The sequence below is a fragment of the Shewanella algae genome (genome assembly GCF_009183365.2).
Taxonomy (GTDB): Bacteria; Pseudomonadota; Gammaproteobacteria; order Enterobacterales; family Shewanellaceae; genus Shewanella; species Shewanella algae.
The window spans coordinates 4,545,143-4,600,928 of the sequence record NZ_CP068230.1 but is presented as its reverse complement, the minus strand read 5'-3'; the positions used below and the strand labels follow the sequence as shown (position 1 = coordinate 4,600,928).

Genomic DNA, 55,786 nt, shown 5'->3' with positions numbered 1-55,786 from the left:
CCATGCTGTTGAAGGCCTGAGCCAGTTCGCCGATTTCGTCGTGACGTCCGGCCGTGGCATCGTCGACCCGACTGTTCAATTGCCCCAGCGCCAGGGCGTTAGCGCTCTGTTTCAACGAACGTAGCGGCTTGCCCAGGTGCCAGGCCAACAAACCACAGAGCAACCCTGAAAGCAGAATCGCCAGCGACAATGTCAGTAACTTGTGTTCAATAAAGAAAAAGAACCAGGGCATGGGGTGGTGATCCGGCAACCGGCCATAAAGGGCATAGGGGGTGCCGTTAACCTTAAAATCGAACGGGCCGAATATCAGTTCATCGCGAAACTGGTGTGAAATGGGTGCGTTGGCTTCCTCTGCCATCAACATAAAGCGGCGCATGCCTTTGGACACTCTGTGAGTGTTGATTATCTGTCCCTGCTCATTGACCAGATAGATGCGAATTGGCTTGCCTTCCATGCTGCGTCTGCGCTCCCAATGGTGCAGAAAGCGGCCATTCAACTTGGCCGGTTCCTGTTGCAGCTCATCGGCGACCTGAGACAAGACCTCCCGCAGTTTTGGCGGCATTGGGGCTCTGTCATGGTTTTGCTGCAGCAGCGGCAGCATGCCAACAGCAAGAATGATCAGGCTGCTGCAGAGCCAAAAGCCCAGCAGCAGTTTGATAAAGAGGCGATTGGGCAGGGAAAATGACTTCATCAAGGGATCCAGATATAGCCTTTGCCACGTATGGTCTTGACCCTGGGACGACCGTCGCTGCGTTCCGGCAGTTTCTTGCGCAGGTTGGAAAGGTGCATGTCCAGACTGCGATCAAAGGGCATCAACTTTTTGCCCAGCACGGTTTCACTCAGCTCGTCTTTACCTATCAGTTCTCCGGCCTGATTGGCCAGGGTATAGAGCAGGCTGAACTCAGTGCCGGTCAGCAGCAATAACTGTTCATTGCAATAGGCTTCCTGACGGGCAGAGTCCAGGCTGAGATCGCCTATGGTTTGAATACCGCTCTGGGGAATGTCCTGCGGGGTGATATTGGCGCGGCGTATGATGGCGCGGATCCTGGCTACCAGTTCCCTGTCATTGAAAGGCTTGGGCAGATAGTCGTCTGCGCCTATCTCCAGGCCAACCACTCTGTCTATCTCATCACCGCGGGCGGTAAGCATAAGCACAGGGGTTTGTTTCTTGCCACGCAGTTCCCTGAGCACTTCGAAGCCATTGAGCTTGGGCAGCATCACATCCAGCAGGATCAGGTCGTAATCATTGGCAATCGCCAGTTCCAGGCCGCTCTGACCATCATGGGCCAGTGTCAGCTCAAAGCCTTCCAGCTCCAGTAATTGCCCCAAGAGTTCGGCCAGGCCCAGGTCATCGTCTATCAATAAAATTCGGCTCATTTATACGCCTCACACAATTTCTCTCTGCCGAGTATACCCGCTTTTGAGTCAACTGCGGTTTAGCTGTGTAAGTCTGGGTAAAGATACGGATCTTCAACCAGGATAACCAAGCTTTACAGTGCTTTACTCAGTTTGAACCCACACTTACACATAGAGGACTAGACTGGAAGACGTCAAATACTTCCCGACCGAGAACGAGGATACTCTTATGAAGACTTCAATCAAAGCAAGCTTGCTGGCCCTGATTGCCGGCACCACTCTGATGGCTGGCGCGGCACAAGCCGGTGACGGCTACGGCGATTGCCCACACCGTGACGGCGACCGTGGTTATCATCACATGAAGGGCGAGCGCGGCTATCACCATATGAAAGGCGGCAAGGGCCATTTCGGCATGTTTGGCCTACGAGGTCTGGATCTGACCGACGCCCAGAAAACAGAGATTAAGGCGTTGATGGACCAGCACAGAAGCAGCATGTCACGTCCTGACAAGGAAACCCGTGCAGCGCACAGAGCCGAAATGCAGGCACTGATGACCTCAGGCAACTTCGATGAAGCCAAGGCCAAAGAGATTATCGAGCAGCGTCAGCAGGTGCGTGAACAACACATGCTGGAGCGGATGAAGCTGCACAACCAGATCTATAACCTGCTGACTCCGGAACAACAAGCCAAGTTCAAGGAGCGTATGGATAGACGTGGTGAGCGCCCTGAGCCTATCCAGGATTAAATCTGCTACTATGGGCTCAGTGACTCCCGACCGCTGAGCCCTTGAATGACAACGACTTCCCGCTACGAGTTTTGGGTTAAATTGGCGAGCCGCGCCGCAGTGGCGACCGCGATTACCCTGATCCTGATAAAACTGGCCGCCTGGCTCTGGTCCGGGTCGGCCAGTATGCTGGCCTCTCTGACCGACTCCTTTGCCGATGCCCTGGCTTCCATAGTCAACTTTATTGCCATTCGCTATGCCTTGGTGCCTGCCGATCAGGAGCACAGGTATGGTCACGGTAAGGCTGAGCCGCTGGCGTCTTTAGCCCAATCGGCCTTTATTATGGGGACGGCATTCCTGCTGCTGTTTCACGGCGGCGAGCGCCTGGTTAATCCCATGCCTTTGACCCATGCCACTTTGGGCGTTGTGGTGTCCATTATTGCCATAGTGCTGACCTTGGCCTTGGTCATGCTGCAGAAACGGGCGCTGGCGGCCACCAAGAGTACAGTGGTCGAGGCCGATGCCCTGCACTATAAGTCAGATCTGTTTCTCAACGGTGCCGTGCTGTTGGCGCTGGTTTTGGCGCAATACGGCTGGTGGTGGGCCGATGGTCTGTTTGCGGTATTGATCGCCCTTTACATAGGTCAACAAGCCTGGTCGCTGGGGTATCGCTCGATTCAGGCCTTGCTCGACCGGGAGCTTGATGATGAAACCCGGCTGCGTATTCGGCAATTGGCCGAGCAGGATACTCAAGTGCGTGGCATTCATGACTTGCGTACCCGTCAGGCGGGCAAGACCACCTTTATTCAACTGCATCTGGAGCTGGACAAAGACCTGAGCCTGCAACAGGCCCATGCCATAGCTGTGGCCACAGGCGAGCGGATCCGCGCCGACTTTGACCATGCCGAGGTGATCATTCACCAGGATCCTGTGTAGCGGGCGGCCATGGCACATTAGGGTTTCTGGCTGAACGCCTGCTGACAAAAAGGGTTTAATTTTGCAGCAATATTGTTGCAACTGTTTGTTTCTATTAATATCACTGCGACTTTCAATCGCTAAAAGGATTTATCAATGAAACAAGCAGCAGCACTGGCTTTCGTGGTCTCTATGGCGGCCGCACCTTTGGCTCAGGCTCAGGACGACTCAGGTTTTTATGTAGGCGGCCAGATTGGCCAGGGAAAGCTTGAGCTCAAGGATAGTAACTTCAGCGAGTCCGGAGTAGGCTTCGGCGCTTACGGTGGTTACCGGTTCAACTCCTGGTTTGCCCTCGAGGCCAACCTCTTGGTAGCAGACAACCTGGATAGCGACAATCTGGATATCCTCAGCGGTTACACCAGCATAGCGCCCAAGTTTACCTGGCAGCTTAATGACACCTTTTCCCTCTATGCCAAGGCGGGTATTGCCCGCGGATTGGTGCGTGTCGATAACGGTTACTGGGAAGAGGATTTTGACGGCTATGGTTGGCTTTATGGTTTGGGGCTGGACGCCGCTCTGACAGAGAGCCTGCATCTGCGTCTGGGTTATGAAATGCTCAAGGTAGAGCTGGATTCTGAATTCAATTATGGCGCCCGCGATCTGGACACAGACATGTCCAACCTGGCGTTGGGGCTACACTGGCAGTTTTGATATCGCTGCTCAGTTAAAAAAGGATGCCATTTGGCATCCTTTTTTATTGCGGGAAGGTTCCCGACGCAGGGGTCAGTCCATTGCCAGCTCTTTAAGCTTGCGGGTCAGGGTATTGCGGCCCCATCCAAGGCGTTTGGCGGCTTCCTGTTTGTGGCCCTGGGTATGCTCCAGCGCGGTTTCCAGCAAGATGCGCTCAAACGCGGGTTGGATTTCGGTCAGCAGATCGCTCTCGCCCTGTGACAGGCGCATATCCAGCCACAATTTCAGGGCGTTTTGCCAATCCTGGGACGGGCCGGCACTGCCTTGAGGTGCCTTGGGCTCCTTGAACAGCTCAGGCGGCAGATCCTGAGGGATAATTTCCTGGCCCGAGGCCATCACGGTCAACCAGCGGCAGGTATTTTCCAACTGACGCACGTTGCCGGGCCAGGGCAGTTGCTGCAGCTTGGCGGCGGTTTCCGGGGTGAGTATTTTGGCCTCTACCCCAATCTCTTTGGCGGCACTGGCCAGGAAATGGCGTGCCAACTGCGGAATATCTTCCCGCCGCTGTGATAGCGGTGGCAGATGGATTCGAATCACGTTCAGGCGGTGGAACAAGTCTTCCCGAAAGCCCCCCTTGAGTACCAGTTGTTCCAGGTCCTGGTGGGTTGCGGCAATGATCCTGACATCGACCTGCACCGGAGAGTGGCCACCGACCCGATAGAATTGGCCATCGGCCAGCACCCGCAACAGCCGGGTCTGTACGTCCAGCGGCATATCGCCTATCTCATCGAGAAACAGGGTGCCGCCATTGGCCTGTTCAAACCGGCCCTGACGCACATTGGCGGCGCCGGTGAAGGCGCCTTTCTCATGGCCGAACAGCTCGGATTCGATCAGCTCCTTGGGGATAGCCGCCATATTGAGGGCGATAAAGGGTTTGTCTTTGCGTGGACTGTGTTTGTGCAGCGCCCCGGCAACCAACTCTTTACCCGTACCTGACTGACCGTTGATCAGCACACTGATAGATGAGCGCGACAAACGGCCTATGGCGCGAAACACCTCCTGCATCGCGGGGGCTTCGCCTATGATCTCCGGTGCCTTGACCTGCGGCTCGGCTGCCGCAGGTGCCTGCTCTGTGGCATGGTTGAGCGCCCGCTCTACCAGGGCAATCGCCTCATCTATGTCGAAGGGTTTGGGCAGATACTCGAATGCCCCGGCCTGATAGGCGCTGACGGCACTGTCGAGATCTGAATGGGCCGTCATTATGATCACCGGGATATGGGGATAATGTAGGCCGATACGCTCCAGCAGGGTGAGGCCATCGGTCCCCGGCATGCGGATATCCGAGACTATGACTCTGGGCTGGGAGATTTCCAGCGCCTGCCACAGTGACTCGGCGGCGGCAAAGCTGGCGCAGCTGAGTTTGGCGCCTTGCAGTGCCCGTTCCAGCACCCAACGAATTGAACTGTCATCATCGAGGATCCAAACCTGTTCACTCATATTGTTTCCTCTCTTGTTAGCCGCTGTGGTTGTTGATCGGCAATGTCAGGCTGAACTCTGTGTGTCCCGGGGCCGAATCGCAGTCGATACGGCCGCCGTGGAGCCTGGCAATATTGTGGGCGATGGATAGCCCCAGGCCGTTGCCGTCCTTGCGGCCTGTGACCATGGGGTAAAACAGGGTATCCACCAGTTCCGGGGCAATACCCGGGCCGTTGTCTATGATTGACAGCACCAGCACCAACTTGTGTCTCTGGTTGCCTATGGTGACCTGATGGGCGGTGCGGGTGCGGATCATGATATCGCCGCCCTGATGCTCCAAGGCTTGTACTGCATTTTGCACTATGTTGAGGATTGCCTGTTGCAGTTGATCTTCATCCATAGGCAAGTCCGGAATCGAGGGGTCGTAATCCTGGCGCAGATGTATCTGTTGCGGCAGGGTCACACTCACCAGACTGATCACCTTTTGCAGCACCAGATGGATATTCTGCAGCTTGTGCTGCGATGGTTTCTGCGGCCCCAGCAATCGGTCGACCAGGGCGCGCAACCTGTCGGCCTGCTCTATGATGAGTGTGGTGAACTCCTTGAGCTGCGGCTCGCTAAGCTCGCGGGACAAGAGCTGCGCCGCGCCGCGCAGTCCACCCAGCGGGTTTTTAATCTCATGGGCCAGATTGCGCACCAGATATTGAGCCGCCTGCTGCTGGGCATCCAGGGTCAACTGCTGGTGAATGCGCCGCTGCTGATCCACCTGTCTGAGTTCCAACAGGCTCAAGGGTTTGAGCTGTTCTCCCTGCTCCAGAGGGATCAGTGTCATATCCACAGTGTGATGCTGGCCATCCAGGCTGATGAGCTGAGCGGTATTGACCGTTAACCCCTGACGTTCCAGCACCGCGCTTTGCAGCACTCTGGGTTCAACTCCTATGGCATGCAGATGCTCTGTCAGTACCTGCTCCTGCAACCTGTGGCTGGAGACGCCCAGCAACTGCTCGGCAGCGGCGTTGGCATAGCTGGGAAGCAGGTCACTGTCGATGACCAGAACGGCAGTTGCCAGATGATTGAGCAGGATATTTGTGTCCATTGAGTTTCCCATAGCAGGATTGCACCATAATGGTGCACCAATTCGGTGCAGGCCGCAAGCCAACAACTCTGTGGACTAACTCGAAAAGCAAAGTAGCTAATTTATTGAAATAACGTTAGTTACTTGGCTTTGGGCCTTTCCCGGGTGCCGGGAAGGCGGGTTGCATCAGTCCGGCTTGGTGCAGAAAAATGGTTATGGGACTACTGGATGCAAGGACTTTGCCGTTTTGTTGCACTGCCTTGAGTTGCAGCGTGTGTTCGCCGCGGTCGATATCCTTGAGCTGGAAGAGATTGCTGCGCTGAGCGTCGCTGGAGGAGATGCCGTCTATGTAGAGTTGCAGAAAATGACCCGAAGCCAGCTCCGGCTCTACCTCTACCTGAACCTGAAAATCACCGGCGTTATCGCGAATGGTTTCCTCATGCTGTGGTGAAAGTATCTTCAACCCATAGCCGACCTGTTCTACTTCTATGGGATCGGGCAGAGGTTTAGGCGTTTCCAGGCTTATTTGATTCTGGGTCTTGTCGGTGAATTCCACTGCCTGGGCTTGGGGGTTGGGCTCATCGCTGTAATGCACCTTGCCATCTTTATCGACCCACTTATAGACAGTCGCCTGGGCAACCAGCGACAGCAATGCCAGGCTGATTATCATCAGAGTACGCATAAAGACTTCCCTTGTTATGCAGTTGTGAACTTGCTTCAGATTAGCCTGTTTATTGGCAAAAATCACTGCCTTTAAAGGCTGGCCTGAAAAACCTGTCGGCTCAGCTCAAGGTCGACCCGGCCGTCCTCTCCCAGTTGGGTCAGCCCCTGGCGTTCAAGGTTCTCCAGCAGCGGCGCTATGGCCTCATGGCCTATGCCATAGTCACTGAGGTGAGTCTGGAGCCCCATGGATTCGAAGAACTGCCGGGTCAGCTCTATGGCTGCATCTATGCGTTGCTCCTCGCTGCCGTCGCTGAGTTGCCAAACCCGCTCGGCATACTGCAGCAGCTTGGCGTGTTTGGCGGCCTTTCTCAGGCGCAGCATAGTCGGCAGCAGTATGGCGAGGGTCACGGCATGATCCAGGCCGTGGCGCACCGTCAGTTCGTGACCCAGTTTATGGGTCGACCAGTCTTGCGGAACACCTGTGCCGATCAGGCCGTTGAGCGCCATGGTAGCGCTAAACATGATATTGGCGCGCACCCGATAGTTTTCGGGCTCTGCCAGCGCCTTGGGGCCTTCCTCTATCAGAGTGAGCAGCAGGCCTTCGGCAAACCTGTCCTGCACCTTGGCGTCGACCGGGTAAGTCAGGTACTGCTCGGTCACGTGCACAAAGGCATCCACCACACCGTTGGCAATCTGTGGTTGCGGTAGGCTGAAACTCAGTTGTGGCGCCAGTACAGAGAAGCGGGGAAACACCGAGGGATGACGAAAGGAGCGCTTGAGGCCAAGAGCGCTATTGCTGATCACCGCGCAGTTATTCATCTCTGAACCGGTGGCCGGCAGGGTCAGCACAGTACCGAGCGGTAGAGCTTGGTCAATGTGGCGACCGTCGGTTTCCAGTATCTCCCAGGGCTCTCCCTGATAGGGTGCTGCGGCGGCAATAAACTTGCCCGCATCTATGATGGAACCGCCGCCGATGGCGAGAATAAAGTCCAGCTTTTGTTGCCTTATCTGCTCTACTGCCTGCAATAGCTGGTGGTAGTCGGGGTTGGGGCTAATGCCGCCGAACTCGGCGCAGATGCGTTTACCCAATACCTGGCTGACCTGGGCCAGGGTGCCATTGCGCTTGGCGCTTTGGCCGCCGTAGAGCAAGAGCACTCTGGCGTCATTGGGCACCAGAGTGTCCAGCTGCTCCAGGCTGCTGCGGCCAAAGAGTAGGCGGGTTGGATTGTAGAATTCAAAATCGTACATCTTGGACTCCTGTCAGCCGTGAGTGTTGCCGCTCAGGGCGTAGGGACGTTGCCAGTCGAGCCAGGCATAGAGATGGGCGATATCCTGCATAACCCAAGCGGGAATCGCTTCAGCTTGTCTTGCTGACTGTTGCGTAGTCTCATCTGTTGAATTGGGCGCTGGCCCGGACTCGGATTGGTGCATCTCTGTTGCCAAGAAGCGCTGACGAAACAGCTGGGGCCAGGCCGCCAGCTGTTGCTCCGCCAGATGCAGCGGCTGCTTTTGCTGCTGGCGTGCCACCAACACCAGGGTGCAGTGCAGCGTCAGCCCAAGCCAGAGAAAACTCTGCCAGTCCTGCAGCTCCCGCTGGCCCGTGTTGGGCTCGAGCTTCAAAAAGCCGACTTCTTGGCCCAGTTGTCTCAGCGCCGCATGGGCTTGCCAACGCAGGGCATTATCGGCTTTACCTGTATTGATACTGGCAAGCCAAGCCCGCTCCAGCTCGATAAAGTGGCATACATAGCTGTCGAGCCAGCGCCGGGTCCAGCTGGGAATAAACAGATGCATCGCCAGAAATGCCATTAAAGCGCCGGTGAAGGTGTCCAGCGCCCGGTAGAAGGCGATATAGGGATCGCTCGGCAGTAGCAGGGTGATGGCAAACACCATCAGCATGGTGAGCCAGAACACATGAATCTCATATCTGGCCTTGTAGAAGGTGGCAAAGGCCAGAAAGGCACTCAGGCAGGTGGCCGGTAATAACCAGCTACCGGCCCCCAGAAACCAGATAAGCCCCAGTGCCAACACAGAACCGAGCACAGTGCCATAGAAGCGGCTCCAGATCCTGGCCTGCAACTGCCCGAGCGGCGCTACCATCAGCACTATGTAGGCGGTGAGCGTCACCCAATAACCCTGCGGCAGTTGCAGCAGTTCTACCACGGCCTGACAACACAGCAGAGTGAACAGAATTCTCAGGCCGTGATGCCATTCCCGCGAGTGTTTCACCAAGGCCTTGCGCCATTGACTGCGAACGCTTTGGGCATCGGAAGGCCAGATAAGCCCCAGGCGCTCGCGCCAGTCGGCTGCCAGCGGTCTTTGGGGATCCAGCGCCAAGGCCAAGCGGTTGGCGGCATCCAACAGCAGAGGTTGCGGCTTGTCTCCCAAGGGCAGTGGCGTCGGCTCTGTGCCTTGGTCCCTATGGGTCTTGAGTTCGCTGGCAAAATTGGCCAAATACTGCTGCAGCGCCGGGCTGGCGGCATCATTTTGTTGCAGCCTGCCTATGCTCTCCAGGGTTTCTATCAGGATAAGATTCGACTCCAGTTGCCGGGCGATGCGTTGCACCTCGGCTTTATCCGGCATTTCCAGCAGCCAATGGGCCAGCACGGCAATAGCATCATCGAGTTGCTCCCGCAAGGCCAGACGCTGGCCGACATTGGCGGCGTCCGAGTGGCTGAGTATATTGCACCAGAAACCGAATTTGCGCTGCACGCTGGCCAGCAGCTGTTCGCCCTGACGTATCGCCATCCAGGGCCCGGCGATGACGGCGCTGATGACAGCCAACCAGCTGCCGAACAGGCTGGAGAGCAACAACATCTTCCAGTCGGTACCCGACTCCAGCAGATGCAGGCCGCAGATCAGGCAAAAGCCGGCGTTGTAGGTCAGCAGCTGAATGTACTTTCTTTGGTTGGAACTGAGGCCATATAACAGGCCTATGGCGCCGAGTACGCTGATCCCTAGCCAAGGGTGGATCAGGCTCAGCAAGGCCAGGGCACTGCTGATACAGCACAGAAGTGCCGACTTGCTCAACAGCCCGGCACGTTTGGGATAAGCCAGGTTGCGGCCCTGGACGCCGACCAGCCAGGCACAGATTAGGGCGTTGACGCCGCTGGCACTGTCGCCGAGAAACGAAAACAGCAACAGGCCCGCCATCATGGGCAGCCCTATGCGTAAGCCTTCGGGAAGATCGGCACGATCAGGTAGCCATTGCAGCAGGCGCTGGAATAGATTGGATAGATTCACTTTATGTTGCTTAGACAGCAGAATGGCACAAGAGGGACGCCATTCTACCTCATTTGAGTCTGCTTGAGTGCCGGGTGGATAACAATTTTCCACCCGGTAAATCGGCTCAGTGGGCCAACAGGGCGAAGTGTTGACTGTGGCGCTTGGGATCAAAGCGCCAGACAATGGCCAGCATGCCCAGAGACACAGCCGCGAGCAGCAACCAGGAAAGCGTGAAGCTGCTGGAACTGTCCTTGAGATAACCCGCCAGCAGAGGCGACAGAGATGCCAGCAGATAACCTATCCCCTGAACAAAGGCCGTCAGTTGTCCCGCCTGGCTGTAGTCGTCCAGATGGTCCAAAGTGACAATCAGACTCAAGGGGAAGAGGCCACCAATGCCTATACCCAGCAGCGCAGCCCATAACCAGGGCAGGGCCAGTGGCATAAACGCCAGCCCGATAAAACCGCCAATGGTAGACAGGAGCAGCAATAGCAGTGGCCTTCTGTCATGACTGCGAGCCGCCAGCGTCGGCAGCAACAGGCCTGCGACCACTTCCATCAGTGTCAGAAACGCCAGCAATAGCCCTGCCTGAGTGGCTTGCCAGCCCAAGTCGATAAAGAAGGGCGCCAACCAAGCGAGCACACAGGTATAGGATGCTGTGCTCAGGCCAAAGAAAAGCCCCAACAGCCAGGCCCTGGGAATATGGCTAAAGCTGCCTATGCCCACACTTGGGCTAACTCCCGGTTTTCCTGAAGGCTTCTTTGCTGCTGCCTTATTGAAGCCCTGGGGTTGCAGGCCGTGTTTGCCCCAGAACCAAAATAGCATCGCCGGCAGACTCAACAGAGCCCAGAAGGCCAGCGCCGACTGCCAATGACCAAACCTGTGCTCAAGCCAAGGGCTAATGGCCGCAGCCAGGGCCGCTCCACCCATGATGGCGGTTACGTAAATCCCCATGTAACGCTCAATATGCTGGCTATAGCTGCGCTTGATCATTCCAGGCAGCAGAGCCTGAATAAGGGCGATACCTAAGCCGGCAATGATTGCGGTCAGTAGTAGTTGCAGGCCGCTGCCGGCCCAGAGCCGAGCCAGGTTGGCCATACCAATAAGTAGCAGCGACAGTAGCAGAGTTTGGCGCTCTCCCAGTCTGGCGGCCAGCTTGGCACCGATAAACATAGCGACTCCCATGGTCATCACGGGCAGCATGGTCAGGAGTGCCAAGGAACTGTAACTGAGGGGCAAGGAAGCCCGGATAGCCTCCAGCAGTGGGCCTATGGCCGCCATGCTGGGGCGCAGGTTGAGGCCGAGAATAATCAAGGTCAGGATCAGCCACACAGGCTGCCATTTTGATGAGCTCATAGTCCATCTCCTTCAAACATGCTGTTGGCGGCATTGGTGTTATCTTTGTTGGCAGACATCTTTAGTCGCGGACTCGCATCGTCCGCGGTTTGGACTGCATTGAGTTGTGGTTCTGCCAGAAACTGCATCATGGTCAATCTCCTTATTTTGCCAAATTCAGTTAAGCCGAACCCTTGGCCCCTTTTTCAGGGGCCAAACAGGGTTCTTATGTCAGGTGAGTGTCAGCGCCGGCTGGGGCGCAGGCGATACCAGATGGCCGGGACAGGAAGTTTCATCAGCAACAGTGACGACATGATCAGGCCGATCCCCAGCCATTGATAGCTGTCCAGCTGTTCGCCGACCAAAAACACCCCGAGCGAGACGGCCACCACAGGGTTGATCAAGGCCATCATGCCCATGATTTGCGGTCCCAGATGTTTGATGGACCAGATCCAGGCCCAGTAGCTCAGCGCCGTGCTGAAAATGGCCAGCCAAGCGATGGCGGGCCATGTCTTGGGCTCGGGCAGTGTGGGTGCCCCGGCTACTGTCCAGGCCAGCGGGATCAGCATTAAGCCGCCGAGCAACAACTGCCAGGCGGTCAATACCAGAAGATCGCCGGTTTGCCAGCGTTGCATCCAGCGGGATGATTGGGCCACCAACAGAGTGGCACTCAGGGCGCAGAGCACACCAATCAGATCCAGATTGGCCGAAGGATTGAGCAATAACATCACTCCACTCAGTCCCAGCAGTGCCAGCAAGGTCCACTTCAATGCCGGTCTTTGGCCATCGAGCAGCCAGGCCAGCAGCAGAAACATCAGTGGCAGTGTGGCCCCCAGGGTGCCGGCCACGGCGCCGGGAAGGCGGTAGGCGCCCATAAACAGCAGGGCGAAGAAGGCGCCGATATTACAAAATGCCAGCAAGAGTATTTTGCTCCAGGCGAGCGAAGGCAGCTTGGGCCGTAGCAGCAATAACAGGATCCCGGCCGGTAGCGCACGCCAGACGGCGACCCAGAAAGGGGACATATCCTGCAGGTACAGGCTGACCAGGGCATAAGTGGTTCCCCAGAAGACGGGAGCAAGGAGTGCAATTAGGTAGGGCATTTTCTTTTCTTAAAGTATCTTGATGTGAAGATATTTTAAAGTTCAGTGCCGGGATAAGCAAGCCGCATTTGAAAAAGAGCTTTATTATCTTTGGATGATAAGCCCAACTGATTGAATATTATGTCAATCTTGGTAGGTTAGTTTACCCTGTTCATCATAGACCCGGGTATTCAGTACCTTGCCGTTCGTGCCTATCTCTTCCTGCAGATAGTTGCGCCCCTGCTCATCAAAGTAGTTCAGGGTCTGTGGTATGAGCTTGTCCTGGTCGAAACGTTTGCTCACCTGCAACTGGCCATTGCAGTGAAAGAGTTGCTCCTCACCCTGCTTGGCGCCTCGACGGAACGGAGTACGTTTGCTCAAGGCGCCATTGGTCTCACAATAACTGAGCCAGATGCCGTCGGCGGCTATTGAGGGAAAGAAACCATAGTGTTGCTCGGACTGGCGCTGGCCATTGCGCCAGAAAGTGTGCTGCACTGCGGTGCGCTGCCGGCGGTCGAACAGGTAGTCCAACTTGAGTCGGCCGTTGGCGTAGTAGCCTTGTTCCTTGAGTTTTCTGAGATTTTCTTCATCCAGATGTTCACTGAAGCTCTTTAATGAACCATCGGGAAAATAGCTTTTCCAGACGGTGAGTTTCTCGCCGTCCCGCTTGAACTGTTTCATCCGCTCCCGTCCCTGTTCGTAGGAGATGGATTCAACCACTTTACCCTGGTCGAAACGCTTGAAACTGTCGAGTTGGCCTTGGTTGTCGTAGAGCCAGAGTTCCTGGCGCTCACCGTCTTGAAACAATTCCCGGCTGCGTAATTGGGTTTGCTGGTATTGAAAGTTCAGCTGCCAGCCGTGCAACTTGCCATTTTTATACCAGGCGCTTTGGCTTAGCAGACGCTCGGGCGGCGCGGATGTGCTGAAGCTGTAGCCGTCCCGCAGGCCATCCTTGAACTGGGCCGCACTATAGCTGGGGCGATCCGGCGCTCCCCAAATGGCAATGCCGTTGAAGGGTTCACCTCGGTATCCGTCAACGCAGCCTTCGAGGTAATAACCCAGGGCGCTATTGTCATCGCTTACTTCCCGGCAGTGGATTTGCTCCAGCTCGTCAGCCTGAATTGGCAGTTGCACCTCAGAGTGACAGCCACTCAGCAACAGGAGAATGAGTAAAAAGACCTTGAGATTCATAGCAGATCCTTGCTTGACGAAGAGGCTCATTGTCGCTGCCGTTGCTGCTTGGCTCAAGCCTCTTGCCGGTGAACTGTTGAATTTTTGACTCTTTAACACTGAAACCCGCCTTGGATCACATCTGCACAACAGGAGAGGGGATAAGCTGGGATTGCTTGCAAGCTATTGATTATAAAGAATTAATTTTACTTAATTTGCAATTCTGCAATATGTAAGTGCAAAAAGAGGTGATGAGTATGAACGTGAATCGACGTCAGGCGATGGGCCAGATTGTAGGTTTGGTTGGTGTGGCAGCAGGGAGTTCGCTGATCGCGACCACAGCTCTGGCCGCAGAGTCTTGTCCCGGAGATACCAGCATAGGGATCGGCAGTGAAGGGGGCAGCGATCTGGGCACCAAGCTGCTGACCTATGTGAAATTAGACCCTATGGAAGTCGCCAAACTGGCCTATGAAGGTTATGGCCGTGGCGGTTGCATGTATGGGGTTTTCGATGCCCTGGTGAAGGCCTTGGCGGCCAAAGGGCATGAGGATGCCTGTAAATTCGCCGCTATCCCAACTAACCTGGCGGCCTATGGTGGCGGCGGTATCGCAGGTTGGGGAACCCTGTGTGGTTGCTTGAATGCGGCGGCCATGGCGGTCAACGTCCTGGGCGGGGTCGACCGCACTGCGGTGATCCGCTCCGTGTACCGCTACTATGAACACACAGCCATGCCGAGAAATGATGAAGCCTTCCTCAAGGCGATTGGCGCACCGACCCGTAAAGACAATGCCGGTGAGCTACTGACCGCAGATAAGATAGGCCAGTCGGTTGCCAATTCCATTCTCTGTCACACCTCGGTGACCCACTGGTCGAAAGCGAGCAAGTACGGCTCCAGTCATCAGGCGAAATTGGAGCGCTGCGCTCAGCTGACGGCCGAGATTGCCTATGTCACCACTGACTTCCTCAATAAGTCGCTGGACAATGCCCTGGACGCTGAAATTGTGGCAGCAGGCAATGCCGAGTGTAGTGGTTGTCACAGCAGCACCAAACGTGAACCAGACACTTACATAGGTGCCGATGTCAATTCACAGATGGAATGTCAGAGCTGCCACAGCGCCCATGATGTCGGCGCCGGTTTGACCGGGGTTCACGAAGGTGCGGTCTGCAGCGATTGTCACTAGGAGGCTGTTATGAAACATAAGAGTTTGATAGTAGCGTCTTTGCTGTTGTGCCTGGGAGGTTGTGACTGGTGGGATGACGATGATGACCCTGTGCTTCCGCCGGATCCTGAACCGGAGCAGTCTGTGTCCATTAATGAAGCCGAAAGCCTCAAGGTGGCACTGAGCGCCGTGGATCCTCAAAGCCAGGCACTGACCTTTAGCCTGACTACGGCGGAGGGCAAACCCGTCAAGGATGCCGGCAGCAACTATCTGGTGATGTACCTCAAGATGCCGGCAGAGCAGGTATCGGCCTTCTCCATGCCTTGGCATAAGGGGGTGCGTTTCGAATGCAGCGAAACCGTCGACACCTGCGGTGGCACCATGGAAGCGCTGGAGACAGAAGGCCAATATCGCTTTACTCCAGAAGGGCTTGAGGAGTTGAACCAGACAGAAGGTGAACTCAAGTTGGCGGTGATACTCACAGGGGCCAAGGCTCAGAGTGCTCCTGAGCTTGTCAGTGCTCCCTGAGTGATTTGAGTTTTATAGCCTTAAAATAGTAGCGCCCCGGGATTGCTCCCGGGGCGCTTTTCTTGTTATCCGATGGCTTGACTCATCGGTTGATTGCAGGGCAATTAGAGGCTGTAGTACAGCTCAAATTCGACTGGGTGAGTGGTGCGGCTGACACGCTCGGCCTCGGCTTGTTTCAGCTTGAGGTAAGAGTCGATAAAGTCATCGCTGAACACACCGCCGCGGGTCAGGAACTCACGGTCTGCATCCAGAGCCGCCAGGGCGACTTCCAGAGATTCGGCCACAGTCGGGATTTCCGCTGCTTCTTCGGCCGGCAGATCGTACAGATCCTTGTCCATGGCATCACCAGGGTGGATCTTGTTCTGGATACCGTCCAGACCGGCCATCAGCAGTGCTGCGAAGGCCAGATAAGGGTTGGCCATAGGATCCGGGAAGCGGGTCTCGATACGGCGAGCCTTAGGACTTGGTACCACAGGGATACGGATAGAAGCCGAGCGGTTACGGGCAGAATAAGCCAGCATCACAGGGGCTTCAAAGTGTGGCACCAAACGCTTGTAGGAGTTGGTGCTTGGGTTGGTGAAGGCGTTCAGGGCACGGGCGTGCTTGATGATACCACCTATATAGTACAGGGCAGTTTCAGACAGGCCGCCGTATTTGTCACCGGCAAACAGGTTGGTGCCGTCTTTGGCCAGTGACTGGTGTACGTGCATGCCGCTGCCGTTGTCGCCGACTATCGGCTTAGGCATAAAGGTTGCTGTCTTGCCGTAGGCATGAGCCATGTTGTGAATCACGTACTTGAGTACCTGGATTTCATCGGCCTTGTTGGTCAGAGTATTGAAGCGTGTGGCGATCTCGTTCTGACCCGCGGTAGCAACTTCATGGTGATGAGCTTCCACAACCTGGCCCATCTCTTCCAGCACCAGACACATGGCACTACGCAAATCCTGTGAAGAATCCACAGGCGCAACCGGGAAGTAGCCGCCCTTAACGAATGGACGGTGACCTGTGTTGCCTTCTTCATAGCTGGTGCCTGAGTTCCAGGCCGCTTCTTTGGCATCGATTTTGACGAAGGTGCCGCTCATGTCGGTACCAAAACGCACGTCATCAAACAGGAAGAACTCAGGCTCAGGACCGATCAGCACAGTGTCGGCGATGCCGGTAGAACGCATGTACTCTTCGGCTTTCTTGGCGATAGAGCGAGGGTCACGGTCGTAACCCTGCATAGTGCCGGGCTCGAGGATGTCGCAGCGGATCAGCGCTGTGGTTTCTTCGGTGAAAGGATCCAGTACAAAGCTGCTTGGATCTGGCATCAGCACCATGTCAGATTCGTTGATCCCTTTCCAACCGGCGATAGATGAACCATCGAACATTTTGCCGTCTTCAAAGAAATCAGCATCTACCTGATGAGTCGGGATAGATACATGCTGTTCCTTACCTTTGGTATCGGTAAAGCGTAAATCAACAAACTTAACTTCCAACTCTTGCAGCTGTTGTAAAACTGATTCGACTGACATTATCAAGCCTCCGGTAGGGTAAAGGGGGTGCCCTTTGTCAACTCTTAGTATGTAGCGTCTGGCGCCTTGTTGGTCTCTATTAAGCCAGACTCATGCCAAGATGCTAAGATGTTGAAAATAAAGGGAGTGGTAAAATCGAGGGCTGGCGAGACAAGCGGGTTTGCACTATCATGGTGCATTGAGCGTTCCAAAAAGGTGCGTTCACCATAATGGTGCGTGCGCTGAATAAGCCGGATATTCATAGGTGTCTAAAAAATAATCCTGTGCGATAGCCCCTCGCTAGAGTAGAATGGCACGCTTTTTAAAGCAACCATCCGGGGAAATTGTGCTCCCCGACACGATGGCAGCCCAGGTTTTATAAGGCCTGGAAGGCAATCGCCAAGCAGTCATAAAGCGGTTGTACCATTCAATTTATATTGCTGCATCCCACAGAACAGAGATCGTAAGAGGCAAAACTGTGTTAGAGAATTTACGTAACATCGCCATCATAGCGCACGTTGACCACGGTAAGACTACCCTGGTAGACAAGCTGTTGGCACAGTCAGGAACCCTGGCAACCCGCGGAGAAGCCACCGAGCGGGTGATGGACTCCAACGATCTGGAGAAAGAACGTGGGATCACTATTCTGGCGAAAAACACCGCCATTAAGTGGAACGACTATCGGATTAACATTGTAGATACCCCAGGACACGCCGACTTCGGTGGCGAAGTAGAACGGGTTCTGTCTATGGTTGACTCTGTACTGCTGCTGGTTGATGCGCAGGACGGCCCAATGCCACAGACCCGCTTCGTGACCAAGAAGGCATTCGCCCAAGGTCTTAAGCCTATTGTGGTGATCAACAAGATTGACCGTCCGGGTGCCCGTCCTGATTGGGTTATCGATCAGGTATTTGACCTGTTTGACAACCTGGGGGCCACCGACGAGCAGCTGGACTTCCCAGTGGTTTATGCCTCTGCACTGAACGGTTTTGCCAGCCTGGATCCTCAGGACAACAGTGAAGACATGACCCCACTGTTCCAAACTATCGTTGAAAAAGTATCTCCACCGGATGCCGACGCCGAAGGCGCATTCCAGATGCAGATCTCTCAGCTGGACTACAACAGCTATGTAGGGGTTATCGGTGTGGGTCGTATCAAGCGTGGTAGCGTCAAGACCAACCAACAGGTCACTATTGTCGGTGCCGATGGCAAGAGCCGTAACGGTAAAATCGGTCAGGTGCTGGGCTACATGGGCCTGGAACGCCACGAAGTGGACAGTGCCAATGCCGGTGATATCGTTGCTATCACAGGTCTGGGCGAGCTGAAGATCTCCGACACCATCTGTGCTGTTGGTCATGCCGAAGCATTGCCACCTCTTTCTGTTGATGAACCAACCATGACTATGACCTTCCAGGTCAACACCTCTCCTTTCGCGGGTAAAGAAGGTAAGTACGTGACTTCACGTAACATCCTTGAGCGTCTGCAACAGGAACTGGTACACAACGTGGCTCTGCGTGTGGAAGAAACCGAGAGTCCGGATCGTTTCCGCGTATCCGGCCGTGGTGAACTGCACCTGTCTATCCTGATCGAAAACATGCGTCGTGAAGGTTATGAGCTGGCGGTTTCCCGTCCTGAAGTGATCATCAAAGAGATCGACGGCGAGAAGTGCGAGCCATACGAGCAGCTGACTGTGGACGTGGAAGAAGAACATCAGGGCGGCGTTATCGAGAAGCTGGGTACCCGTAAGGCCGACATGCGCGACATGCAGCCTGACGGCAAGGGCCGTGTACGTATTGACTTCATGATCCCAAGCCGTGGCTTGATCGGTTTCCAGACCGAGTTTATGACAGCGACTTCAGGTACAGGTCTGCTGTATCACACCTTCGACCACTATGGTCCTTACAAGGGTGGCGATATCGGCCAGCGTAGCAACGGGGTATTGATCTCCAACGCCACAGGTAAGGCTTTGACCTTCGCGCTGTTTGGTCTGCAGGATCGCGGTCGTCTGATGATTGGCCACGCCGCCGAAGTTTACGAAGGCCAGGTAGTGGGTATCCACAGCCGCTCCAACGACCTGACAGTAAACTGCCTCAAGGGCAAGCAGCTGACCAACATGCGTGCCTCTGGTACCGACGAAGCTCAGGTACTGACTCCGCATATCCAGATGACCCTGGAACAGGCGCTGGAATTCATCGATGATGATGAACTGGTTGAAGTCACGCCCAAGAGCATTCGTGTGCGTAAGCGTCATCTGACTGAAAATGACCGCAAGCGCGCCAGCCGTTGCTAAGCCATAGGCGAACAGTAAAAAACCCGGCATGACCGGGTTTTTTACTGCGTTCAATTTGCCCGGCATCTCATTAGACTGCGGGATGTTTTGCCAAAGTGCTGTCCGGTGCTTGTCGGGTTCCATCTGCCAGGTGCGACCTTGCATGCAGATGGCGCCAGAATCTAGGCAACACCAACAGTGCCAGCAGCAGGTTGGACAGCGGCATTGCCAGCCAGACACCGGTTTCTCCCAAAAACAGCGGCAATAGATAGAGAAACGGTAACTGGATCAGCATATTGGTCAGGGAGATTGCCAAAGCCATCCCGCCTTTGCCTATCGCCATAAAATACATGGCTGCCAGCACTATCAGCCCCTCCAACCAGATAGCCGCCAGATGGATACGGATCCCGGTTCTGGCCTCCTGGGTTAACAAAGGATTGTTGTCGGCGAACAGGCCTATCATGGTTTCGGGAAACAGGTTGAGCAGCGCCAGCCAACTCAGGCCAAACAGCAGGGTGACCTTGGCGCCCAGCTTGACTATGGCGATAATATTGCCGGGCTGGCGGGCCCCGTGGAAGTAGCTCACAGGTGGCTGCACCCCTTCGGCTATACCCTCAGCCAACAGATAGTAGAGTGTCATCAGATAGCCGACTATGGCAAAGGCACTGACGCTCAAGGTGGTGCCATACTGCATAAACTGATGGTTATGGGCCGCCACCATAAAGCTGGTGTAAAGGTACATCAGTAGTGCCGAAGCCCCCAGTTGGACAATCCGGGCGAACTCCCCGGCTCTGGGTAGCGCATCTTTGAGCCTTGGCTTAAAGCCCGAATGGCTCGAACACAGGTAATAGCTGGCCCCCAGACACACAGCCGTTTGGGCAATGATGGTGCCATAAGCCGCGCCGTTTAACCCAAGCCCAAGTACGGCAACAAACAGATAATCCAACAGGATATTTCCAAGCGCCCCCATCACCAACAGGGCGGTGGCAACTCTGGGGCAGTCATCGTTGCGGATCAACATAGGCAGCGCCGTCGAGGCTATGGTGATCACTGCGCCCCACTGAAACACGGCAATATATCCCTGCCCCAGCTGCAGAGTCGCTTCAGTGGCCCCCTGCAGTTGCATTAGCGGCTCACTCAAGCATTGCAGCGCCATAAATGCCACCAGGGCCAACAAAACAATCAGCCAGATACTGGCCAACAGGGCTCGATTGGCTTGCGTTTGCTGCCCGGCTCCGCGGGCGATGGAGATATGGCTGCCGCCACCCATACCCACCATAAGCCCCAGGCCGGAGAGAATAAACACTATCGGCCAGGCCATATTGATGGCGGCCAATCCTTGAAAGCCGACATAGTGGCCGACAAAAATACCTGCGCTTATCTGGTACAGGCCACTGACCAGCATGGCAGCGATGGCTGGGATGGTATAGCGCCAAAAGGTGCGCCGCAGCTGGTTGTGACTCAGTGTTTGCTGAGAGATTCCGGTATTCATAATTGCACTACCTTTAACCGAATGCAGGAAAATAGGGTCGCAGATTATGCTTGTTTTTCGGATTGGTGAAAGATAGCTTGTATCCGTTATTCGGATACTTTGGTGAATGGAATGAATTGGACCCTGGATCAACTGAGCGCCTTTGTGATTGCGGTGGAAAAGGGCTCGTTTTCGGCCGCCGCCAGAGAGCTTGGCAAGGCGCAATCTCGGGTAAGCACAGCAGTGGCCAATCTGGAGATAGACCTGGGGCTGGAGCTGTTTGACCGCAGCGCCAGGCTACCTAGGCTGACAGCCGCCGGCGAGCAGATCTATCAGGAGGCCAAGGTGGTGCTGAGGCAGTGCCAGCGCCTGGACGCCAGAGCCCTGACGGTCAGTTCGGGCGAGGAGGCCACCCTGACGGTTGCCATGGACGAGGCCCTGCCCATAGAGCGCTTCGAGAGTTTCTTCGTGCGGGTGGCCGAGCAGTTCCCGGGTTTGAAACTCACCCTGATCAACAGCTCCCAGGATGATATTGCCCGCTGGGTCGATGAGAAAAAAGCCGACCTGGGTATCTTGTTCCGCCAGACAGATGAGCTTTTGGATTCCTTGGAGTTCAACTCGATAGCTCACTTTCAGCAGTCGCTTATTGTCGGTCGTGAGCACCCGCTGGCGAATATTGCCGAGCCTTCGCTCGACCAGCTCAATCAGCACCGACAACTGGTGATCCGCTCCCGCATCGGCGACAGCCAGTCGCGCCCCGTGTCCAGCAATCACTGGCATATCGACAGTTATTACTACATCACGGCGCTGGTGATCAAAAATGTTGGTTGGGCTCTGGTTCCTGAGCATGTGGCGACGGCCGAGTGGTACGCCAAGGATCTGGTGAGGCTGTCCGGCGCCAATATCACAGACAATCAGTGGGTCGAGATAGGCGTGGTCAGACGCAGGGACAAGGGCATTGGCCCTGTGATGCAGTGGATGCTACAGCAGTTGGCCAGGGAATAGTGCCGGGGCATGGCCCCGACACTTTATCGACCAATCAAAGCTGCAGATACTGCTTCAGTGGCAGATCCCGGTAGCGCTTGCCGCCGGCGGCCACTATGGCGTTGGTCAGTGCCGGTGCTACCGGGGGCACTCCGGGTTCGCCCACACCGCCGGGTACCTCGGTCGAGGCGATGATTTGTGTTTCTATCTCAGGGCATTGCGGCAACCGCAGCAGTTGATAGTCGTGGAAGTTCGACTGTTGCACCTTGCCATCCTTGAAGCTGATTTCGCCCAGCATCGCCAGGCTGAGGCCGAAGATGACCGCGCCTTCCAGCTGCGAATGCACTCTGTCAGGGTTAACCACAGTGCCGGCATCCAGCACTGAGATGGCCTGTAGCACCTGCAAACGCTCACCATCCAGTTTGACCTTGATGGCGACCGCAACATAGCTGACAAAGCTGCGGTGCACCGCAAACCCCCAGCCTTCGCCCGCCTTGGCCGGTGATTGCGCCATACGTTTTTCGGCGGCGTCGATGACCGTCAGATAACGCGCGACATCCACAGGGTGACGGCTGAGTTCTTCGCCATAGTTACCGTATTTAAAGCCCTGATCGGCAAAGTTCTCCACTCTGGGTTGCCCAAGAAGCTGCCGCCACATGGCCGGGCAACTCTGGCCGGTGCGCAGCGCCAGTTCGTCGACAAAGCTGCCAATGCCGAAGGCATGCTGAATGTTGCACACAGAGCGCAGCCAGCCTATGCGGGTATGAGCCTCGGCCTTGGCGGTTTCGCAGCGCAGCGACGGCAACTGAAACGGCAAGTCGATAAAGCCCAAATCCAGTTCGCCGTCAGAGGGTTCATCCACGCCTTCGGCAAAGGTGGAACTGATGGAAGGGAAGGCGGTGCGCGACAACAAAGCCTCCACCTTGCCATCATCACTGAGCAGTGCCTGATAATGCTGGGCGCTGATGGCGTGCAGATAGCCGTTTTGCAGCTCATCTTCCCGGCTCCAGAACACCTTCACCGGCTTGCCGCTGCGTTTGGAAAGCAGCGCCGCTTCGACGCTGAAGTCCGGCTTGGACTTACGGCCAAAGCCGCCGCCCAGCAGGGTGACATGCACCTTGACCTGCTCCTCCTTCAACCCCAAAGCGGCCGCCACATTCTGCTGGGTACTCTGGGGAGTTTGGCTGCAGGCCCAAATTTCACAGCCATCCTTGCTGACTCTGGCGGTGGCCGCCGGCGGCTCCATCATGGCGTGAGCCAGATAGGGCACAGTGTAATCGGCGCTGAGCGTGCGCTCTTCTGGCCAGCTTGCGGGAGGCTTGCCCAGCTCTCGCCTGACTTTGCCACTCTGCTGTACTCGCTGTTTCAGGGTGGCGATAAACGCTTGGGAGTCGTGCTTGTCGTTGGGGCTTTGCTGCCACTGAATCGCCAGTGCCTTGCGCCCTTCAAGGGCGCTCCAGCTGTTGTTGGCCAGCACAGCCACACCGCCAAGCGGCTGGAAGGCTGGTGCCCCAGTGGGAGCGGGCAGGCTGATAATATCCACCACACCGGGGAAGGCGCGGGCCTTTTTATCATCGACACTCTCCGCTTGGCTGCCGAGCACAGGCGGCCGGGCAATCGCGGCATAGAGCATGCCTTCCAGACGTATATCCTGACCATAGATAGCGCTGCCATCCAACATGGCATCCATATCCACTATGGTGCGTGACTGACCTATCTGGGTGAATTCTTCTCTGGGTTTGAGCCTGAGTTGGTTCTCATCCGGAAGCGGCAGCTTGGACGCCGCCAGCGCCAGTTCGCCATAGCTCAGGGAGCGGCCTGACGCCTTGTGAGTCACTCTGTGAGCCTTGGCGCTGACTTCTGCGACCGGCACTTGCCAATGCTCGGCGGCAGCCTGTTCCAACATGGTGCGCGCCATGGCACCCATCTGCCGCATTCTGTCGTAGTGTTTACGTATGCTGCGACTGCCATCTGTATTCTGGCTGCCGTAACGCTTGTCGGCCAGGCCCTGCACCACCACGACTTTGTCCCAGTCGGCTTCCAGTTCATCGGCCAGCACCTGAGGTATGCCTGTTCGTATGCCCTGGCCCATTTCCGAGCGATGGCAGGTGAGGTAGACCTTGTCGTCTTCACCGACGGCGATAAACAGATTCAGAGGTTGCAGCTTGTCCTGCGCCAGGCTCATGGGGCTCCAGCCCAGGGCGCTGCTGCCCAGCATCAAAGCACCGCCACTGGCGCCAAAGAGTTTCAGTACATCACGACGGCTGAAGTTTTCCACTGCGGTAAACCGGCTCATGAGCTTTGCCCCCCTTTGACGGCGACATCCTTGATGGCGCTGCGGATCCGGGTATAGGTGCCGCAGCGGCAGATATTGCCGGACATGGCATCGTCTATCTGTTGGTCACTGGGGTTGGGAGTTTCACTCAAGAGCGCCGCGGCAGACATGAGTTGCCCTGTCTGACAGTAACCGCACTGGGGAACCTTGTGTTTGCTCCAGGCGGCTTTCAGCGCCGGATTATCCAGGCCTTCTATGGTGGTGATGTTCTTGCCCTCGGCACTTTTGAGACTGGTGAGGCAGGCTCTGGCGGGCTTACCGTCCAGATGTATGGTGCAGGCCCCGCAGAGTCCGGCGCCACAGCCGAATTTGGTGCCTGTCAGCCCCAGGAGATCCCTGAGGGCCCATAGCAAGGGCATATTGGGATCGGCCTCGACCGAAAACAGTCTGCCATTGATTTTGAGTTGCGACATTGTTCACTCCTTGTGCTGGTTTAGGCGTCTGAGATCTGCGCCCGTGTCTATGTCTATGGCGGCGCGGTGCAGCACTATCCGGCCCAGTCGTTGTTGTTGTAATTTCTCGGTCAGCAGAGCCTTGGCCCCTCGGTCACCCTGCAGTTGGCAAAGGGCGTTGAAGTCTGTGGCATTAAAGATAGCAGGCGCGCCGGGGGCGTCCCGGTAAAAGGCGCTGCTGCTGAGTTGGCTGCCCAGCCAACAGTCGAGCAATTCAAGGTAATCGGCGCTAATGAGCGCAACCTGATCGGCCAGCGCCAGTAGCAGGGCATCGGCGGAGCAGGCCTTGGCTTGCTCCGCGGCCAGGGCGATGGAGTGCCCCAGCCCCTGTTGCCAGAGAGGGTTGAAACAGCAGCTCGCATGGGGCGGCAACAACGCTTGCAATTGTTCCTTGTGGCCGCCGAGTATGGTCAGCAGCGGCAGCAGCTCAAGCTTGGGGGACTTCTGGCTTGCCTGAGCGCGCATCTGCTCCAGCGCTTGCCAACTGAGGCGCAGCAGCGGCGTGCCATGGCTGTCCTGTGCTGCCAGTTTGGCGTGGCCGGGCACTGAGTCATCGGCGGCGAAGCGGCTCGATGCTCCGGCGGCCAGTAACACAGGCAATAGCCTCATGGCATCAGGCCCTCAAGCCCAGTCATGGGCGCATCAAACAAAACACCGTGGCACTGGGCTAAAATGCTGAGGGCGATGGCCCCCGGGAGTTCGCCGCCGAGTGCCAGTCCGGCGGGCGCCGCCAGTGGCACGGCAAAGTCTGCCAGCCCAAGAGCGGCATGTTTGAGTACCTTATCGCGCCTGTGAGTTGGCCCCAATAGCGCCAGATAGCGTGGGCAGCTTACTTGCAGCCGTTTGAGAATGGCGCTGTCGAGCTCGACATTGTGGTACATCACTATGGCACCATCCTGACGCTTGAGCCAATCGGCATCCAGCTCGTCGGCGCCGAGCTTGATTATGTCGCAACCGGCAAAGTCATGGCTGCGGGCGTAGGCGGCTCTGGGGTCGACGACGCTCACCTGCCAGTCCAGTTGCAAAGCCATCTGTGCCAGCGGCTTGGCATCCAGACCGCCGCCGAAAATCGCAAGCGCAGGTTTGGGGCCCACGGGTACGGTTAACCAGCTCTGTTGCCCATTCTGCCCAGTCTCTGGGCTCCAAATCCCGGTGCGGCGAAAGTCATTGGCGGGGAAAGGCAGAGGCTCAGCATCGGTTGAGGGGGAACCTTGGGGTAAAAAGCGCGCCTCAAGGGCTGCGGGCGCTTCACCGGCTTTTGGCATCAGCAACTGCCAGAAGCCGGATTGACCGGCATTCAGAGCCTGGCGCAACTCATCGAGTGCCAGAAAATGATTCTCCCGCCCCAGAGGCAGCAGGCAGATGTTCACCAAGCCGCCACAACCCAGTTGGTAACTGGCGTCTTGATCGTCGCGGGCGTCATAACAGACCTCCACCACCCTTTGTTCCGTCAGGGCCTTGTGTGCCTGATGGCGCAGATCGGCCTCCAAACAGCCGCCGCTGAGGATCCCCAGGCTCTGGCCCAGGGGATGAAACAGCATCATGGCTCCGGGTTTGCGATAAGAAGAGCCTTGTACCGAGGTGATCAGCGCCAGCACCCAGGGCTCGTCTGCGCTGAGAGCCCATTGTTGCAGCAAGGTTTGCAGATGGTGCGCCATAAACTTCCCGTGTTTTTGGTGGAGAAGTTAGCATTGCATAAAATAGCACCGGGAAACAATCTTGCCGGGCGTAGCAAGTCAGGGAGCGGCAGTGGGACTCGGCGACAAGCGCAATAAAAAGGCCCGCCTGTCGGCGAGCCTGAGTGGTTAAGTTTAGTGACCTACATAGTCGATCATCTGCAGCAGTTGCATCCGAACCGCATCCGGCGTTTGGCTTTCCCAGAAGCCGGAGGTGTAGGCTATCAAGGGCAGCAGGAACAGCAGTCCGAGTACCAGCAGCATTACTGACTTGGCTGACCAGAAATGATTGTGGCTAAGGCCGAACCCCAGCGCCGCTTTCTTGGGACAGGCGGCCACGCAGCGCATGCAGGCCTGGCATTCATCGCTGTGCACTGTATTTTTGGTATGCACTATGATGCCGGCCGGACAGGCGCGGGTGCACTTGTCGCATTTCATCCCCTTGGACTCTATCAGGCAATGCTCAGGGGCGCGGCGGATTTTCAGCGGGCTGAGAAAACTTAGCAGTCCCAGCAGGGCGCCATAGGGGCAGAGGTAACGGCAAAATCCCTGACGGCGCCAGGCGACAATGGCAAGGATCAGGCCAAAGCAGGCCAGGGTGATGAGTCCCGGAGTGATGAAAAACAGCGCCATCTTGAGATCGGCTATCTTGTGATAATTACTCTCCAGGTAGCCGGGGATCCCCATAGACGGCATGCCCAGCACTATGTAGAGCAGCGCCGCCAACAACAGATACTTGAGCATACGCAGTGGCCAGTCGAGCCAGGCAGGCGGCATAAATTCGCGCTTGATAAAGCGTTTACGCAGGCGATAGAGGTACTCTCCGGCCAACCCCAGCGGGCAGGCCCAGCCACAGAAGGCCCGCTTGCATAGCAGTCCGGTCAGTAGCACCACCGCCATCATCACGGCCGCCGCCGGGTGGGTTTGATCCCAGAGTCCCAGGGTGGCTATCGCCTTGAGTTCTATACCGCCGGCAATGGGCAGAAACGCATCCACCACATCCGGGCGCCCAATCCAGGGCGTGACTCCGGCCTTGAGCATCAGGCTGTTGATGGTGTACTGAATCGCGACCAGAAACAGGGACAGCGCCAACAGGTGCTGGCAGCCGCTGCGCAGGTTATTGATCCTGGGCTCGGATTGCAGCAAGCCGGGGCGCAGTTGCTGCAGCAATGCCAGGCTACCAACGGCTGTCAGCGTGGCCAGCAGTAACATGGGGCTGCTGCTAATCAGCAGCGCGGTTAAAATCAGCAGCAAAGTGAGGCCAGCGCCGAAACGGCGGCCGCTCCACCAGAGTTGGCTGACACCATAGAGGAGTGCCAGCATGAGGGTGAGCGATTCGGTCAGTGTCATGAGAAAGAGGCCAGCAACAAAGGACTGCCTATTGTGAACTCAAATAAGGGCACAAGTTCTTGAGTCAAAAAAGGAAGTGTGCAGCAGATCCAAGTTTACCTTCGCAGATGGAGAAATTCGTGCACTGGCTCACAGCTGAAAAAAAGCCCCGCGGTGCGGGGCTATCTCTATGGCTTGGCGGTCAGTTACCCGACTCTATTGCTGCGATAAAGCGGTTGGACTCATCGATGGATTTATTCATCTCTTTGATAAGGCCGGAGATATCGCTCTGTAGACTGGCAAACTCACCCTTGATGGCCCCTATGGTCTGGGCGTTGAGGTTGTGCTTGAGGTAGAGCATGTTGTCTTTCATTGAGGTCAGGATAGGAGGCATCTTGCTCTCGGCACGGCGCATGCTGCGGATCAGCTGCTCGTAGGAGCGGCGGGTTTCTTTCAGCTTGGCCTGGCTCTTACTGCGCAGGCTGGCCTTGCTGATCTCACCGATTTCCCCTTGCCACTCATCGAACAGGGCTTCGGCCACATCTTCCACCTTGTTGATGCGGTTGCTGACATCGTCGGCGGCTTCCTGGGCCGACTCATATTCGTCTTTGGCCTTGTTGTAAGCCTTTTCCAGATCGCCACCGTCATGGTTCAGCAGTGCCTGCATCTCTTCCAGTGCCGAACTGAACTGCTCCTGAGCTTCCTGTTGCGATTCTTTGGCGTCTTTGACCCGGTCGACCATGATGTCACGTTTGTGATAGCCAACCTTTTCCATGGCACCGTAATAGGCACTCTGGCAACCACCCAGCAGCAATCCCAGGCTGACCAGGGTGGTGGTGAGGATCTTGTTCATAAGCTTTCTCTTTTCTCTGTTTATGCTTTGTATTTGGCGGCATCTATGATGCACCAGAGATGGGCAATGGCACCTATGATAGCAGGAACTATCAACCACCAGAGGGCGTAACCTGTGACTGTCACCAGAAAGAAGATCAGTGCGGCCAGGATCCGCCCCTGAACCAACTGCCCCAAACCCGGGAAAAATACGCTTGCCAGCGCGGCAATCACATTGCCCGCCGATCCTTGTTGTGACATTAACTCTCTCCTTTAAATTGTGGAAGAAGCATTGAACGACGGGCCTCGGCGCATGCCTATGCATAGCACTGGCGTCATTCCCGGCTTCCTTTGCCCTGCTGCAGTGGCAGCATCACACTTTGTAATCCGGGCATTATTGTACGAAGATAGCGACACTAGACCCAGAGGATCAAGAGAAAACCGTGAGCAACAAGATAGATACCCGCAATTTCAGCTTGTTTATGAAAGGCTGCTGGCACTTCCTGCTGCACCTGAAACAGAGATTGCAGGACGATCAAATCAATATCCGAGCCGGTCATCTGGCCTATGTGACCCTGTTGTCGCTGGTGCCCATGGTGGCCGTTACCATGTCTATGCTGTCGGCTTTCCCTGTCTTCAAGGGGGTGCGGCAACTGATAGAAAACTTTATTTATCAAAACTTTCTGCCGGCCGCAGGCGATACGGTTCAGGTCTATATCAACGAGTTTGTCGGCAACGCCTCCAAGGGCACGGCCGTCGGTATCGGCGCCCTGGTGGTGGTGGCCATTTTGCTGATCTCCGCCATCGACAAGGCGCTGAACTATATCTGGCGCACCAAAGAAAAACGCCAGACTGTCGTGTCTTTTTCCATGTACTGGATGATCCTGACGCTGGGCCCAGTGCTGATGGGGGCCAGCCTGGCGGCCACTTCCTACTTAGTATCGCTGAAAATATTCAACGAAGCCGATACTTATGGTGTAGGTACCTTCTTTGTCGCGCGTCTGCCGTTTCTGTTTTCTGTTGCGGCCTTCCTGCTGCTTTACACTGTGGTGCCCAATCAAAAGGTGAAGCTGCTGCATGCCCTGCTCGGGGCCATAGTGGCTGCCTTGCTGTTTGAGGCGGGCAAGAAAGGCTTTGCCCTGTATGTGACTCACTTCCCCAGCTACGAGGCGATTTACGGCGCCCTGGCGACGATTCCGATACTGTTTGTCTGGGTCTACCTGTCCTGGATGATTGTCCTGATGGGAGCCGAGATCACCGCATCTTTGCCGGAATTCCTCGATGGTGAAGAACCATTGGAGTCGCTGGATGATGAATCCGAATCGGCATAATCCGTTTGCCCGCGACTGGCTGGAGGTGGGTGGCGGCCACCGCCTGTATCTGGCGCAATTCGGCAACCCGGAAGGCATCCCGCTGCTGTATCTGCACGGCGGGCCCGGCGCCGGTTGCAACCTTGAAGAGTTGGCGCTGTTTGATCTGCGCCGCTTTCGCTTATTGTTTCTGGATCAAAGGGGCGCCGGCTTATCGCGCTCCGAGAAAGGCCTGGCGCAGAATCACTTCCAGGGCCTTCTCGATGATCTCGAGTCGGTCAGGAAGGCGCTGCGGTTGCCGCGCTGGTGTCTGGCAGGGGGCTCATTCGGGGCAACCTTGGGGCTGGTGTACGGCGGTTTATTCCCTGAGCGGGTCATAGCCCAGACATATTGGGGCAGCTTTATCCCCTCTGCCGAGGGCCGCGATTGGCTCTATGGTGCTGCTGGCGCCGCCAGCCGTTTCCCGGTGGACTATCATGGCTTTTCCCGCTGGCTATCCAGGAGTGAGCGCAGCACTGCGGCGCTGCTGGAAAGCTATGCCAAGGGATTTACTTGCCTCAATGCCCAGGATTATATCCGCAGTTGGCTGCGCTGGGAGCAGCATCTGTCTTTACCCGGGGTACTGTTGCCGCCGCCAAGGGCGCATCGGGACAGCAATATGGCCAGAATCGAACTTCACTATGCCCGCCATCACTATTTCGAAGCCATGAGTTTGCTTGATGCAGGGCTCAATAACTGGCCGAAACATACCCGCTTGCTGCAGGGGGAAAACGACTGGGTCTGTCCCACTCACTTGCTGCAGGCTCAGCTTGCCCGCCAGACCCGCCCGGCCGAGTTGCAGCTGGTGGCCGGAGGTCATCACTCGCTGGTGGATGATAAAATGCGTCACGCCGTGGTTGCAGCCCTGTGTGCTATGGGCGACACTGCGGCCTCTTGTGAAACAGAATTAAGGAGTCAGGATTGATCGCCCTGATACAGAGAGTCAGCCGTGCCAAGGTAACGGTTGCCGATGAAGTGACCGGCGCTATAGATAAAGGTTTGTTGGTGTTGTTGGGCGTTGAACGCCAGGATGATATGGCGGCGATGGAAAAGCTGGCCAGCAAGGTGATGAATTACCGGGTGTTCAGCGATGACAACGGCAAGATGAACCTCAATCTGACTCAGGTCGGCGGGCAGTTGTTGGTGGTGTCGCAATTTACCCTGGCGGCCGATACCAGCCGCGGTCTGCGTCCCAGTTTCTCGGGTGGTGCCAGTCCGGCTCAGGCCGAAGAGCTCTATGAAGCCTTTGTGGCATTTTGTCGCAGCAAGGGGGTGACCACAGAAACCGGCCGCTTCGCTGCCGATATGCAGGTGGAACTGCTGAACGACGGGCCAGTGACCTTTAATCTGAGTGTTTGATATGTCTGAGCCATCACTGCTTAAGCAATTGGAAAACACCTGGCATGGCACCATCCCCGTCAGTGCCTTTATGGGGATCCGGCCACTGGCTTTTGATGGCACAGAATTTCGTGTCGGTGCACCGCTGGCGCCCAACATCAATCTGCATCAGACCATGTTTGCCGGCAGTATCTATACCCTGTGCACTCTGTGTGGCTGGGGCATGCTCTGGCTGCAACAGCAGCGGGCCGGAGTGAGTGGTGATATAGTGCTGGCCCAGGCCGAGATCCGTTATCGGGCGCCGGTGACTGCCAATCCCGGTGAGTTGATTGAAGCCAGAGTCAGCTGGCCGGGCGTGTCACTGACGCCTTTGAGTGAAGGGCGCAGGGTCAAAGTCAGGCAGGAGGTGGAACTCTGGAGTCACGGCCTTTGCTGTGCTTCTTTCTTGGGGGTTTACGTCAGCCAGCCCAAGCAAGAGGCGACCCTGTCCTAGCTGGGATTACCTAGGCTTACAGGTTCGGTTTTAACCTTGTAAGCCCTGGATAACAACCTTTCCTTTCTAAAAAATCGAATTTAATATCAAATTTTCTCCGCTTTTTTTCTATTTTATCCATCAGTAAACTGCTCAGCATAGATTGGAGCAAAAGCTCTGACTCAAACAAATTCCTGAATCGAAGCGGAGCAATATCATGAGCAAAGTATTAGTTTTGAAATCCAGCATCCTGGGTGGTTACTCTCAGTCCGGTCTCTTGGTCGACCACCTGATCAAGCATTGGCAGGAGCAGGGTTCCAGCATCACAGTCAGGGATCTGGCGGCCGAGCCGCTGCCGGTACTGGACGGTGAAATTGCCACCGGCCTGCGCGGCGGCGAACAGCTGAGCGAGCGCCAGCAACAGGCGTTGGCCTTGTCTGATGAGCTGATCCAGGAACTGAAAGATCACGACACACTAGTAATAGCTGCGCCCATGTATAACTTCGGTATTCCGACTCAGTTGAAAAACTGGATTGACCTGATTGCCCGCGCCGGTGTGAGTTTCAGTTACACAGAAAATGGCCCTGTGGGTCTTATCACTGGTAAGCGCGCGGTAGTGATCACTACCCGAGGTGGGGTACATAAAGACTCGACCACAGACCATGTGGTGCCTTATCTGAAAACCGTGCTGGGCTTTATTGGAATTACCGAAGTGGAAACCGTCTACGGTGAAGCGCTGAACATGGGCCCGGATGCCAACGCCAAGGGTATTTCAGCAGCCAAATCTTCGCTGGCTGCCATCTCTGCCTGAGGCAAACATCTCTTCCACCATCAATCTGAACGCCAGTTGCTTGACTGATTTGGTTCTACTGCCCCGGAGGTGACTCCCCGGGGCTTTTTTGTGACGGCTTGTCCGGCTCGAGCGCCTTGCTGCAAAGGGGACAAGCGGCATTGACCCCTTCGGCGGGCCAGTGCTCGCGATAACGCACTCGCGCAGAGGCTTGGCCGCGATGTTGGCTTATCTGAAATCGTCCGGGCTTGCTTGTCATTATGGTTACTCAGGTTGGCAACAGACCAGCTCCTTGAAGGCGCCGCCGTTGAGCACGCAATCAAAGCCGTTGGCCCGCAGAATTTCGCAGCCTTTCTGGGCGCGCATGCCGGCACCACAATAGAGCACAAAGGGTTCCTGCTTATTCGGTTGCTGCTTGAGCCAGGTATCCAGGGTATCTAGTGGCACATTCACCGCCTGCGGCAGGTGTCCTTCGGCATATTCGGCGGCCGAGCGGACATCCAGTACCCGAACTCCCTTGGCGATCATCTCATGGCACTGCTCTGGGTTTAGGCGGCCGTCTTGTGGCGTGACGTTGGTTTGCATTTTCAGACTCTCTATCAATTAGAAATTTTTCAATAAGGTTAATCTTATGAATTTGGAAATGCAATGGCCTGGATACTGGTCGTTTTCTCTCCAAGGCTGTTTTTTGTTCTATCCTTTGGAAAAAGGAAATGTTTTGAAAATAGTGTATGGACAAGAATATGCCAACAGCTCTCTGGCTGCAGGGTCACAACGCTTCTGAGCGTTTGGAACGCATTCACGATCATCTGTTGCTCAGCTACCCTTGGGTGGATCGTATCGCCTGTGCCCTGTATCACGAGTCGACCGGGCTGCTAAAAACCTTTATCAACAGCACTCACAGGGGGCAGGCCATAGTGGGTTATGAATATCCCATGTCAGAAAGCCCGGTGCTCAGCCAATTGGCAGACACAGGGCAGTATCGGGTGATAGACGATATCAAGGCCAATATCTTGCCGGAAAACAGCCATTCGCGTTGGTTGCTGGAGCAGGATTACAACTCCTCCTTTACCGTGCCCCTCTACGATGAACAGAGGTTTCTGGGGTTTCTGTTCTTCGATTCATACCGCTTGTCGGCCTTCGATGCCAAGGCGCAGCGCGATATGGTGCTCTATGCCAACTTGATCAACATGTCTCTATGCGCCGAACTCAGTGCAGTGCGCACTATTCTCGCCTCGGCTCAGGTGGCACGGGACTTTGCCGACCTGCGCGACTTTGAAACCGGCGCGCACCTGGATCGCATGGCGGCCTATTCGGGTTTGATCGCCGGCATAGTCGCACCCAAATATGGCCTGAGTGATGAGCAGATAGAACATATCACCCAGTTTGCACCTTTGCATGACATAGGCAAGATAGGTATTCCGGACAAGGTGTTGTTGAAAGAGGGGCCCTTAAGCATAGACGAGCGTACTCTGATGGAGACCCATGTGGATAAGGGTGAGTGCCTGATCCGCAAGGTGCTGGGGGATTTTGGTCTGGCGCATCTGCCGGATTCGACCATCATGCTCAACATAGTGGCCTGTCATCATGAGTATCTGGATGGCAGCGGCTATCCCCGAGGTTTGAAGGGGGAAGAGGTGCCGATTGAAGCCAGAATAGTGACTGTGGCGGATATCTTCGATGCCCTCAGCAGCGAGCGGCCCTATAAGCAGGCCTGGCCACTGGATGCCTGTTTCCGTGAGTTGAGAAGCATGGTGGCCGCCGGCAAACTGGACGGCCACTGCGTCGAAGCCTTGGCGGCTTCGACTACACAGATCCTGGATATCATGGGGCGCTGCCGCGATGACAAGGCGGCCTGAAAAGAGGCCTGCAGTGCCGATGCATTCCGTTAAAGCTTCTTGGGCTTCTTACTCTGGTTTTCTAGGGCTTCCTGGGGCTAAGCTCAGTCCTGCCAGCAGCGGAAGATCAACGAAGTATTGATGCCACCAAAGGCAAAGTTATTGCTCATCACCAAGTCGGTATCCAGTGCCCGGCCTTCGGCGCGAATATAATCCAGCTCGGCGCAATCCTCGGCGACATTCTCCAGGTTGATTGTGGGTGCAAACCAGCCATCACGCATCATCATAATGCTCCACCAGGCCTCCAGTGCGCCGCAAGCGCCCAGGGTATGGCCGGTATAGCTCTTCAGCGATGAAATCGGCATCTGCTCGCCAAATACTGCGGCGGTAGCCCGGCTCTCGGCGGCATCACCGCGGTCGGTGGCCGTACCGTGGGCGTTGACATAGCCTATCTGCTGCGGCGCTATATTGGCGTCTTTGAGTGCCAGCCGAATCGCCTTTTCCATGGTGTCGGCGTTCGGTTGCGTCACATGCAGGCCGTCTGAGTTGGTACCAAAACCCAGCACTTCGGCGTAGATGCGCGCGCCTCTGGCCTTGGCATGCTCCAGCTCTTCGAGCACCAGGGTGCAGGCGCCTTCGCCTATCACCAGACCGTCCCGGTCGCGATCGAACGGCCTGGGGGTCAATTCAGGAGTGTCGTTGCGGGTACTGGTGGCAAACAGGGTGTCGAACACGACCGCTTCTGTGGGGCAGAGTTCTTCGCCGCCCCCGGCCAGCATCAAATCCTGCTGGCCATACTTGATGGCTTCATAGGCATAACCAATGCCCTGGCTGCCGGACGTGCAGGCGCTGCTGGTGGTTAATACCCGCCCCTTGAGGCCGAAAAATACCCCGACATTGACCGCCGTGGTATGGGCCATCATGCGGATATAGCTGGTGGCGGTGACGCCGCTCATATCGCCGTGTTTGAGCATGTCGCCAAAGGCGGTGATGGGATCTGTACTGCCGGTGGAAGAGCCGTAGGCTATGCCCATGGCGCCTGAGGCTATCAGAGGATCATGCAACAGGCCGGCATCCTCCAGCGCCATTTCACTGGCGCGGGTGGCCATCAGAGACACCCGGCCCATGGAGCGGATCTTCTTGCGCGAATAGTGTGCCGGAGTGCTGAAGTCGCTGACCGGCGCCGCCAGACGGGTGTGCAGGCCATCGAACCTGTCCCATTCATCCATGCGAACCACGGCATTTTGGCCTGCCTGCAGCCTGGCCTTGACGCTGTCCCAATCCTGGCCCAGGGCGGATATGCCGCCCATGCCGGTAATCACCACCCTACGGCTCATAGCATGCCTCCGTTGACCGAGATCACCTGGCGGGTGATATAACCGGCTTCGTCAGACATCAGGAAGTTGGCCAGGGCCGCTATCTCTGCAGGCTGGCCCATGCGCCGCAACGGCACCAGTTGCTGTACCAGTTCGGGGCTGAAGGCATCGACCATTTCGGTTTCGATAATCCCGGGAGCGATGCAGTTGACCGTGATCTTACGTTTGGCCAGCTCCAGTGCCAGCGCCTTGGTGGCGCCTATGATACCGGCCTTGGAGGCGCTGTAGTTCACCTGGCCGCGGTTACCGGCCAAACCGGAAACCGAAGACAGCGTAATGATGCGGCCGCCCTTGCGCCGTTGGATCATCGGCATCAGCGCCGGATGGATCACATTGTAGAAACCATCGAGATTGGTATGGATGACACCGTCCCACTCGGCCTCTGTCATCGCCGGGAAAGCCGTATCGCGGGCGATACCGGCATTGAGAACCAGGCCGTGATAGGCACCGTTGGCTTCTATGTCGGCCTCAATGACTTGGCGGCAGGTCTGGCGCTCGGCAACATCAAACTGCAGCAGGCTGACCTTGACGCCCAAGGCTTGGATTTCGGCGGCGCTGGCCTCGGCGGCGGCTTGATTGGCATGAAAGTGCAGGGCGATATCAAAGCCGGACTGCGCCAGGCGCAGGGCGATAGCCTTGCCTATGCCGCGGCTGGAACCTGTGACCAAAACTCTCTGTGTCATGCGGAATCTCCCTGCATCGCCTCCAGACTACCGGCAATATAGGCTTGGGTGTCCTGGGGCTGAAAAACGTTTACATTGGCGCTGGCGATCTCTGTGTCGCCATCAAAGATGCGGCAGTCGAACACTGCCAGTCCCGTGTCTTCCTGATAGAGGCGCTGCACCTGAGTCAGGTATTCGCGTCCGGGCAGGAATCCCGGGGTATGCATGCTGAGCTTACGGCTGCCCAGCAAAAAACCGACCCGGATAATATCACCGCGGGCCTCGGCTTCCACTCCGGCCAGTGCTGCTATGCTCTGGGCCATATATTCTATGCCTACATAATTGGGCACCAGAGCCCGGGCGTCATCGAAATAGGGGCTCTGCTCACTAATCTTTACCTTGGTCAGCAGTCTGTCTTGGCTGTGCTCGACCACGGCGTCTATCAGTATCATGGGCGCCCTGTGGGGCAGAAAATCGGCGATATCACGCTCGGCTAAAGGCTGGGTCATTCCGGGGCTCCACGGCTGAAGATCAGGCTGGCATTGCTGCCGCCAAAGGCGAAGGAGTTACTCATCAGGTGATTCAGTGAGTGGCGGCTGCCCTGTTTGACCAGTGGCAGTGCGGGATCATTGCCATCCTGCTCACCGTCCCACAGATGCGGCGGCAGTAGCCCATCAGGGTTGAGGGGCGACAACAGCAGCCAGCAGAATACCGCTTCCAATGCCCCGGCGGCGCCCAGTGCGTGGCCGGTCAAGGGCTTGGTGGAACTGCAAGGCGGCAACGCTTCGGCAAATACCGAGTGCATGGCGCGGCTTTCCATGGCGTCATTCTTGGGGGTGGCAGTGCCGTGCAGATTGACATAGTCGATGTCATCAGGCGTCAGCCCAGCTTGCTTGAGGGCCATCTCCATGGCGGCAATTGCGCCGCTGCCCTCGGGATGGGGCGCCGAGATATGGTGAGCATCGGCCGACTCGCCGACACCGGACAGCAGCACCTGGCCGCTTCCTCTCTCCAGGGTAAACAGCGCCGCGCCTTCACCTATGTTGATGCCGTCGCGGTTGGCGCTGAATGGATTGCAGTGCCCCTTGGAGACAGACTCAAGCGCATCGAAGCCGTTGAGGGTCAATTGGCACAGGCTGTCGACCCCGCCGACTATCACCATGTCGCACAGTCCGGCGTCCAACAGCCGTTTACCGGCGGCAAACACCTTGGCGCTGGAGGAACAGGCCGTCGACAGTGTGTAACAGGGACCGCTCAGCTTGAACCAGGCTTGCAGGAAGCGACTGGTGCCCCCCAGCTCCTGTTGAAAATAGTGGTAGTCAGAGGGGAAATGGCCGTGGCGATTGCGGTACTCCAGTGCTTCTTCGCCCTTGGAGATCCCTGAGGTGCTGGTGCCTATGACAACCGCGATGCGCTCCTTGCCATATTTGGCCTTGGCGGCTTCCACCGCCGGGGTAATTTGCAGGGCGGCGCACAGCAACAGGGCGTTGTTACGACAGTCATAGTCGGCAAACTCGGCGGGAATGGCCGGTAACTCGCTGTTCACTACCCCGACTATGGCCGGCCGTTCAAACAACAGGTTGTCGCGGCTGACCATGCCGCGGCTGTCACCGGCGAGCAAGGCGTTAAGCACCTCGTCGGCCCGGTTGCCGAGAGGGGTACAAAAACCCGCATGATTTATGGCTGTAGTTGTCATATCTCTGTTTTGGGATCCGGCCCTGTATCCATTACAGGGGCTTAATGTTCAGTTTTAAATCGGCCTGCGGCATGTTCATGGCCACTTCCGCATGCCAGATGTCGGGGCTGGAGTAACTTATCCGCATCAGCTCGCGATTGTCATTGCTCAGCAATACCCGGCACAGGACGGCGGCGCAATCTTCCAGTTTCACCCTGGCGCCATCCAGATAAGCGTTCAGCTTTTCCTCCGGCCAATAGATGAGCTGCAGCAAGGCCAGCAGATATTCTGCTTTAAACTCATTGCCGAGCAGCACACTCTGCTCGCTGGTCAGTGTATGTCCATCGTAGATCAAGGTAAACAGTGCTTGGCCCAGAGGTGCCAGCCCCACCACAGTCATCTGCTGCGGCTGCAGTTCCAGTTGGCTGATAAGCTCATGGCTCTGCTCCCCTCGTTGCAGCCGCACCTGCTGGCTGAGACTGAGCGTTTGCTCCAAAGTTTGAGCTTGAACCGAGTCACTGCCCTGGGGCTCATCTGGCTGCTTTGCGTCTTTGGCAGCCTTGGTATCAGAGGTTTGTCCCTTGGGCGCGGCCTGGTTCAGCGGCAGCGGCGCCAGACAATAACTGACATCCTTTGCCAGGGCAACGCAGGTTTGGCGATACAATAGCTGGCTGCAGCCACTCAGGCCAACCAGCACAGTGGCAAGCAGTAGCAAGCGGGTGACAGCGGCTGTCATAAGGCTTCCTCGACGGCGTCGCGGCAGAGGTTCACCACCAGATCCAATCTGCGCCGGGATTCACTGACAAAGGGGTTGTTGCTGTCCCAGGCGTAGCCCGCCAGGATAGAGCAAATCATCTGTTTTATTTTGGGGTTGGCGTCTTCAAAGAAGATCACCTCCTGGAATCTGCCGTCATACCAGGCTTCCACATAGGTGCGGAAGGTGTTGACCCCCAGCATCAAGGGCTCGGCATAATCCTGCTGCCAGTCTACCGCTTCCCCCTTGAGTTGGCGTACCAGACAGTCGCAGGCCAGACTGGCCGAGTGCATGGCTATGGTCACCCCGGAGGAGAATACCGGGTCGAGAAACTCACCGGCATTGCCCAGCAGGGCAAACTTGTCGCTGGCCAGGGTGCTGACATTGGCCGAATAGCCCTTCAAGGTGGCGCAGTCGCGGATCACTCTGGCGTCCTTAAGCAGCGCCTCCAGCCCTGGCTCTTCATTGACTATGGTGCGCAGTTGCTGCTCCAGGCTGCCTTCGAGTCTTGCCAGCAGATGCGGTTCGGCCACCACCCCCAGCGAACAGGTGCCGTTACTGAAGGGGATCAACCAATACCAGATATCCTTGTTGCGCGGATGCACGCTGATAAGGATCTTGTTACGGTCAAACTCCGGGTCGCTGATATTGTCCTCAATATGGGTAAAGATGGCCGAGCGGGCCGGCAGGCTGGAGGGGCATTCCAGCTGCAGCAATCTTGGCAACACCCGGCCAAAGCCACTGGCATCCAGCAGATATTTGGCCTGCACTGAATAGACTCGTCCATTTTCGTCTGCCACTGTCAGCCGTGGCTCTGCGCTGAGATCCACCGCGGTGACCGTCTGGCCATAACGTATCTCTACCCCTTGGGTACTGGCGGTGTCGGCCAGCAGCTTGTCGAACTGGCCTCGGGGAACCTGAAAGGTGGTGCCGGGGCCCGGGGTAAACTTGTCACTGAAATCAAAGGTGGTGTAGCGGCCGTTGCGCCGAAAGGCTGCGCCGTTTTTAAACTGAAACCCTGCCTCGGCCACGGCTTCTGTCATCCCAGCCTGCTCCAGCACTGTCATGCAGCAGGGCAGCAGGCTCTCTCCGATGGAAAAGCGTGGAAATTGGGCCCGCTCCAGCACCAGAGCATCTACTCCTTGTTGTTTCAGCAGGCTGGCCGCGACCGAGCCGGATGGCCCGGCACCGATAATTACCACATCGACTTGTTCCACGGCATTGGCAGTGTTCACTTTGCATTCCTTGTAAGAGTTGAGGTTAGGGGAGCGAGTAACAGGGTAAAACCTATGCCCAGCGCCAGGGTCATGCCAAAGGCGGCAATGGCATAGGTGTCACTCAAAGCCAGCAGGCCAAAGGCCAGCAGGGTTGAGGCGGCAGACATCAGCACCGCCAACATCACGCCTCTGGGATGCTGTTTAGCTTCGGCAAAAAACAGGCTGTAGTCCACGCCTATGCCGAACACCAACACCAGTGCCAAGGCATGAAACAGGGTCAAGCCGCTGCCGAGCCAGCCAAGGGCGCCCAGAGTCAGAATCGCCGCCAGAGTCGGCACCAGCGCCACCCAAAGGCCGCGGCGCAAACCAAAGCGCCAGCTGAAAATCACCGCCGCCAGTGTCAGTGCCAGTGCCAGCATCAGCAGGGTCAATTGACGGTATTTGGCCATCAGCGCCGAGATATCGGCGACCTTGTCGACCAACTGCACGCCCGGGTTGCTGCTTGCCAGCTGCTTGAGGGCGTCGAGATCGTGGATGCCACCGAGCAGCACTATGGCGGCGTGAGCCGATATTCCGTCAGTGGGGGCGAGGTAGAGGTCACTCAGCCCTGAGGATTTAGCCCCTTCACTGGCGAGCCAGTCTGTGGCCGAGAGCGGCTGGAATTCGGCCCATTGCCTCGAGAGCGGCCCTGCCAACTCGGCATTCAGCCCCAGGGTGTCCAAAACCTTGTCTGTTTGGCGATAGATAAGCCCCTGCAACTGATGATCTTGCTGCTGGCGTTTGATGCTCGGCAAATAGCGGGCGATATTCACGCTGTTGCCGAGTTTGTCTTCAGCAATCAAACGCTCGAGCTCGGGCGCCAGCTGTTCAAGACGCTGCAGCATCTCCTCGGCGCTGTCACCCCGAACCAGCAGAAACTGATTGTCCGTGCCGCCACTCAGCAGTTGCCTGAGAGCATTTTCCGGCTCGCTGACCGCTGGTGGGCTGCTCTGCAGCGCCCGGATATTATCGTTGGCCTTGAGGTCAATGCCGCCAAACAGCAGCAGTAACCCCAGTGGCACCAGGATTAACAGACTGCTGCGCCGACCGAGAGCTTGCCAGAGATTCAGCAAGCGGCCAGCCAGCGCCAGGCGGCTGTCTCCTGCAAGCAAAGGGCTGGCGGCTATGGCCGGATACGCTAGCAGCAGTGTCAGCCAGGTGAAAATCAGCCCGCTGGCACAGAATACGGCCACCTGTTGCATGCCGGGAAAAGGCGCCAGGCCTATGCCCAGGTAGGCGCCGACACTGGTGATCAAGGCCAGGGTCACGGCCGGGAATATCAGGCCAATCACCTGCCTGGGAGAAGCCTTGGGATGTTGCAAGCGCTCGCAGTAGAAGTGAAAGCTGTAGTCGATGGCGATACCGATAAGGCTGGTGCCGAACACCAGAGTTAGGAGATGCAGTTCGCCAAACAGTGTCAGGGTAGTGACCGTCGCCGCCAGAAATCCACTGCCCAGGGTGAGCAGTGCCACCGTCAGCGGCATCAAGGAGCGAAACGCCAGCAGCACCAGCAGGATCACTCCAAGCAGGGAGACTAATCCGATACGGTTGATCTCGCTCTTGGCCGATTCTGTGGCGGCCGCGGCATGAAACAGGGCGCCGGCCTTGAGCACTCGAATATCTTGCGGCAGAGGCGCCAAGGCCTGCTCCAGCGCCTTGAGCTGGATTGCCTGTTGCTGCGGGTTAAAGGCGCTGCCTATTCCCTCGGCCATCACTATGGCTGCATACTGGCCTTGCGGCGTTGGCGCCAACAGTATGCCATCTGCCTGGGTGAGACTGCGGCCCTCGGCCAGCGACTTGAGCCAGTCGGGGAACAACAACAGCGGATCTTCGGCAATCAGGTCGCTGCCGGCGGCGCCAAAGGCGCTGTAGAGCTGTTGCTGCGCGTTTTGAATCAGAGTGGTTAATTCACCGCTAGCGAGTTGCTGCCTCTGGCTGTCACTGAGCAGCCCCATGCGATAGGGGAAATAGAAATGCCCCAGGGCGCTGAAGCTGTCGGCCTCTGCGCTGCGCACTCTCTTAAAGGCGCCTTGCTCCTTTTCCAGCGCACTTTGCAGCTGTTTGCCGGCGTTGATCGCCTGAGGCTTATCCTTGGCAATCAGACCGATATACACTTGATTGCCCAGTTTCTGCTCCATGCGTTTCAGCGCCGCTTCGGCGAGCGGATCTTCCTGCACCTTGGGCAGCATGGCGAGAATGTCACTCTGAATACGGCCGCCCTGTTGCCACTGCCAGACGCCAAGCAGAATAAGCAGCGTCAGCAGTCCCAGCCACAACAGCAGGCCAACCGGCGCAGAGAGCCTGGGACGAGAGCGCTCAGGGCGAGGCGACATCAGGGAGCCACCTCGGGAAAGAAGCGAGCGCGCTCGCTGTCATTGAGTGGGGATTTATCCAGTTCAGAGAAAAATATCTGGCTGATATCGCCGTTCTTGGCCAGCAGGGTCAGAGATTCGAGATCCTGATTGCCTTCGAGCACCATTTGCGGCAGCAGAGCCGCCATTGTCTGCTCCTTGGCCTTGAGTCCCAGTTGCCAATGACCCGCTTGGTCATTGAGCAGATAGAGTTCAAACCCCTGGCTCAATGCCTGAATATCACCGGAGAGCAGGGATTGCATCATGCGCGGCAGCATTTCAGCCACGGCCGCCGGGCCGGCATTGGCCTTGGTAACACTGAGCTTGCCCTGGCTGTCCTGCTGGATAAGCTCGCCCTGTTTCAGCAGCAAGAGGTTGCCAAAGGGAGTCTGCTGTTGCCAGAGCATGCCCAGTTCTCGCTGAAACAGAAATTCGCCGCTGCTGCGAAGTGGTTGTTTCAGCACCCTGAGCCAGCGCACCTGCTCAAACTGGCCTCGGCTGCTGTCGCTGAGGGCCATCTTAGTGCTTAACTGTTGCAGAGCCTGCTCTGTGGCCGGGTTGGCAAAGAGTTTGTCGAATGCCTGCGCCTCCGGCCTGATTTTCCCCTTGGCTTCGGCGGCCAATACTGCCACCGGCTCTGTCTGAGTGTTATCCGCCGGCGCCACTTTTCCCAATGCCATAGTGGCTGGCGCCACTTCCCCTAAAGCCATGTTGCTGCAAGCGGCACCAAACCAAACCAGTCCCAGCAGCCCAAGCAGTAAGGCGGGCTGCCGAGTGAGCCGAAAGCCGAAGGCTGAAGGTTTCATGGCTTGGCCTCGGCGGTCGCGATAAAGGGCGCCAGGCGCTCACGGAACACCGGCGGGGTCACCAAGCACAGTTCCTGAGTCTGCATATCCACCGCAGCCTGTATGGTGTAGCCCTTGGTGAGGCGCTCACCGCTGGCGACGTCGCAAATCTGGTAGTTGATCTTCAGCCGATTTTCCCACTCAACCAAGGCGGCACTCACCCGGATCTTCTGCTCGAAACGGCTGGGTTTGACGTATTTCAGCTGCAGATCCACTATCGGCCAGGCGTAACCTGACTCCTGCATTCGGCTGTAGCCGTAGTCGAACTTGTCCAGCAGCTTGCAGCGGGCTATCTCAAAGTAACGCAGATAGTTGCCATGCCAGGTAATGCCCATGGAGTCGACATCGTGGAAGGGGATCTCCAGCTCTATTTCAGTGCTGAGGATGGCTTTCATCGGCACACCTCCCACTCCCCGGCTTGGATCTTGGCCAGGGTTTGCCGCAACAAGGCTTCTAGCGGCCTGTCTTCAATCAAGAGTTCAAAGTCGGCTTCCAGCTGCGCCAGGGTGGTAGCTACTGACTCGGTCAGCGACTCACGTTCCAGTTCACCGGCGAGCAGGCGCAGGCGGATCCCCTGACTCATGGCCAGCAGTGCGGCGGCGGCCACCTGCTCGGTCAGTTCCAGTACCCGCAGGGCGTCACGGGCGGCAATGGTGCCCATGCTGACCTTGTCCTGGTTGTGGCACTCGGTAGAGCGCGAGAACACGCTGGCGGGCATAGTGTGTTTCAGTGCCTCGGCGGTCCAGGCCGAGCAACCTATCTGTACAGCCTTGAAACCGTGGTTGATGGGGCTGCGCTCGCCCTGGCTGGCCGACAGGTTGGCCGGCAGGCCGTTGTTGAATTTGGGATCCATCACCAGAGCCATCTGCCTGTCCAGCAGATCCGCCAAATTGGCCACCGCATTCTTGAGGCTGTCCATGGCAAAAGCGATATGGCCGCCATAGAAGTGGCCACCGTGGAGAATATGTTCCCCCTCGCCGTCGACTATCGGGTTGTCGTTGGCGCTGTTGAGTTCGGTCTCGATAAACTGGCGCATAAAGGGCAGGGCATCGGCCAAGACCCCGATAATGTGCGGCGCACAGCGAATCGAATATCTGTCCTGCAGTCGGTCAGAATTGCGTGGGTGCTCGTGGTGGTTGAGGTCTTCACGGATCCAGGCCGCGACCTGGTTCTGCCCCGGGTGCGGTTTGGCGGCAAACAGTATCTCGTCGAAATGGTTGGAGTTGCCCTTGAGTGTCAGTGAGGCCATGGCGGTAATGCGGGCGCACAGGCGGCTCAGGTACTCGGCCCTGTCATAGGCCAGACAAGCCAGCGCCGTCATCACGGCGGTGCCGTTCATCAGTGCCAGGCCCTCTTTGGGCCTGAGCTTGAGGGCGCTGATCCCAAGTTCGGCGTAGACTTCGCTGGTGGCGCGGTGCTGTCCTTGATAGAAGACCTCCCGCTCGCCAACCAGTACGGCGGCCAGATAAGACAGTGGCGTGAGATCGCCGCTGGCACCCACAGAGCCTTCCTCCGGGATCACTGGCACTATGTTGAGGTTCAGCAGCAGGGCTATGCGCTCCAGCAGCTCATAGCTGACACCGGACTTACCCACGGCCAGAGAGTTGAGGCGACAGGCCATCACGGCTCTGGCCTGGGGGATTTCCAGCACCTTGCCCATACCGCAGCCATGAAAGCGCGACAGATGCAGCGGCAACTCGTGTACCAGATCCGGGCCGACATTGACGGTACAGGAATCGCCATAGCCTGTGGTGACCCCATAGACCACGCCTTCTTCATGAAGCAGGCTGTCGATAAAGCGAGCGCCGCGCTGGATATAGTCACGGTACTCTGCACTGGCGTTGAGGGTCACCGGCGCCCCTTTGGCGATGGCGACCACCTGTTCCAGTGTCAGTGATGTTTGGCCGAAGCCGACCGTCTTGGTGGCCTTAACTGTTGCGCTCATGAGTTGTCCTTGGGGCGGTCAGCAACTTGGTCCTGCCGCCAAAAATCGAAAAAGTTAAACCACTGCAGTGGTGCCTTGCGGGCAAAATGTTCCAGCCGCCGGGCATAGAGGCCTGCTGCCTGTTGCAGCCGCTGCTGCCGCTCGGCTCTCGGGCCTTTGAGGCTCTGCTCGAAGGGCTCGAGCCAGACCTTGTAGCCCTGCTGTTCCCGCAGGCAGAACATGGTGTAGATGGGGCAGTCCAGCAGACCGGCCAGAATAAAGGGGCCCTGGGGGAAGGGCGCCATTTCGCCGAGGAACGGCACTTTCACCGTGCGACCCGGGCTGTGGCTAGAGGTGCGGTCGGCGGCAATCACCACCAATTCACCGGCCTCGACCTTGCTTTGCAGCAACATGGAGGTGGCCGGGTTGAGTTCGGTAACCTGGAGTAAGTTGAGTTCACTGTCCGGGTTCAGCTGCTTGAGCACCCGGTTGAAGTTTTCGGCATTGCGGGTCATCACCATCACATTGACCTTCACCTTGCGCTGGTGAATGGAGATGGCGCGGCACAGCTCAATATTGCCAAGGTGGGACACCAGCAACACGGCTCCCTGCCCGCTTTGTAACTGCTCGGCCAACTGCTGACGGTCGCTGAACTCCACCTGCTGCAAGCGAATGCGATCGCACCAGGCATCGATGCGATCCAGCGCGGCATTGCCGAAGGCGAAGAAGTGGCGCAGGCTGTCGCGCCAAGTCACCGGCTGACCGAGACTCGGGTGCTGTGGCTCCAGTGTCTGCACCCGCTTTAGAAACGCTTGTGACGCCTCGCGGGCCTGTCGCCCCGTGATAAAGAAATAACAGATCACCGGGTACATGATCGCCCGTGCCAGCCAGTGGCCGCCGAAACGATAGCTTTCGGCCAGCAGCTTGATACCCCAGTAGCTGCCCCGTTCCTTGACGTTGGACCAATGAGCGCCTTGGGGCTTGTCTTGTGCCGCTTGGGTTGGCCCCAGTTTCTGCCCCTTGAGCTTGCGCCACAGCATGGAGAAAAACAGCCTGCTGTGCAGCTTGCTGATCCTTACATTGTCGGCCAGCCCCTGAAAATGGCTGCTGCCGTCTTCCGGGTAGATCACCTTGGTGGGAATATGTTCTATGGCAACACCGCGCCAGTAGAGACGCACCATGACTTCGATATCAAAGTCCATCCGCTCGCCGAGGGCTTCGCTGCGAAGCAGGGCCTCGGTGGCCGCCAGTGGATAGATTCGAAAGCCGCACATGGAATCGCGGATATCCAGGCTCAGGGTCTCGACCCAGACCCAAAAATGGGTCAGGTAACGGCCGTAGAGCCGACCCTTGGGCACGGAATCATCATATTGCGGCAGGCCGGAGATCAGCGCCTTGGGGTTGAGCTGCGCCCTGGCTATCAGCGCCGGAATATCTTCCAGATTATGTTGGCCGTCGGCGTCCACCTGTAGGCCATGGGAAAAACCCGCGGCCCAGGCGGCGCGCAGGCCTGTCATCACGGCGGCGCCCTTGCCGCGGTTGTATGGGTGATGCAGCAGGCTGACCCAGTCGCTGTGTTGTTCGGCCAACTGTTGCAACAGATAGCGGGTCTCATCGTCGCTGCCGTCGTTGATCAAAAAGCAGGGCAGCCCCAGTGGTTTGAGGGCTTCCAGCGTCGCAGCGATATGGCCCCTATGGTTGTAATTGGGGATGATCAGCGCCAGCTTCATTGCTTGGCCTCTGTCTTGAAGGCGATACGACCCGAGCCGAACTTCTGTTCGCCGTCGCTGTAGCTGAAGCTCAGTTTACCCTTGGCGGGGTTATTGCTGATGCTGAGGGTGACTTGCATATTCGGCAACAGCAGTTGCTGAAACTTGAGCACCTCGAGCACCGCGACTTCGGCATCATAGCCGAATGCCTGGCTGCCGAGACGCACGGCCCAGTCCAGTTGAGTCACGCCGGGCAATACCGGCTGGCCGGGAAAGTGGCCGGCAAACATAGGCAGCTCGGCCGGAATGCTCAGGCGCCAACTGGCTTCATTGTCCTGATGCCGCTGTTGAAGAATGGGCGGAAGAACAGACTTAATCATGATCAAACAGCTCGAGAATATCGTTTTTGAGCAACTTGCCCTGGGCGTTGAGCGGCAGCTGCTGTGGATAGCGCCAGCGCCTTGGCAGAGTCACACGTTCAAATTGGCTCAGCAGATGGGCCTTAAGGGCGTTGTTGATGCTGAGTTTGCCCTCGGCTTCCAGCTGTGCCTTGCCGGCGGTGGAAAGCTCTACCGCCGCGCCCAGTTGCACCCTGGGGTTTTCCAGCAGCACCAGATGCGATTGGGTCACCCAGGGATGGGCGTTGAGCAAGGTTTCCATCTGCACCAGAGACAGGCGCTTTTCCTCTATCTTGACGATGCGGTCCAAGCGGCCTTCGAGGCAGAACTGGCCTTCGCCCAGCAGCCGAACCTTGTCTTCACAGCGGTATTGGCCATTGTCTTCAAGATAGGGCGAGCGCAGCAGCAAAGCGCCGTCGCTGTCATTGCTCAGCTCCATGGGGGCAAAGGCCTGCCAGGGTGTGTCGCTGCTCTGTTGGCGCCGATAACCTATGCCGCCGGTTTCCGTGCTGCCGTAGACCTCGATTGGCAGGCTACCGTAGCAGCGCTTGACCCCTTGGGCGGCTTCCAGGCTCAGGGGCCCGCCGGAGCTGAAGATCAGGCTGGGAGTGTGCAGCTGGCGTTCATGCTCCAGCGCATCCGGCAGCCTCGACAGCTGCGCCGGGCTGCTGATCAGGCACAGGTTGGGAAATAGGGCGGTGTAATAACTCAGGGTTTCCGGGTATTCCACCAGATCGCTGAGGAAGGGGCGACTGGCCGCCAGTGGCCAGAGAATCTTAAACAGCAAGCCATAGATATGCTGGTGGCTGACGGTGGCAATCACGCTGCAGTGTGGCAGGTGAGCGGCGAAGGTCTGCTCCAACACACTGACTTCGGCATCCAGTTGCTGCAGACGCTTGCGAACCGCCTTGGGTTGGCCGCTGGAGCCAGAGGTGAACAGCAGCAGTTCGCCGAACCCATCCCCCTCGGCCATCTGCGGCCAGGGCGAGTGGGGCAGTGATAGCTCTTTTTTCAGCTCGAGCCAGATCTTGCCCTCACACAGGGGGCGGTCTGACACTATGGCATCAAACTCCTGGGTCAATTCGCTGAGAGTACCAGGCTGAGTGTTGGCCGGCAGTATGATCTGCTTGCCCGACAACAGGGCGGCGCAGAGGCCAACGGCGAACAGATCGCTGCTGTCACAGGCCAATAGCCAACGTTTTTCCGGCCGGGCTTGCAGGCGCTGATGCAGATGATAGACCTGGGTGGCGAACAGTGAACCCGTGACTATGTCATGGTGGTTAAAACTGATCAGTTGTTGCCCTGCGGGGCCTTGGGTAAGCCAGGTTTTCAATAACTCTGTCATAACTGTCCCTTTATGATCGCTTCAGACAAAAGTGGCGATAGAGCCATTCTCCGCCACCGAGCAGCCCCATCAGCAGATAGGCTATCAGGCCGTTGTACAGGGTCCAGGTCTCCAGGCTGGTAAACAGCGCCGTATAAGCCGCCATGCCGCCGTTGAAGACAAACAGACCGCACCAGAGTTGTGTGACCCTTACCAGGTAGGGCCTGGCTTCCTCGGGCAGATCCGGCTCGGCCAACCTGGCCAGACGTTCCACCATACTGGGACCTTTAAGCAGCGAAGAGGCAAACAGCACCAGCATGCAAGCATTGACCAGCACAGGGTAGTACAGCAGCCAGTCCTGACGCTTGGCAAGCAAGCTGCCGAGCGCCAGCAGTAACCCCAGAACGACCGGAGCGGCCAGCGCCTTGAGCTTTTGCTTCCCCAGCAGCAACCTGGCACCGAGCAAGGCCGCCAGCAAGAGTGCCAGGCCATTGCCCGGCAGATAGTTCAGCCCCAGATATACCGCCAGGGGATATCCCAGCAGCAACAGGGCCGTGACTGTCTGAGCCAGGGCACGCATCAGTCTTTAACCAGTCCCTCGATGGCGTTAACCACGTCGTTGACCGTCCGTACCGACTTGAATTCATCGGGCTGGATCTTTTTGCCGGTCAGCTGTTGCAGTTTGATCACCAGATCCACCGCATCTATGCTGTCCAGATCCAGCTCTTCATAGAGGGAAGCCTCAGGGGTTATCGCCTCGGCATCCACTTCAAACTCATCGACCAGGATCTTGCTCAGCATTTCCAATATCTGTTCACGGCTTTGCATGAGCACCTCCTACGCGCGCTGGGATTCGATAAACGCGGCAAGGCTGGCAACACTGTAAAAGTGGGCCTTGGTTGCCTCTGAGTTGGCTTCGATCTTGACGTCGAACTGCTTCTTGATCGCCAAGCCCAGCTCAAGTGCATCGATGGAATCCAGTCCCAACCCCTCACCGAACAGCGGTGCTTCGGTATCTATATCGTCGATACTGATATCCTCAAGATCGAGGCAATCTATGATTAGCTGTTTAATTTCGTTATGTAAGCTCATAATTTATATCTAATTGTTGTTTGTAATAGGTTTCCAGATCTCTGGTGAGTTGGCGCGCCATCCGGGCATCGCCACCGCTTTCGGCATCATACCTCAGATGCGCTATGCTTGCCCCGGTTTCCACTTGCATCTGTATGGTGCGTCTCGGGATTTCGTACCAGGGATCCTGTTTGGTGAGTCCGGGATGAACCACCCTGAGTACCACTGGCAGAATATCGGCCCCGGCGCGCAGGGCGATATTGGCCGAACCGCGGGCAAAGGGATTGATCACTGCGCCTTTTACCGTGCGGGTGCCCTCGGGAAAGATGATCAGATTGGTGCCTCTGGCCAACACTTCACGGCAGTCCTGTAGCAGCAGCTCGGCGCCGCGATTGGGAATATAGCCGGCGGCGGAGACGACTCCGCGCAGAAAGGGGTTACGCCACAGTCCCTGTTTTACTATGCAGCCGGCATTGGGCATCAGGCTGATTAACACCACCACATCTATGAGGGTGGGGTGATTGGCAATCACCACCATGCCTTTGGCCTGCTGTAATCGCTGCAGATTGACTGTGCTGACCCTGACCACGCCGGCCCAGGTCAGCATATGCACAAAGCCGCGGAACATGTAGTGCACCGCTTTTTGTACTCTTTGAATGCGCACATCGCGCTCGCCGGGCCAGAACCTCAGCACAGGTAAAATGGTCAAGGAGCTCAGCAAGCCGCCAAGGCCGAAGGCGATATAACAGCTGATGCCGGCGAGCCAACGGGGAAAATAGCCGATACCGGTTGCCGGGGCTGTCATAGCGGCTCCCTTGAGGGTTCCAGCTGCCAATGCCAATGGGCCAGTTGCCCCTGGATTGCCGTGCCGTTTGCCAGTGCCTGCAGCAGGGCGCCGAAGCTCAGCGGCTGCCCGGCGCCGGTCTGCTGGCTCAGGGTAACTCGGGCGATGCCGGTAACATCGGCCGGGGCCAGCTGCAGAGACAAGGCCAGCGGCAGTTCCATCTCTTGGGTAAATTCATCATAGACGGGCGGCACAGGGTCATCGCCGAACACCAATAGCAGGGGGCTGGGGTCCTCGGCCAACTGGGCCCAGGCTTCCAACATGGCTTGGGACAGGGTATCTGTGCCCGCCGCCACTGAAGTGGAAGCGCCTGTGTTACCCGTGACTATGCCAAACAGACCGCTGGCGGTGTTGTGAACCGATTGGCTGAAACCCATGGGAGAGAGTGGCTGCCTGGCAATAATATCCTGCAGCAGTTCTATGGTGCGATTGAGTTCGCCATGGCGCGAGGCAAATACGCTGCGGCATTGGCTGGGGGCTTCAGCCTGAAAGGCGGCTTCCAGCATCATCTTGCTCAGGCGGCTGAAACGGCGCCGCTGCATGGCGGCAACCTGGGGTAACTTGGGGGCAATGCGATCGCTGTCATCAAGGGCGCAGTTGCTACTTTGCCACTGCTGCCAATCTTGCTGCTGTTGATACTCCGGGGACCAGGCTCCCCAGGAGAGAATACTGAACGCTAGTTGCACTGCTTTGCCTCTGACACAGATCTTTGTTGCTATCCCTTACGGGTCGTGAGGGAGTGAATCTGTCGGGTCGGAATGCGACCGCCGTACCGATTGCCCGTTCCCTCTGAAACACCGGTACAAAGGGCCATATTCTACACTGAAAGTACGGGTTTTAAGAAGGGGTTTAGGTTACAGCTAAAGATCAGTTACAACTTTTCGCTAACAAGGGAATCACCCGGCGGGCGCCGGGTGATTCAGATGCCGCTCAGTTGCTCAGCTGGCTCTGCAGCCGCCGCAGTACCGTCTTGATCTTACGGGTGTTGTCGGGACCCATACGTACCAGCATTTTCTGCGCGTTGGGCAGGGCTTCCAGTTTGGGATCGACAAACTTGTAGTTCACGCTGATGGCGTACAGCTCGATAGGATCTTCTATCACTGGGGTTGCCAACAGCACCTTGATGGCTTGTTGCATCCGCTCATCGAATTTGAGGTTGGGATAACCCAGCTCATCGAAGGCCTGCTCCAGCAGCGGCGACAACTGACGATAGGTGTTGAGCAACTGCTCGTCGTTGAGGCCGGTGAGAAAGTCGGCGTAAAGGTCGTATCTGTGATAACTATCAGGATCCAGATAGGTCTTGTTGGAGATTTCAGATACTGTGAAGGTGTCGCTCGGGCCTTTCATCGGACTGGTTTTACGGGCCAGTTCGCCTTGGGCCAGATTATCGACAAACACCACGAACTGGCGTACCAGATCTTGTTCAACCAGCAGTGGCTCTATCTTCATGCCATCAGCCATTGCCACGGCCTTTTCATGAACATATTCATCACTTTCGGCCAGTGAAGGCAGAGGTTGTTCCGGCTCGACTTCGGGCTGAACCACTTCAGGTTCTGGCTCGGGTACGGTTTCAGGTTCAGGCACCGGGACTTGGGTTTGCAGCGGTTCGCTGGGAGCGGGTTCGGGGAGTTCAACCTGGGTGGGCTCTGCTGCTTGCTGCGGCTCTTGTTCGCCGCTGAAATAGTAGTAGGCTCCTCCTGCAATCAGCAATACCAACACCAATAGGATGATAGCAATGCCACTGTTGCCAGAGGACTTTTCCTGCGGCGCGATTCTATCTTCTTGATTGACTTGCATTGGATTTCCTTTCATTGATACCTGTGAGGCAGCGCCTCTCCCATTCTGCAAATATTGGCCATCTTGTCCAGCGTTCGGCCGCCCGGCAGCAGGATTTATTTGTGAAATATTGCCAGTAGAGCAGATCCTGTGGTGATTGACTTGAACCCCGGCTGAACTCTCGGCAACTTTGTGACGTTTTTAGTGCACTAGGCCTGAACATACTGCTGCCGGTCGCCCAGCCAACGCTGAATGATGGCATCGACATTCTCCGGTGCTTGGCTCATCACGTGGCGAGCCAGTTTCTGGATGTGAGGAATAAGCGCCTGATCCCGTACCAGATCGGCCACCTTCATATCGGCTATACCTGTCTGGCGGGTGCCCAGTACTTCACCCGGGCCGCGGATCTCCAGATCTTTTTGGGCAATGACAAAGCCGTCGTTGCTCTGGCGCAATACTCCAAGCCGTTTGGTGGCCGTGTGTGACAACGGCGCCTTGTACAGCAGGACGCAGTGGCTGGCCACGGCGCCACGACCGACCCGGCCGCGCAACTGGTGCAACTGCGCCAGCCCCAGCCGCTCCGGGTTCTCGATGATCATCAGACTGGCGTTGGGCACATCGACCCCCACTTCAATGACTGTGGTGGCCACCAACAACTTGAGTTCGCCGCGTTTGAAGCTGTCCATGACTTGTTGTTTTTCGGCGCTCTTCATACGGCCATGAACCAGGCCTATGCTCAGCTCCGGCAGGGCGGCACGCAGTTCTTCGCAGGTGTCTTCGGCTGCCTGGCATTCGAGCACTTCGGATTCTTCGATAAGGGTGCAGACCCAGTAGGCCTGGCGACCGTCATTGAGCGCCGCCTGACGTACCCTGTCGATCACCTCCTGACGCCGACTGTCACTGATGGCCACTGTGGTGACCGGGGTTCGCCCCGGCGGTAACTCGTCGATGATGGAGGTATCCAGGTCCGCATAGGCGGTCATCGCCAGGGTGCGGGGAATAGGGGTTGCCGTCATGATCAGCTGGTGGGGATGAAAACCCTGGCTGATGCCTTTCTCTCTCAGCCCCAGGCGCTGATGTACGCCGAATCTGTGTTGCTCATCTATGATGATCAACGCCAGCTTGTGAAACTGTACCTGCTCTTGAAAGATGGCGTGGGTACCTATCACCATGTGGGCACTGCCGGAGGCGATATCCTCCAGCGACTGGGCCCTGGCCTTGCCCTTGAGCTTGCCCGCCAGCCAGCCGACTTTGAGCCCCAATGGCTCCAGCCATTGACTGAAATTAATTGCATGTTGCTCGGCCAACAGCTCTGTGGGCGCCATCATGGCCACCTGATAACCGTTTTCTATCGCCTGCAGTGCGGCCATGGCCGCCACCAGGGTCTTGCCCGAGCCAACATCGCCCTGAACCAGGCGCATCATGGGTTGCGGCTTTTCAATATCGCGGCCGATATCTGCCACCACTCGCTGCTGCGCCCCCGTAGGTTTAAAGGGCAAGGCGGCGAGGAAGGGATTGAGTAAAGCGCCGGTGGCGGGCAAAGGCACGGCTTTGTCATGATTACTGCGCTCCCTGAGCTTGAGCATAGACAGGTTATGCGCCAGCAGTTCTTCCTGCACCAGGCGTTGCTGCGCCGGGTGTTGCCCCTGTTCCAGACGGTAGATATCGACATCCGCCGGGGGCCTATGCAGGGTGCGCACCGCCTGAGCCAGGCTTTGCTGATTGGGGCGCAGCGCCTCGGGCAGCAACTCCTGCAGTCCGTCCTCCTGCAGCAGGTTTAGAGCCTGCTCGGTCAATTTCATCCAACTGGCCTGCTTGAGCCCTTCAGTGGTGGGATAGATGGGCGTCAGGGTTTCACTGAGGTTGGGCGGTTCGTCGCCTTTGAGTATCTTGTAATCCGGATGAATGATCTCGGCCTGGTGGTTACCTCGGCGCACTTCGCCGTAGGCTCTAATGGTCAGACCTTGTTGCATGGCATTGCGCTGGGCGGCTGAGAAATTGAAGAACCTCAGGGTCATGGTGCCGCTGTCATCACGGACATTGCAGATCAACATACGCTTGCGGCCATTGATGATCTGGCTGGACTGAATTTCGGCTTCTATGGTGCCGTAGCTTCCGGGTGTGAGGCTGGCTATGGGGTAGATGCGGGTTCTGTCTTCGTAGCGCAGCGGCAAGTGGAACAGCAGATCCTGTACCGTGTTGATTCCGAGCTTGTGCAGTTTCTCAGCCATTTTAGCGGCTACGCCCTTGAGCTCGGTGATAGCAATAAGATCCAGTCTCTGCAAACCTTTAGCACCGGATTACTGTGAATTTATACATATACTATCAGAGAAATAGCCCTTGGCAATGCGTTGCCTTTTATCGGCTGGGTAAAGTGTGGCGCAATGGCGGCAGGGCTTCTGCCTGGGGGGTGAGTGTACGGCAAAAGCCCTGATATATTGGTGGCAGATTAATCTGTCAGCGCCACCAGTTGAGCAGGGTGACCAAGGGCTTTATCAGTAGCTGAACACTGCCTATTACAAACAGCCAGGCGCCGATAAGAGTGTGAACATCTGTGAGAAAAAAGAAGCTGCCCAGTAGAAAACAGAGCGCGACTATCAGGTCGCTTAGGGTATTGAACAAGGCGTGTTTGGGAAGAGGGGTGGCGGGGGCTTTGATATCTTGCTCGGCAAAATATCGCTGCTTACTGTCGATCATGGTTCCTTCTTGGTAGTTATGATTTGCCGCGATACCTTAACGCTGCCACCTTCAAGGTGCAAATCTAATTCTCTGTTTTAATGCAAATAAATATATCAACATAATCATTGGATTAAGTTAACAGCTGGCCCCTTTGGTTTGTCAGGCTTGGCTAATTAACGGCCCAGGCCTGAACCCTGGGTAACTGTTATTTCGCCGTTAAAGCCTATCAGTTCGGCGAGTGTTTGTGCGTAGGCTCTGGCCTTGTCTGTGGCCTGCTTTTGAGGTTTGAACAGGCCAAAACCGAGTCGCTCACGCTCAGCAAAACAGAGTACCACGCTGACACTTATGAGCTCTTCGTCAGTCAGGTGTTCAAGCATGTGACTTCTGAATCTTTCGTTATAGGTATTGCGTTGCACCTCTATGCGGCAGAGTTGACTGAGAGGCTTGCTTTTTCCGCCCCGGAAGAAGCAGCCCTGTTGCAGATCCAGAGTAACGGGTTTGAGCAGGCGGTAGAGGTTCAGGCCCATGATGATGCCGCTGAGCCCCAGCACTATAGCTATGATGGCAGCCGTAAACCAAGTGTCCTGTCTGGCTGGGTCCAACACCAGTACTCCCAGAATTCCGGCAAGCATCGCCAGTAGTCCCCAAAGCGCGTATTTCAGTTGCGTTTGCCTGCTGCGCCAGACGAGTTTCAACTTGCCCGGCTCGGCTTTGAGCTCTGTCATCAGCATATGCTGCTGATATTGGCAGAGCCTGGCCTGCTGTGGGTTTTTGGTCATAAAATGGTCACCATGAAATCAGTAGTTCGTCGTAAAACCCAGTGCTCAAACCAGCAGGCTCGAGTGAGCCGCTATCAGTTGCCAGCCGCTTGCCCTGCGCAGCCAAACCCGGGTAAAGCGAAAACGGCCGTTGGTCGGCGCTTTGGCATAGCTGCCCTGAATATTCACCTCCGCCGACACTATCGCAGTCCCCTGATGCAGCCGTATCTCTTCGGTCAGGGTGTCTATCCGAGTGATATTGAGCAGCCCTGAGCTGCGGGCATGCAGATCCTCTGCTTTGCCGAGCACTTGCCCCAGGTGATTGGTGAATATCAGTTGAGGCGACAACAGTCTATCCAGCAAATT

Annotated in this window: 58 protein-coding genes (2 of these 58 cut by a window edge); 13 read left to right on the top strand and 45 right to left on the bottom strand. The window is 56.9% G+C overall.

The genetic code is table 11. The features are described 5' to 3' along the window. Both E1N14_RS20490 and E1N14_RS20485 read right to left on the bottom strand, forming a co-directional pair. Positions 1-691 carry the 5' portion of an ATP-binding protein gene (locus tag E1N14_RS20490; RefSeq protein WP_037437078.1) on the bottom strand. Its footprint begins 677 nt before the window's first position, so only the first 691 of its 1,368 coding nucleotides appear in the window; its start codon is at positions 689-691; its stop codon lies beyond the left edge, outside the window. Beyond that, complete coding sequence (locus E1N14_RS20485; protein ID WP_025010769.1) at positions 691-1,377, bottom strand: response regulator; 687 nt, start codon at positions 1,375-1,377, stop codon at positions 691-693. Before E1N14_RS20485 ends, E1N14_RS20490 begins: the two co-directional genes overlap by 1 nt. A gap of 208 nt (positions 1,378-1,585) precedes the next feature. Here E1N14_RS20485 and E1N14_RS20480 point away from each other — a divergent pair, with 208 nt between their 5' ends. From E1N14_RS20480 to E1N14_RS20470, 3 genes are all read left to right on the top strand, one after another. Continuing rightward, positions 1,586-2,101, top strand: a complete 516-nt coding sequence (locus E1N14_RS20480) for a Spy/CpxP family protein refolding chaperone (RefSeq protein ID WP_025010770.1) — start codon at positions 1,586-1,588, stop codon at positions 2,099-2,101. Positions 2,102-2,146: 45 nt separating this feature from the next. Next, positions 2,147-3,016: a cation efflux pump FieF gene (gene fieF, locus E1N14_RS20475; protein ID WP_025010771.1), complete on the top strand. Its 870-nt coding sequence runs from the start codon at positions 2,147-2,149 to the stop codon at positions 3,014-3,016. A gap of 135 nt (positions 3,017-3,151) precedes the next feature. Beyond that, the gene (locus tag E1N14_RS20470) at positions 3,152-3,706 is read left to right on the top strand and encodes a porin family protein (protein WP_062793401.1); all 555 of its coding nucleotides are present in this window, start codon (positions 3,152-3,154) and stop codon (positions 3,704-3,706) included. Between the two features lie 72 nt (positions 3,707-3,778). Here the strand turns inward: E1N14_RS20470 and glnG are convergent, their stop codons facing one another. The 9 genes from glnG to E1N14_RS20430 form a co-directional block, all read right to left on the bottom strand. Then, a complete protein-coding gene (gene glnG, locus E1N14_RS20465; RefSeq protein WP_044735433.1) occupies positions 3,779-5,182 on the bottom strand; it encodes a nitrogen regulation protein NR(I) in 1,404 nt (467 codons plus the stop codon). A 16-nt stretch (positions 5,183-5,198) separates the two neighbouring features. Then, the gene (gene glnL, locus E1N14_RS20460) at positions 5,199-6,257 is read right to left on the bottom strand and encodes a nitrogen regulation protein NR(II) (RefSeq protein ID WP_025010772.1); all 1,059 of its coding nucleotides are present in this window, start codon (positions 6,255-6,257) and stop codon (positions 5,199-5,201) included. Between the two features lie 115 nt (positions 6,258-6,372). Then, positions 6,373-6,918 (bottom strand): DUF4124 domain-containing protein, encoded by a 546-nt coding sequence (locus E1N14_RS20455; protein ID WP_025010773.1) that lies wholly within the window; start codon positions 6,916-6,918, stop codon positions 6,373-6,375. Positions 6,919-6,989: 71 nt separating this feature from the next. Continuing rightward, positions 6,990-8,147 carry an iron-containing alcohol dehydrogenase gene (locus E1N14_RS20450; protein ID WP_025010774.1) on the bottom strand — a complete coding sequence of 386 codons (1,158 nt, stop codon included), beginning with the start codon at positions 8,145-8,147 and terminating at the stop codon, positions 6,990-6,992. Positions 8,148-8,159: 12 nt separating this feature from the next. Then, positions 8,160-10,139 (bottom strand): FUSC family protein, encoded by a 1,980-nt coding sequence (locus E1N14_RS20445; protein WP_062793400.1) that lies wholly within the window; start codon positions 10,137-10,139, stop codon positions 8,160-8,162. Positions 10,140-10,245: 106 nt separating this feature from the next. Next, positions 10,246-11,475: a cyanate transporter gene (locus tag E1N14_RS20440; protein ID WP_025010777.1), complete on the bottom strand. Its 1,230-nt coding sequence runs from the start codon at positions 11,473-11,475 to the stop codon at positions 10,246-10,248. Beyond that, complete coding sequence (locus E1N14_RS22170) at positions 11,472-11,606, bottom strand: hypothetical protein (protein ID WP_255265329.1); 135 nt, start codon at positions 11,604-11,606, stop codon at positions 11,472-11,474. The genes E1N14_RS20440 and E1N14_RS22170 overlap by 4 nt, the downstream gene beginning before the upstream one ends. 90 nt (positions 11,607-11,696) lie before the next feature. Further along, complete coding sequence (locus tag E1N14_RS20435) at positions 11,697-12,554, bottom strand: DMT family transporter (RefSeq protein WP_025889910.1); 858 nt, start codon at positions 12,552-12,554, stop codon at positions 11,697-11,699. A 123-nt stretch (positions 12,555-12,677) separates the two neighbouring features. Beyond that, the gene (locus tag E1N14_RS20430) at positions 12,678-13,724 is read right to left on the bottom strand and encodes a toxin-antitoxin system YwqK family antitoxin (protein ID WP_025010778.1); all 1,047 of its coding nucleotides are present in this window, start codon (positions 13,722-13,724) and stop codon (positions 12,678-12,680) included. 236 nt (positions 13,725-13,960) lie between these two features. On the opposite strand from E1N14_RS20430, the gene E1N14_RS20425 reads away from it, so the two are divergent. Then, positions 13,961-14,884: a C-GCAxxG-C-C family (seleno)protein gene (locus tag E1N14_RS20425; protein WP_025010779.1), complete on the top strand. Its 924-nt coding sequence runs from the start codon at positions 13,961-13,963 to the stop codon at positions 14,882-14,884. A 9-nt stretch (positions 14,885-14,893) separates the two neighbouring features. Beyond that, a complete protein-coding gene (locus E1N14_RS20420; RefSeq protein WP_025010780.1) occupies positions 14,894-15,391 on the top strand; it encodes a hypothetical protein in 498 nt (165 codons plus the stop codon). A gap of 104 nt (positions 15,392-15,495) precedes the next feature. Here the strand turns inward: E1N14_RS20420 and glnA are convergent, their stop codons facing one another. Further along, positions 15,496-16,905, bottom strand: a complete 1,410-nt coding sequence (gene glnA / locus E1N14_RS20415; protein ID WP_025010781.1) for a glutamate--ammonia ligase — start codon at positions 16,903-16,905, stop codon at positions 15,496-15,498. A gap of 457 nt (positions 16,906-17,362) precedes the next feature. Here glnA and typA point away from each other — a divergent pair, with 457 nt between their 5' ends. Then, positions 17,363-19,174, top strand: a complete 1,812-nt coding sequence (gene typA, locus E1N14_RS20410) for a translational GTPase TypA (RefSeq protein ID WP_025010782.1) — start codon at positions 17,363-17,365, stop codon at positions 19,172-19,174. 70 nt (positions 19,175-19,244) lie between these two features. Here the strand turns inward: typA and E1N14_RS20405 are convergent, their stop codons facing one another. Further along, the gene (locus E1N14_RS20405) at positions 19,245-20,645 is read right to left on the bottom strand and encodes an MATE family efflux transporter (protein WP_025010783.1); all 1,401 of its coding nucleotides are present in this window, start codon (positions 20,643-20,645) and stop codon (positions 19,245-19,247) included. 111 nt (positions 20,646-20,756) lie between these two features. Here E1N14_RS20405 and E1N14_RS20400 point away from each other — a divergent pair, with 111 nt between their 5' ends. Next, the gene (locus E1N14_RS20400; RefSeq protein WP_025010784.1) at positions 20,757-21,629 is read left to right on the top strand and encodes a LysR family transcriptional regulator; all 873 of its coding nucleotides are present in this window, start codon (positions 20,757-20,759) and stop codon (positions 21,627-21,629) included. Between the two features lie 34 nt (positions 21,630-21,663). Here the strand turns inward: E1N14_RS20400 and E1N14_RS20395 are convergent, their stop codons facing one another. The 7 genes from E1N14_RS20395 to E1N14_RS20365 form a co-directional block, all read right to left on the bottom strand. Then, positions 21,664-23,904: a xanthine dehydrogenase family protein molybdopterin-binding subunit gene (locus tag E1N14_RS20395; RefSeq protein WP_062793399.1), complete on the bottom strand. Its 2,241-nt coding sequence runs from the start codon at positions 23,902-23,904 to the stop codon at positions 21,664-21,666. Further along, the gene (locus tag E1N14_RS20390; RefSeq protein ID WP_025010785.1) at positions 23,901-24,356 is read right to left on the bottom strand and encodes a (2Fe-2S)-binding protein; all 456 of its coding nucleotides are present in this window, start codon (positions 24,354-24,356) and stop codon (positions 23,901-23,903) included. Before E1N14_RS20390 ends, E1N14_RS20395 begins: the two co-directional genes overlap by 4 nt. 3 nt (positions 24,357-24,359) lie before the next feature. After that, positions 24,360-25,004, bottom strand: coding sequence for an NTP transferase domain-containing protein (locus tag E1N14_RS20385; protein ID WP_037437079.1), 645 nt, complete (start codon positions 25,002-25,004; stop codon positions 24,360-24,362). Continuing rightward, positions 25,001-26,053 carry an XdhC family protein gene (locus E1N14_RS20380; RefSeq protein ID WP_062793398.1) on the bottom strand — a complete coding sequence of 351 codons (1,053 nt, stop codon included), beginning with the start codon at positions 26,051-26,053 and terminating at the stop codon, positions 25,001-25,003. The genes E1N14_RS20385 and E1N14_RS20380 overlap by 4 nt, the downstream gene beginning before the upstream one ends. A 153-nt stretch (positions 26,054-26,206) precedes the next feature. Continuing rightward, entirely contained in the window at positions 26,207-27,421 is a 1,215-nt protein-coding gene (locus E1N14_RS20375) for a 4Fe-4S binding protein (protein WP_025010148.1), read from the bottom strand. 181 nt (positions 27,422-27,602) lie between these two features. Continuing rightward, a complete protein-coding gene (locus E1N14_RS20370; protein ID WP_025010147.1) occupies positions 27,603-28,253 on the bottom strand; it encodes a DUF2959 domain-containing protein in 651 nt (216 codons plus the stop codon). Positions 28,254-28,273: 20 nt separating this feature from the next. Next, entirely contained in the window at positions 28,274-28,492 is a 219-nt protein-coding gene (locus E1N14_RS20365) for a hypothetical protein (RefSeq protein ID WP_025010146.1), read from the bottom strand. Positions 28,493-28,674: 182 nt separating this feature from the next. On the opposite strand from E1N14_RS20365, the gene E1N14_RS20360 reads away from it, so the two are divergent. The 5 genes from E1N14_RS20360 (at position 28,675) to E1N14_RS20340 (ending at position 32,201) form a co-directional block, all read left to right on the top strand. Beyond that, the gene (locus E1N14_RS20360; protein WP_025888483.1) at positions 28,675-29,562 is read left to right on the top strand and encodes a virulence factor BrkB family protein; all 888 of its coding nucleotides are present in this window, start codon (positions 28,675-28,677) and stop codon (positions 29,560-29,562) included. Beyond that, entirely contained in the window at positions 29,540-30,505 is a 966-nt protein-coding gene (locus E1N14_RS20355; protein WP_243757290.1) for an alpha/beta fold hydrolase, read from the top strand. The genes E1N14_RS20360 and E1N14_RS20355 overlap by 23 nt, the downstream gene beginning before the upstream one ends. Continuing rightward, a complete protein-coding gene (dtd, locus tag E1N14_RS20350) occupies positions 30,502-30,939 on the top strand; it encodes a D-aminoacyl-tRNA deacylase (RefSeq protein ID WP_062793397.1) in 438 nt (145 codons plus the stop codon). Before E1N14_RS20355 ends, dtd begins: the two co-directional genes overlap by 4 nt. A gap of 1 nt (position 30,940) precedes the next feature. Next, positions 30,941-31,411, top strand: a complete 471-nt coding sequence (locus E1N14_RS20345; RefSeq protein ID WP_025010144.1) for a thioesterase domain-containing protein — start codon at positions 30,941-30,943, stop codon at positions 31,409-31,411. A 196-nt stretch (positions 31,412-31,607) separates the two neighbouring features. After that, on the top strand, positions 31,608-32,201 hold the full coding sequence (locus E1N14_RS20340) for an FMN-dependent NADH-azoreductase (RefSeq protein WP_025010143.1): 594 nt from the start codon (positions 31,608-31,610) through the stop codon (positions 32,199-32,201). Positions 32,202-32,256: 55 nt separating this feature from the next. Here the strand turns inward: E1N14_RS20340 and E1N14_RS20335 are convergent, their stop codons facing one another. Both E1N14_RS20335 and E1N14_RS20330 read right to left on the bottom strand, forming a co-directional pair. Further along, the gene (locus E1N14_RS20335; RefSeq protein WP_152134850.1) at positions 32,257-32,439 is read right to left on the bottom strand and encodes a hypothetical protein; all 183 of its coding nucleotides are present in this window, start codon (positions 32,437-32,439) and stop codon (positions 32,257-32,259) included. A 5-nt stretch (positions 32,440-32,444) separates the two neighbouring features. After that, positions 32,445-32,765, bottom strand: a complete 321-nt coding sequence (locus E1N14_RS20330; protein ID WP_054744157.1) for a rhodanese-like domain-containing protein — start codon at positions 32,763-32,765, stop codon at positions 32,445-32,447. 158 nt (positions 32,766-32,923) lie between these two features. Here E1N14_RS20330 and E1N14_RS20325 point away from each other — a divergent pair, with 158 nt between their 5' ends. Then, positions 32,924-34,039 (top strand): HD-GYP domain-containing protein, encoded by a 1,116-nt coding sequence (locus tag E1N14_RS20325; protein ID WP_243880175.1) that lies wholly within the window; start codon positions 32,924-32,926, stop codon positions 34,037-34,039. Positions 34,040-34,122: 83 nt separating this feature from the next. Here the strand turns inward: E1N14_RS20325 and E1N14_RS20320 are convergent, their stop codons facing one another. The 23 genes from E1N14_RS20320 to E1N14_RS20210 form a co-directional block, all read right to left on the bottom strand. Further along, entirely contained in the window at positions 34,123-35,355 is a 1,233-nt protein-coding gene (locus E1N14_RS20320) for a beta-ketoacyl-ACP synthase (protein WP_025010141.1), read from the bottom strand. Continuing rightward, positions 35,352-36,077: a 3-ketoacyl-ACP reductase FabG2 gene (locus E1N14_RS20315; RefSeq protein WP_025010140.1), complete on the bottom strand. Its 726-nt coding sequence runs from the start codon at positions 36,075-36,077 to the stop codon at positions 35,352-35,354. The genes E1N14_RS20320 and E1N14_RS20315 overlap by 4 nt, the downstream gene beginning before the upstream one ends. Beyond that, positions 36,074-36,565, bottom strand: coding sequence for a hotdog family protein (locus E1N14_RS20310; protein ID WP_025010139.1), 492 nt, complete (start codon positions 36,563-36,565; stop codon positions 36,074-36,076). Before E1N14_RS20310 ends, E1N14_RS20315 begins: the two co-directional genes overlap by 4 nt. Further along, positions 36,562-37,752, bottom strand: a complete 1,191-nt coding sequence (locus E1N14_RS20305) for a beta-ketoacyl-[acyl-carrier-protein] synthase family protein (RefSeq protein ID WP_025010138.1) — start codon at positions 37,750-37,752, stop codon at positions 36,562-36,564. Before E1N14_RS20305 ends, E1N14_RS20310 begins: the two co-directional genes overlap by 4 nt. A gap of 31 nt (positions 37,753-37,783) precedes the next feature. Further along, on the bottom strand, positions 37,784-38,467 hold the full coding sequence (locus E1N14_RS20300) for a DUF3261 domain-containing protein (protein WP_025010137.1): 684 nt from the start codon (positions 38,465-38,467) through the stop codon (positions 37,784-37,786). Continuing rightward, on the bottom strand, positions 38,464-39,720 hold the full coding sequence (locus E1N14_RS20295) for an NAD(P)/FAD-dependent oxidoreductase (RefSeq protein WP_062793396.1): 1,257 nt from the start codon (positions 39,718-39,720) through the stop codon (positions 38,464-38,466). The genes E1N14_RS20300 and E1N14_RS20295 overlap by 4 nt, the downstream gene beginning before the upstream one ends. Then, positions 39,717-42,074 (bottom strand): MMPL family transporter, encoded by a 2,358-nt coding sequence (locus tag E1N14_RS20290; RefSeq protein WP_062793395.1) that lies wholly within the window; start codon positions 42,072-42,074, stop codon positions 39,717-39,719. Before E1N14_RS20290 ends, E1N14_RS20295 begins: the two co-directional genes overlap by 4 nt. Further along, complete coding sequence (locus E1N14_RS20285) at positions 42,074-42,898, bottom strand: LolA family protein (RefSeq protein ID WP_062793394.1); 825 nt, start codon at positions 42,896-42,898, stop codon at positions 42,074-42,076. The genes E1N14_RS20290 and E1N14_RS20285 overlap by 1 nt, the downstream gene beginning before the upstream one ends. Next, complete coding sequence (locus tag E1N14_RS20280) at positions 42,895-43,332, bottom strand: acyl-CoA thioesterase (RefSeq protein WP_025010135.1); 438 nt, start codon at positions 43,330-43,332, stop codon at positions 42,895-42,897. Before E1N14_RS20280 ends, E1N14_RS20285 begins: the two co-directional genes overlap by 4 nt. Further along, complete coding sequence (locus E1N14_RS20275; protein ID WP_062793393.1) at positions 43,329-44,882, bottom strand: HAL/PAL/TAL family ammonia-lyase; 1,554 nt, start codon at positions 44,880-44,882, stop codon at positions 43,329-43,331. Before E1N14_RS20275 ends, E1N14_RS20280 begins: the two co-directional genes overlap by 4 nt. Continuing rightward, complete coding sequence (locus E1N14_RS20270; RefSeq protein WP_062793392.1) at positions 44,879-46,591, bottom strand: glycosyltransferase family 2 protein; 1,713 nt, start codon at positions 46,589-46,591, stop codon at positions 44,879-44,881. Before E1N14_RS20270 ends, E1N14_RS20275 begins: the two co-directional genes overlap by 4 nt. After that, positions 46,588-46,950: an ApeI family dehydratase gene (locus E1N14_RS20265; RefSeq protein ID WP_025010134.1), complete on the bottom strand. Its 363-nt coding sequence runs from the start codon at positions 46,948-46,950 to the stop codon at positions 46,588-46,590. Before E1N14_RS20265 ends, E1N14_RS20270 begins: the two co-directional genes overlap by 4 nt. Next, the gene (locus E1N14_RS20260) at positions 46,943-48,313 is read right to left on the bottom strand and encodes an AMP-binding protein (RefSeq protein ID WP_025010133.1); all 1,371 of its coding nucleotides are present in this window, start codon (positions 48,311-48,313) and stop codon (positions 46,943-46,945) included. Before E1N14_RS20260 ends, E1N14_RS20265 begins: the two co-directional genes overlap by 8 nt. Before the next feature lie 10 nt (positions 48,314-48,323). Continuing rightward, on the bottom strand, positions 48,324-48,872 hold the full coding sequence (locus E1N14_RS20255; RefSeq protein ID WP_025010132.1) for a COG4648 family protein: 549 nt from the start codon (positions 48,870-48,872) through the stop codon (positions 48,324-48,326). Then, positions 48,872-49,120 (bottom strand): acyl carrier protein, encoded by a 249-nt coding sequence (locus E1N14_RS20250; protein ID WP_025010131.1) that lies wholly within the window; start codon positions 49,118-49,120, stop codon positions 48,872-48,874. Before E1N14_RS20250 ends, E1N14_RS20255 begins: the two co-directional genes overlap by 1 nt. A gap of 9 nt (positions 49,121-49,129) precedes the next feature. Then, the gene (locus E1N14_RS20245; protein ID WP_025010130.1) at positions 49,130-49,384 is read right to left on the bottom strand and encodes a phosphopantetheine-binding protein; all 255 of its coding nucleotides are present in this window, start codon (positions 49,382-49,384) and stop codon (positions 49,130-49,132) included. Continuing rightward, positions 49,371-50,168 carry a lysophospholipid acyltransferase family protein gene (locus E1N14_RS20240; RefSeq protein ID WP_025010129.1) on the bottom strand — a complete coding sequence of 266 codons (798 nt, stop codon included), beginning with the start codon at positions 50,166-50,168 and terminating at the stop codon, positions 49,371-49,373. The genes E1N14_RS20245 and E1N14_RS20240 overlap by 14 nt, the downstream gene beginning before the upstream one ends. Then, a complete protein-coding gene (locus E1N14_RS20235) occupies positions 50,165-50,893 on the bottom strand; it encodes a beta-ketoacyl synthase chain length factor (protein WP_025010128.1) in 729 nt (242 codons plus the stop codon). Before E1N14_RS20235 ends, E1N14_RS20240 begins: the two co-directional genes overlap by 4 nt. A 244-nt stretch (positions 50,894-51,137) precedes the next feature. Beyond that, complete coding sequence (locus tag E1N14_RS20230) at positions 51,138-52,004, bottom strand: DUF3014 domain-containing protein (RefSeq protein WP_025010127.1); 867 nt, start codon at positions 52,002-52,004, stop codon at positions 51,138-51,140. Between the two features lie 188 nt (positions 52,005-52,192). After that, positions 52,193-54,268 (bottom strand): ATP-dependent DNA helicase RecG, encoded by a 2,076-nt coding sequence (recG, locus tag E1N14_RS20225; RefSeq protein ID WP_025010126.1) that lies wholly within the window; start codon positions 54,266-54,268, stop codon positions 52,193-52,195. Between the two features lie 172 nt (positions 54,269-54,440). Beyond that, positions 54,441-54,680 (bottom strand): YrhK family protein, encoded by a 240-nt coding sequence (locus E1N14_RS20220; RefSeq protein ID WP_025010125.1) that lies wholly within the window; start codon positions 54,678-54,680, stop codon positions 54,441-54,443. Positions 54,681-54,835: 155 nt separating this feature from the next. Continuing rightward, positions 54,836-55,441: a hypothetical protein gene (locus E1N14_RS20215; RefSeq protein ID WP_025010124.1), complete on the bottom strand. Its 606-nt coding sequence runs from the start codon at positions 55,439-55,441 to the stop codon at positions 54,836-54,838. A 45-nt stretch (positions 55,442-55,486) separates the two neighbouring features. Further along, positions 55,487-55,786, bottom strand: the 3' portion of a protein-coding gene (locus tag E1N14_RS20210) for a nuclear transport factor 2 family protein (protein ID WP_025010123.1). The gene runs 69 nt beyond the window's last position; 300 of the gene's 369 nt are visible here — the last part of the coding sequence; the start codon falls outside the window, past its right edge; the stop codon is at positions 55,487-55,489.

Coding starts and splice junctions, on each gene's coding strand:
- E1N14_RS20485 (WP_025010769.1), bottom strand. CDS start 1,377: ATGAGCCGAATTTTATTGATAGACGATGACCTGGGCCTGGCCGAACTC.
- E1N14_RS20480 (WP_025010770.1), top strand. CDS start 1,586: ATGAAGACTTCAATCAAAGCAAGCTTGCTGGCCCTGATTGCCGGCACC.
- fieF (WP_025010771.1), top strand. CDS start 2,147: ATGACAACGACTTCCCGCTACGAGTTTTGGGTTAAATTGGCGAGCCGC.
- E1N14_RS20470 (WP_062793401.1), top strand. CDS start 3,152: ATGAAACAAGCAGCAGCACTGGCTTTCGTGGTCTCTATGGCGGCCGCA.
- glnG (WP_044735433.1), bottom strand. CDS start 5,182: ATGAGTGAACAGGTTTGGATCCTCGATGATGACAGTTCAATTCGTTGG.
- glnL (WP_025010772.1), bottom strand. CDS start 6,257: ATGGACACAAATATCCTGCTCAATCATCTGGCAACTGCCGTTCTGGTC.
- E1N14_RS20455 (WP_025010773.1), bottom strand. CDS start 6,918: ATGCGTACTCTGATGATAATCAGCCTGGCATTGCTGTCGCTGGTTGCC.
- E1N14_RS20450 (WP_025010774.1), bottom strand. CDS start 8,147: ATGTACGATTTTGAATTCTACAATCCAACCCGCCTACTCTTTGGCCGC.
- E1N14_RS20440 (WP_025010777.1), bottom strand. CDS start 11,475: ATGAGCTCATCAAAATGGCAGCCTGTGTGGCTGATCCTGACCTTGATT.
- E1N14_RS22170 (WP_255265329.1), bottom strand. CDS start 11,606: ATGATGCAGTTTCTGGCAGAACCACAACTCAATGCAGTCCAAACCGCG.
- E1N14_RS20435 (WP_025889910.1), bottom strand. CDS start 12,554: ATGCCCTACCTAATTGCACTCCTTGCTCCCGTCTTCTGGGGAACCACT.
- E1N14_RS20430 (WP_025010778.1), bottom strand. CDS start 13,724: ATGAATCTCAAGGTCTTTTTACTCATTCTCCTGTTGCTGAGTGGCTGT.
- E1N14_RS20425 (WP_025010779.1), top strand. CDS start 13,961: ATGAACGTGAATCGACGTCAGGCGATGGGCCAGATTGTAGGTTTGGTT.
- E1N14_RS20420 (WP_025010780.1), top strand. CDS start 14,894: ATGAAACATAAGAGTTTGATAGTAGCGTCTTTGCTGTTGTGCCTGGGA.
- glnA (WP_025010781.1), bottom strand. CDS start 16,905: ATGTCAGTCGAATCAGTTTTACAACAGCTGCAAGAGTTGGAAGTTAAG.
- E1N14_RS20405 (WP_025010783.1), bottom strand. CDS start 20,645: ATGAATACCGGAATCTCTCAGCAAACACTGAGTCACAACCAGCTGCGG.
- E1N14_RS20400 (WP_025010784.1), top strand. CDS start 20,757: ATGAATTGGACCCTGGATCAACTGAGCGCCTTTGTGATTGCGGTGGAA.
- E1N14_RS20395 (WP_062793399.1), bottom strand. CDS start 23,904: ATGAGCCGGTTTACCGCAGTGGAAAACTTCAGCCGTCGTGATGTACTG.
- E1N14_RS20390 (WP_025010785.1), bottom strand. CDS start 24,356: ATGTCGCAACTCAAAATCAATGGCAGACTGTTTTCGGTCGAGGCCGAT.
- E1N14_RS20385 (WP_037437079.1), bottom strand. CDS start 25,004: ATGAGGCTATTGCCTGTGTTACTGGCCGCCGGAGCATCGAGCCGCTTC.
- E1N14_RS20380 (WP_062793398.1), bottom strand. CDS start 26,053: ATGGCGCACCATCTGCAAACCTTGCTGCAACAATGGGCTCTCAGCGCA.
- E1N14_RS20375 (WP_025010148.1), bottom strand. CDS start 27,421: ATGACACTGACCGAATCGCTCACCCTCATGCTGGCACTCCTCTATGGT.
- E1N14_RS20370 (WP_025010147.1), bottom strand. CDS start 28,253: ATGAACAAGATCCTCACCACCACCCTGGTCAGCCTGGGATTGCTGCTG.
- E1N14_RS20365 (WP_025010146.1), bottom strand. CDS start 28,492: ATGTCACAACAAGGATCGGCGGGCAATGTGATTGCCGCGCTGGCAAGC.
- E1N14_RS20355 (WP_243757290.1), top strand. CDS start 29,540: ATGATGAATCCGAATCGGCATAATCCGTTTGCCCGCGACTGGCTGGAG.
- E1N14_RS20345 (WP_025010144.1), top strand. CDS start 30,941: ATGTCTGAGCCATCACTGCTTAAGCAATTGGAAAACACCTGGCATGGC.
- E1N14_RS20340 (WP_025010143.1), top strand. CDS start 31,608: ATGAGCAAAGTATTAGTTTTGAAATCCAGCATCCTGGGTGGTTACTCT.
- E1N14_RS20335 (WP_152134850.1), bottom strand. CDS start 32,439: ATGACAAGCAAGCCCGGACGATTTCAGATAAGCCAACATCGCGGCCAA.
- E1N14_RS20330 (WP_054744157.1), bottom strand. CDS start 32,765: ATGCAAACCAACGTCACGCCACAAGACGGCCGCCTAAACCCAGAGCAG.
- E1N14_RS20325 (WP_243880175.1), top strand. CDS start 32,924: ATGCCAACAGCTCTCTGGCTGCAGGGTCACAACGCTTCTGAGCGTTTG.
- E1N14_RS20320 (WP_025010141.1), bottom strand. CDS start 35,355: ATGAGCCGTAGGGTGGTGATTACCGGCATGGGCGGCATATCCGCCCTG.
- E1N14_RS20315 (WP_025010140.1), bottom strand. CDS start 36,077: ATGACACAGAGAGTTTTGGTCACAGGTTCCAGCCGCGGCATAGGCAAG.
- E1N14_RS20310 (WP_025010139.1), bottom strand. CDS start 36,565: ATGACCCAGCCTTTAGCCGAGCGTGATATCGCCGATTTTCTGCCCCAC.
- E1N14_RS20305 (WP_025010138.1), bottom strand. CDS start 37,752: ATGACAACTACAGCCATAAATCATGCGGGTTTTTGTACCCCTCTCGGC.
- E1N14_RS20300 (WP_025010137.1), bottom strand. CDS start 38,467: ATGACAGCCGCTGTCACCCGCTTGCTACTGCTTGCCACTGTGCTGGTT.
- E1N14_RS20290 (WP_062793395.1), bottom strand. CDS start 42,074: ATGTCGCCTCGCCCTGAGCGCTCTCGTCCCAGGCTCTCTGCGCCGGTT.
- E1N14_RS20285 (WP_062793394.1), bottom strand. CDS start 42,898: ATGAAACCTTCAGCCTTCGGCTTTCGGCTCACTCGGCAGCCCGCCTTA.
- E1N14_RS20280 (WP_025010135.1), bottom strand. CDS start 43,332: ATGAAAGCCATCCTCAGCACTGAAATAGAGCTGGAGATCCCCTTCCAC.
- E1N14_RS20275 (WP_062793393.1), bottom strand. CDS start 44,882: ATGAGCGCAACAGTTAAGGCCACCAAGACGGTCGGCTTCGGCCAAACA.
- E1N14_RS20270 (WP_062793392.1), bottom strand. CDS start 46,591: ATGAAGCTGGCGCTGATCATCCCCAATTACAACCATAGGGGCCATATC.
- E1N14_RS20265 (WP_025010134.1), bottom strand. CDS start 46,950: ATGATTAAGTCTGTTCTTCCGCCCATTCTTCAACAGCGGCATCAGGAC.
- E1N14_RS20260 (WP_025010133.1), bottom strand. CDS start 48,313: ATGACAGAGTTATTGAAAACCTGGCTTACCCAAGGCCCCGCAGGGCAA.
- E1N14_RS20255 (WP_025010132.1), bottom strand. CDS start 48,872: ATGCGTGCCCTGGCTCAGACAGTCACGGCCCTGTTGCTGCTGGGATAT.
- E1N14_RS20250 (WP_025010131.1), bottom strand. CDS start 49,120: ATGCAAAGCCGTGAACAGATATTGGAAATGCTGAGCAAGATCCTGGTC.
- E1N14_RS20245 (WP_025010130.1), bottom strand. CDS start 49,384: ATGAGCTTACATAACGAAATTAAACAGCTAATCATAGATTGCCTCGAT.
- E1N14_RS20240 (WP_025010129.1), bottom strand. CDS start 50,168: ATGACAGCCCCGGCAACCGGTATCGGCTATTTTCCCCGTTGGCTCGCC.
- E1N14_RS20230 (WP_025010127.1), bottom strand. CDS start 52,004: ATGCAAGTCAATCAAGAAGATAGAATCGCGCCGCAGGAAAAGTCCTCT.
- E1N14_RS20220 (WP_025010125.1), bottom strand. CDS start 54,680: ATGATCGACAGTAAGCAGCGATATTTTGCCGAGCAAGATATCAAAGCC.
- E1N14_RS20215 (WP_025010124.1), bottom strand. CDS start 55,441: ATGACCAAAAACCCACAGCAGGCCAGGCTCTGCCAATATCAGCAGCAT.